The sequence below is a fragment of the Streptomyces sp. NPDC006552 genome (genome assembly GCF_040611655.1).
Classification (GTDB): domain Bacteria; phylum Actinomycetota; class Actinomycetes; order Streptomycetales; family Streptomycetaceae; genus Streptomyces.
Genome location: NZ_JBEXOS010000069.1, coordinates 1 through 45,142, shown reverse-complemented (window position 1 = coordinate 45,142; position 45,142 = coordinate 1). Strand labels below are relative to the sequence as shown.

Annotated in this window: 13 protein-coding genes and 1 pseudogene; 11 read left to right on the top strand and 3 right to left on the bottom strand. The window is 72.9% G+C overall.

What is annotated here, in order from left to right:
* A pseudogene (locus ABZY33_RS29930) lies at positions 1 to 497 on the bottom strand (DNA primase); the annotation flags it as partial.
* Positions 494 to 1,498 (bottom strand): bifunctional DNA primase/polymerase, encoded by a 1,005-nt coding sequence (locus tag ABZY33_RS29925; protein ID WP_356494824.1) that lies wholly within the window; start codon positions 1,496 to 1,498, stop codon positions 494 to 496. The pseudogene ABZY33_RS29930 and the gene ABZY33_RS29925, both read right to left, overlap by 4 nt.
* A gap of 1,137 nt (positions 1,499 to 2,635) precedes the next feature.
* On the opposite strand from ABZY33_RS29925, the gene ABZY33_RS29920 reads away from it, so the two are divergent.
* From ABZY33_RS29920 to ABZY33_RS29890, 7 genes are all read left to right on the top strand, one after another.
* The gene (locus tag ABZY33_RS29920) at positions 2,636 to 2,941 is read left to right on the top strand and encodes a hypothetical protein (RefSeq protein ID WP_356494823.1); all 306 of its coding nucleotides are present in this window, start codon (positions 2,636 to 2,638) and stop codon (positions 2,939 to 2,941) included.
* Between the two features lie 323 nt (positions 2,942 to 3,264).
* Positions 3,265 to 3,882 (top strand): DUF6000 family protein, encoded by a 618-nt coding sequence (locus ABZY33_RS29915; protein WP_356494822.1) that lies wholly within the window; start codon positions 3,265 to 3,267, stop codon positions 3,880 to 3,882.
* A 3,489-nt stretch (positions 3,883 to 7,371) separates the two neighbouring features.
* Positions 7,372 to 8,298 (top strand): AAA family ATPase, encoded by a 927-nt coding sequence (locus ABZY33_RS29910; protein ID WP_356494821.1) that lies wholly within the window; start codon positions 7,372 to 7,374, stop codon positions 8,296 to 8,298.
* On the top strand, positions 8,295 to 8,924 hold the full coding sequence (locus ABZY33_RS29905) for a hypothetical protein (RefSeq protein WP_356494820.1): 630 nt from the start codon (positions 8,295 to 8,297) through the stop codon (positions 8,922 to 8,924). Before ABZY33_RS29910 ends, ABZY33_RS29905 begins: the two co-directional genes overlap by 4 nt.
* A gap of 158 nt (positions 8,925 to 9,082) precedes the next feature.
* A complete protein-coding gene (locus ABZY33_RS29900) occupies positions 9,083 to 10,069 on the top strand; it encodes a Gfo/Idh/MocA family oxidoreductase (protein WP_356494819.1) in 987 nt (328 codons plus the stop codon).
* Positions 10,066 to 11,148, top strand: a complete 1,083-nt coding sequence (locus tag ABZY33_RS29895; protein WP_356494818.1) for a Gfo/Idh/MocA family oxidoreductase — start codon at positions 10,066 to 10,068, stop codon at positions 11,146 to 11,148. Before ABZY33_RS29900 ends, ABZY33_RS29895 begins: the two co-directional genes overlap by 4 nt.
* A 127-nt stretch (positions 11,149 to 11,275) precedes the next feature.
* Positions 11,276 to 11,839 (top strand): NAD(P)H-dependent oxidoreductase, encoded by a 564-nt coding sequence (locus tag ABZY33_RS29890; protein ID WP_356494817.1) that lies wholly within the window; start codon positions 11,276 to 11,278, stop codon positions 11,837 to 11,839.
* A 104-nt stretch (positions 11,840 to 11,943) separates the two neighbouring features.
* Here the strand turns inward: ABZY33_RS29890 and ABZY33_RS29885 are convergent, their stop codons facing one another.
* Entirely contained in the window at positions 11,944 to 13,170 is a 1,227-nt protein-coding gene (locus ABZY33_RS29885) for a cytochrome P450 (protein WP_356494825.1), read from the bottom strand.
* A 410-nt stretch (positions 13,171 to 13,580) separates the two neighbouring features.
* Between ABZY33_RS29885 and ABZY33_RS29880 the strand changes: the two genes are divergently transcribed.
* The 4 genes from ABZY33_RS29880 to ABZY33_RS29865 form a co-directional block, all read left to right on the top strand.
* Complete coding sequence (locus ABZY33_RS29880; protein ID WP_356494816.1) at positions 13,581 to 14,774, top strand: cytochrome P450; 1,194 nt, start codon at positions 13,581 to 13,583, stop codon at positions 14,772 to 14,774.
* Positions 14,775 to 14,818: 44 nt separating this feature from the next.
* Entirely contained in the window at positions 14,819 to 32,068 is a 17,250-nt protein-coding gene (locus ABZY33_RS29875; protein WP_356494815.1) for a type I polyketide synthase, read from the top strand.
* Between the two features lie 29 nt (positions 32,069 to 32,097).
* Positions 32,098 to 42,903 carry a type I polyketide synthase gene (locus ABZY33_RS29870; RefSeq protein ID WP_356494814.1) on the top strand — a complete coding sequence of 3,602 codons (10,806 nt, stop codon included), beginning with the start codon at positions 32,098 to 32,100 and terminating at the stop codon, positions 42,901 to 42,903.
* The coding region (locus tag ABZY33_RS29865; RefSeq protein WP_356494813.1) for a type I polyketide synthase at positions 42,900 to 45,142 on the top strand (2,243 nt) is incomplete at its 3' end. The genes ABZY33_RS29870 and ABZY33_RS29865, both read left to right, overlap by 4 nt.

Here is a 45,142-nt window from a genome sequence, read left to right as displayed (position 1 = left end):
ATGCCCTGCGGCGTGCACAGGGCATACGGATCGGCATCCAGCCGGGCCGCGTTGAGGACCATCCCCGGCGCCGACTTCGCCTGCGTCAACATCGCGTTGATGCCGGTGGTCGACAGGGCGCGACGGCGGTGCTGCTGGAGGGCGGTGGTGGTGAACAGCCCTCGGGCGTCGTGGACCGCGATGTTCTCGGCGAGGTCTCCGGCGGCCCACAGGACCGTGTCGTCCTCGTCGATCTGCCACCGCGTCGTGTCCCAGCGATACCAGCCGATCCCCGGAACATGCCGGTAGTCGTTCGAGTAGAGCTTCACGAACAGTTTGGCGTTGCCGCGGTCGGTGAGCGTGTCGGGCAGCAGTCCGTGCGCGGTCGCCGGGGCGTCCGATGCCGGGGCGTCGGCCTGGGCGGGCAGGGGGACGGCCGCGGCGCCACGGATCTGGGCGGCCACGGCGGCCGGGTCGAAGTCGAACAGTGTTTCGTTGCCCGGGGTGGGGGAGGTCACGGGCATCCTCCGTCGGCGTAGAGGGGCCGCTTGATTCCTGCGCTCAGTCCGCTTGCGATGATCTGTTCCGCGCGGCGCTCCTGGCCCGGACGGGCGGCCGCGGCCGCCTCACGCAGGGCCTGTTCGGCGGCGTCCCTGGACAGCCGGTCGGCGGCGACCAGGCCGCCGAGGGTGAAGGCGGCGCGGTTGAGCGCGTCGGAGAAGCCCGCGCCCTCGGTGACCCGCCCGCACGCCTCGACGGGGGCCAGGATCGCGGCCAGGGTGTGGGCGTCCCTGGCGCGTCCGCCGCCGGCGGCCACGACGGCCTGCTGGGCGCGGGGCGGAACGGGGCGCGGGGCGGGGATGTTGGGCGCGGGCAGATGTCCGGTGCGCTCCAGTTCCTGAGCGAGCCACTGGGGCAGCGCAGCCGGTTCCCTGACCTCCCCCACGGCCGTGTACGGGCCTGCGGCGGTGGTGGTGCCCGGAGCGATGATGTAGCCGCCGTGCGCCCGGATGTCGACCTGCCAGGCCAGGGCGCGGCCTCTTTGGCCGGAGCCGGTGGAGCACTGCCAGCGGCGGTTGTCCTCCGCCCGGTACCAGACGTGGAGCCCGCCGGAGGGGGTGCGGACGCGCAGGGTCGAGGCGTCCTCGGCGGGGCTCGGCTGGTCGCGCAGAGCGGCGAGGACGGCCAGCGAATGGTAGCCCGTGGCGAGGCCGGTGAGGTCGATGTGGTCGGCGATGGGGATGCCCGGCAGGATCCGGTGCCGGCTGGGCGGCGGCGCGCTGTGGGCGTCGATGTCGACGACGACCAGGCCTGCGGGACCACACGCCACGCCGACGCCGAAGTCCGGCTGCGCGCCCCACCACTGCTGGATACGGCGCTGGTCGAGGGTGGCCGCGTGGAAACCGTGACACCAGCGGCCTGCGGGCAGGCAGGGGCAGTCGGCGGGTGTGTGGGGGGTGGTGCGGCAGCGGTCGCAGTTGCGTGCCGGTGTCTTGCGTCCCGGGGTCAGCGGGTGCACGGGCCAGCCTCGGCGCGCGCACCACAGGGCGGTGGCCAAGGGGGACGCAGCGACTGACGGGTCGAGCGCCGGGTCCAGGGCAGGGCGTCGCGAGTCGCTGCGGGGAAAACGCAGCTCAGAGGGCATGTACATCTCCTACCAGCGACCGAAGCGACTCAACGACAGACACAGACTAGCGAAAGTGCCGGGTAGGGCTGGTGAGCACGGCCAAAGAGCGTCGTCGGCTGTGTCGACAAACAGGCCTGCGGGGGCGCCAGCGACTGACGGCGATCGCGCAGCTACTGAGAGGCTTTCGGTAGCTGTTCAGTCGCTGAGGAAAAACCGCAGGTCAGCGAAGCGCAAACAGCAAAACAGCGACTGAAGCGACTGAAGGTCTCTATCTATGACGCACACGAGAAACCCTAGATGGGCTCATATATAGGGCCGTTGAGTCGCTTCGGTCGCTGTCAGCCGGAGAGGACCCCTCTGACCTGGGCTTTCTTTAAGCGACTGAACAGCTACTGAAGGATCGCTCAGTAGCTGCCCTTCAGTCGCTGTGCCCGATGACCCCCGTGTCGGCAGCGACTGAACAGCTACCCAGCGACTGAACGGAGCGACTGAAGAGGGCGACACAGCGACTGAAGCCAGCGACTCAGGGGCGGGGGCCGGGAGAGCGGCGCGGCGCGGCGGGCCTGGCTGTTCTGCAGGCTCTGTTTTTCAGGGGCGGGAGTGGGGGCGGGCGGCTCGGATTGCCTGCGGGGCTGGGCGGGTGAGGCGCTCAGGTTCGCGAGTAGCTGCGACATCGGACCCGCTCCTTTTGCTGCCGGGCCCCGAACGGCCCGGCAGGCTGCCTGCCGCGTCCGCAGCAGATCTCTGTCCAGCTGGGCTTCTCCCGGGTCCGTCGGGGCCAGTGGCAACCACGAGTGCGATGGCCGTACAGCGGTGGTCGTGTCCCCCGGGCCAGCGCGTCTGAGGGAGACGTTGAAGGGCACGCTCGAAGGTGCGTGCCGCGCTTGCCGTGGCACACGTACCGGGCCGGCTTGTGGGGGATTCCTGCGCGGAGAACTGCCGGTTCATCTGGCGACGGTAGGTGTCGTCTACGGGGCCTACCACCCAACGTGCCACTGGCGTTGCCCGTTCGACTCGAAGGACCGAGCCATGCCCGACCGACCTGAGATCGTCTGCATCTGCGGCTCTACCCGGTTCATGGACGAGATGCGTGCGGTGAACCGTGATCTGACTTTCGCGGGTGCCATCGTCGTGGCCCCCGGTGAGGCAGACGAGTCGATCACCGACGAGCAGAAGATCGAGCTGGACACCCTCCATCTGCGCAAGATCGACCTCGCTGACCGGGTTCTGGTCGTCAACCCAGGCGGGTATATCGGCGAGTCCACGAGCAGGGAGATCGCATACGCACACGCCACCGGTAAGCCGATCTCGTTCACCGATCCCTCTGACCAGTAGATGGTTCGTGGTGTCCGGCAGCCTGTGTTGGCGGTGATGTGGGGTTCGCTTGCATGTGCTGCGGGACCCGCCGACCTGAGTTGCCGATGAACTACACGGCTGAGGCCCCCTCAGTCCGGGATCCGTCCTTCGCCGACGCCGACGATTACTTGCTCGCTACGGACCAGTGCGTTGTCCGCGGTCAGTACCACTGGAGGGATGGGTGGGATCCCTGGCGCTCGCCACTCGTGCGGCCTTGGCGCCCTGGAATGCCTCGAAGCGCACATCTACGAGGGTCTCGACGAACTGAATCTGTTCAGCGCTGGCAAGGCAGGATCGACAGCGTGATACGCAATCCGCACGACGATGCCGAGTCACTGGCCTTGCTTCGCCGCTATGTCACGCCTGGGCGGCGTTACTTGAAGCTCGGTGGCGGCTTGCTGCGCATGCAAAGTCCTGAGGGTGACCGATTCATGCGAAGTCTCCGTGCGGACGCAGGGCTCATCGCCGCCGATGAGATCGCCAAGCTTCTCGAAGGCGGCTGGCGAGAGCGGAGAACCGCGGCTTGGCTCGTAGCTGTTTCCCGCCGGACCGAGTTCCGCGAGCGCCTCGGGGAACTCCTGCTGGCCAGCGAGGTCTGCTGCGTTGGACTGGCCTACAGCGTGGCCCTGGCCAGTTCTGGAACGCCGCGCGACGCTGATCTGCTCGCCGCCTACCTGGATCGCTACCTCCGTCGTCCTGACCTCGGCTACGACCAGACTGTCGTCATGGGCGCTCTCCAGTTCATCGACCTGAACCTCGGAGGTGGCCGAGCCGCCCGCTTCCGGCAACCGGGTGGCCTGTGGCAGCAGTGGCTCCAGGATGCGCCACACATGCAGGACGCCTTGGACCCCACACCCTCCTCCTTGAGCCTCATTCGTCGGCTCTGTGCATTGATCGACGAATACGCAGAGCCGCGATGACCGACCCCATCTCCCTCTCCCGGTGATCTCTGGATCTGATCGCCGTCCGGGAGAGCGGTCAGATCTGTATGCGGGACGCGAGGTACTGGTCGACGTGTAGGAGTCCTGCACCTCGACGGAGACCTTCACCGCCGGCTCCGCCTCTGCCGGGCGTTCGGTGGGCTGCTTCCACCACGGCGTCCAGGCTCCCCGTCCTTCGGGGGCAGGTATGCGCTGCACGGCCCTTGCCGGGCGCTCTCGTCGCCCGAGGAGTAGTGAGCCGCCCCTGGGCGGGTCGAAGGTGCGTCAGGCGCTTCACGGGGCGTCTGAGGCGGTCGGTGCGGGACGATTCTTCCGACGCTAGGTACTGCAACGTTCAATGACTTCTGTCAGAGCCATTGAGAGCTGTGGCTGTATCGCGCGAAAACCGGGTTCCAGGGGGCCTATCGGGGCCGAGCGCGTTGCTTCGCGTAGGACTGTTCCCGGAGTGCCGAGTGCCTTGTCGGACATGGGACCCGTCGCGGCCTCACTTTTCAGCCTCCCTGCCGGGGCTGGGTGGGCTGGGGCGTCGGGATGCGGTTCTTGGCCACTCCCCCACCCTGGGCGTGCTCCCCGTAGGCAGTGCAGTGACCGTGCTTCTTCCCGCTCCCGTAGAACGTTTGCCCAGGCAGGCGCCAGGGTGCTCCTGCTCTCTCATCGCGCCGAATCCAGCGCAGTCGAACCTCCCGTAGGTGCCCCGTCAGCCTGTGCGAGTGCGGGCCGGGTTCCGCTCGGGATCGCTTCGCACAGAGGCGGGCGGGTTCGTTCGGTGGGGCTCGTGCTGACGTACTTGCTGGAGACGTGGCCGGTCGTCGGTTGGTCGTGTGCGGGGTGGAGTGACCTCGCAGTACGGTCTGCCACGCGCTCGCCTGTGTCGTTGGTGGCTGCTCCCCCCACTCCCCCACCCTGGCCTCACGATGATCTGTTCACGCTGCTGGGAGGGCGCGCGGTGTTGTGGGCCGGCAACGACCGAGGAGGGCCGTTGTGCGCGGGCAGTCGCTCATCCTGACCGCCGCTCGTACATCAGCGTCATCGCTGCTTCGACGACGTGAGAGAAGGACGGGCTCCTCCGTCACGCGCTGGTTCTCGGCCCCGCTTCCGCGCAATCAAGGCTTATCCGTGACGCCGCACTTGCTGCGGAAGGGGGCGACAGTCTCCAGCTTGCTGTCGGCTTCTGTGTGGCGTTGATGTGCCGGGCTTATGGGCGCGTGGCGGCGGTGCGGGGAGCACTTTCCACAGTGGAGTCGTGCTGCGGTGTTCTTGGATCCTGCCCGCCTGGTGGCAGTTCGATCGGGGAAGGGCTGAGTCCGCGACCTGTAGTTCCGGAGCGACAGTCTTGGGCCTTGAGCGGCGTGTGTGCATGGTGGATGGGACGGTCTACCGGGCCGCATCGAGCCAGGAGCGGCGGCAAGTTAGGTGAGTGCCGTGCGGCCTGCCCGTACGGATGTTGCGTGTGCGTCGTTGTCCCTGTACCCCGCCAGGGGCGGCTGGTGCCGGTTGGGTGAGTGCCTCCCGGCGCTGGGTACCGCAGTTCCGGACTTGAAGCGTGCCCACGCCTCCAGCAAATGGCCTCATACCTGTCCACCATGACGTACGTACGTGACTGCGGGCTCTCATACGGATCCGTCTCCCCCACGTACTGCCCTCACCAGGACCCCGTACCTTGAGGTTGGTGTGAGCGCGACGATTTGCGCGGCCAGCATCGCTGGAGCTGCGTGCTTATGTCGTCTACGTGGGCAGCGGACGGGTCGGGATCGCTGCTCGCCGACTGCGAGTGGTGAGCAGCGTGTTCAGTCTCCTGCCACCGTCCTTCTTCGTCATGACAGCTGGTCTGATCGTGCTGTCACGTGCAGGGGGCGGCGCTTGTTGATCGGGCCGCCCGGCATGTGGCGTGGAAAAAGGGTCGGCTGAAGGGCGACAGCATGGCTTGTCGTCAACTACGATCGGAGTCGCTTCCTGAGGAGGAAAAGCACCTCTGAGCTGGGGAAACAAACAATCACGCAAACATCGCTGCAAGCTTGCACGTAAACGAGGAGAGAGACATGAGTGTCCATCTTTCCCCTCGCCTTCCTGAGAGCCGTGATGGCTACCTGTGCCTCAGCCTTAGTGTCTGTGAACAGGCACGTTTGTGCTCACGTCGCTATGTTCGTCCCCACATAGGGGGTTGCCAATGCCCGTATCCAGGCTGGGTGGTAAGCCCATTTGCAGGCCTGCTTGTAGGTGCAGACGCAGATGAGTGGTTGCGCCAGCACCGAGGGTTGAAGGCAAGTCGGCGTCCTGGCGAGCCTGCAGACAAGTACGCAGCCCTGCTGGCTCATGTACCTCTTCACGGGTTGAAACATCAGTCCCCACATCGGCAGGTTGATCTGTCTGCCTGTCAGTACGGGTGCAGGCATGGATGCCGAATCACTAACCTGTCCCCCCGCTCCGATGCGTGTCCGCTTCCAGACCAGCCAGGGGATGACACAGCACCCCAGCTCGGCAACACGCCACCACATCGCCCCGCGTACCGATCAGCTAAAAGGCATGGAAGTGGGGGTCCCTGTCAGGCTCCCAGCCTGCTACCCCGTCTGCTGTCTAGTCTGTCTACCGGTGCGAACGTGCGCGGGTATGGAAGTCCACCTCTTGATGGGCCCCCGCACCAGTCGGGCAACCACTGGGCCAGCACGCCGATATATGAAGGCACCCAGCAACTCGTCAACTGGTCTACCCGCCACTCGCACAGCCGATACGCAGGCCAGCCCAGTAGCAACCCAGTCCGTAAGTCCTACCGTGGACCCAACCAGTTGACGCCGTGCTGGAGCAGCGGCCTGTCCGGTCGCCAGTGCGCAGGCAGAGGGTCAGGTACGCCCATAGGCCCGTCGGCAAGCCCAGCACCCAGCAGGGCCACCCGCATTCAGCTCAAGCGGCACGCCTCATTGCGGGACAGTCCATCCCCCCGCCGGTCCCCACGCAGGCAAGCCGACTGACTAGGCCCCCAGCGTGCGGGCCAAGGCAGATGCAGGCCCGCACCCGAGCGCGCACATCAACCCCTCGGCACAGACGACCGCCTGCCTGGCGGCACGCACTGTGGTGTGTCGGTCGACGGGTTGCATGATCTTCCTGGTAATGTGCCCATCGCCTTGTGCCGCAACTGCTCTGGAGGTGACTGTTCTTGTGGAGGCGTCAGATGGTGTCTTTATCGGGCGGTCGACCTGCTCAGTCGTGGAGGCCCAGACGTGCTGAGAGGTCGGGGGCACCGTGCTGATGGCCACGGCCGCGCCCATGTGTCGCCCATCCCGAAATGCTCGGCTGACCTGCGGAACAGGGGAGTGGGGGACGTTCTCAGGGCGTCCTCGGTGCCTTCGGGCCCTACCGGGACCACCTCTGGGGGGTCTGCGGAGCGCAGGATCGTTCTGAGCGAACTTTCGCCCATCCATACCAGCTCAAATAGGACAGATCTTGTCCCGGCCTGAACCAGAGTGAGGACCCATGGCCAGCCCTTTCGAAGCACCCGACGCGCAGGCGCAGCAGCCCGGCATCCCCTGGGAAGCGCTGTCGCACATCTTCATGTTCGGCAACGGCAAGGGTGGCGTCGGTAAGTCCTCCGTCTCCGCCAACGCCGCCGGGAAGGCCGCGCGCAGCGGTCTGCGGACGCTCATCATCGACTGCAACGCGCAGGGCAACATCGCGCGCGAACTCGGGTACAAGCGGGCCGAGTGGAACGACGGGGGAGTGGGGCTGCTCGAATCGCTGCGGACCGGCGCGCCGCTGACCCCGCGTGAGAACGTCCGGGAGAACCTCGACGTCGTCATGGGCGGTCCCGCGCTCGGCGACGAGTTCGGGATCTTCTTCCACACGCTGCTCGCGAAGGAAGGCCCGCACGCCTACCTCCGGCTGCTGATGTGCCTGCTGCCGATCGCGCACCGGTACCAGATCATCATCCTCGACACCCCGCCGGAGAACCCGTCGCTCCAGCGGCTCGCGCTGTCCACCGCGCGCTGGCTGGTCATCCCCGTCAAGAGCGACGGCGGCGCCGAGGACGGTCTCGCGCAGATCGGGCTCGAGTTCTCCTACGTCAAGTTCGTCAGCCGGCTCAACCCGCACATCGCGCTGCTCGGGGTGCTGCTCTTCGACACCGGGCGCACGTACACCGGGATCCACGCCGACGTACGGCGCCAGGTGCAGAAGGTGCTGGGCGAGGAGGCCCACATGTTCAAGCACCTCATCGGGCACACCGAGTCGGTGGCACGGCTCGTACGCAAGCGCGGGCTGCTCGTGCAGGAGTTGGCGGACCGGCGCGTCGGCGGTGACCGGTCGATTCCGGAGACCGCCGAGGGGCTTGCCGCAGACTACGAAGGATTCACCGAAGAGATGTTCGCCAGGGCGCTCGAACTGAGGAAGGAAGCCGCGGCATGACACCGCCGAAGAACAAGAGGACCCGCGACGAGGACGACGAGCAGACCATGTCCGACGAAGGTGTCGGCAATCTGTTCAGCGGGGGAGCGGCGTCGTCCAACGCGCTCGCGGGCTGGGCCACCCCGCAGACCTCGGCGCCGGCGGCCGCCCCGCTCCAGGCGGCACCGGTCCAGGCCGCCCCGGTGGCGCCCGTGGCCGTGGTGCCGTCGCCGACGCGCGAGCCGGTCGACGAGGCACCGCCCGCCGTCAACGACGCGGATACCGCCAAGCCCGTCGGCTTCTACGTGTCGACGAACGTCGCCAACCGCTTCCGGAAGCTGCGCAAGCAGAGCGATCTGACCCACACCCAGATCGTGTTCCTGGCCGTGGAAGCGGCCGTGGAGAAGGGGCTCGCGCAGGTCGTCGAGGACGCGCGCAGGGCGCCCAAGTTCCAGTCCAAGCTGTTCGCCGTGGCGCCCGACAACTCGGACCTGCGCGGCCTGGGGCCCGTACAGCTGCAGTACAAGCCGACGCGGGCGCAGCGCGCCATCATCGACGGGCTCGTCGCCGAGGCCGGGCTGCCGGACCACACCAAGTTCCTGGCCGCCGTGCTCGACCAGTACCTGCCCGGACGCAGGGACGCCTGACGACGCCACCCCCACCCCCTTTCCGCCCAGGGCCTGCCCACTAGGACTACTCACGTTGGTGATGGTCCCGGTGGGCGGTGCGGGCGAGACTGATCGGACCTCAGACGTGCAGCTCGTCTGCGTGGACGGTCGACCGGGATGAAGGGCTGGGGGATGCCATGCGGCAGCTCGAGGTGGCACTGATCGGCGCGGGGCTGATAGCCCGGCTCCACCTGGAGGCCTGGATCGACGCGGGGGCGTCCGTGCGGGTCCACTCGCTGGACGGCCGGGCCGCGGAGCTCGCCGCCGAGTTCGGCGCCAAGGCCGTCGACTCGCTGGCCGACGCGCTCGCCGGGGCCGACGCGGTCGACATCTGCTCGCCGACCGGCACCCACCGCGACATCGCGCTGACCGCCATCGCCCAGGGCGTCGCGGTCGTGTGCGAGAAGCCGCTGTCGGCCGACACCGCGGAGGCCGAGGAGATCGTCGAGGCGGCGGACACGGCCGGTGTGCCGCTCTACCCGGCGCACGACATCCGGTTCGCCCCCGCCTACGCCCGGCTCCACGAGCTGGTGGCCGCGGGCGGCCTGGGCGCGGGCACCGTCGCCCGCTTCACCGTCGCCGGATACCACCCGCGGGCCTGGACGGGCCACGCCTCCCCGGAGTCGGGCGGCATCCTCACCGACCAGATGCTGCACGGCGTGGACATCGCCTACTGGCTCTTCGGGGACGTCGTACGGGTCCACGCCCACTACCAGGGCGAGATCGCCGCCCCGGCGCCCGAGGGCACCGCCGCGGTCGGCACCGCCGTGCTCACGCACGCGAGCGGCGCGCTCAGCCAGGTCGTGAGCCGGTGGACACCGACACCGCAGCCGCCGATCCGCGTCACCTACCACGTGTCGGGCACGGGCGGGACGATCGTCCACGACTCCGAGTGGCCCCAGGAGATCCAGGTCTGCGGCGGCCAGGCCGGGACCTTCGGCTACTACGGGGAATCCCCGTTCGCCTCCGAGATCCGTGAATTCGCCCACGCGCTGCGCGGCGGGCCCGCCCCGCGTCTGGTCTCCCACGACGCGCTGGCCGCCGTCCGTATCACCCAGGCCGCGGCACGGTCCGCGTGGACAGGACGCGCCGTCGAACTGCCCGTGAAGGGGGCCACCGCATGAAGGTCGCCGTGCTGTCGTTCGCCCACGAGCACGCCGGGACATACGCCCGGCTGCTCCACGGCATGCCCGACGTGGACCTGGTCATCGCGGACCCCGGCGGCTCGCCGCGCGACCCGCGGCGGGGGAGGGAGGCGGCCGGGCGGCTCGGCGCGGTGTACACGGACAGCTGGGACGAGGTGTTCGCGCTGCGCCCCGACGCCGTCGTCGTCACCAGCGAGACCGGCCTGCACCGGGAACTGATCGAGCGGGCCGCCGCGGCCGGCGCCCATGTGCTCTGCGAACATCCGGTGGCGGCGGGTGAAGCGGATGCCGACGCCGCGGTCCGGGCCTGCGCGGAGGCGGGCGTGCGGCTCGCTCTCGCCTCGCCCGCCTGCTTCGGCCCGGCGTTCGCCGCCCTGCGCAGGCAGCTCGCCGAAGGGGACGCCCTCGGCAGCCTCACGACCGTCCTCGGGGCGTACAACAAGCCCTGGAACGCCGCCCGTTCAGGAGCTGCGGCGCGCGGAGTGCTGGACAGTACCGCGCCCCAGCTCCTCGACATGGTGGACGCCGTGCTCGGCGGGGCACCGGCGGAACAGGTGTACGCCCAGGCGAACAGCATCCTCGCCAGTGCGTCGGGCGGCGCCGAGCCGGGCGTCGAGAGCGCCGCTCTCGTCACCGTGCGCTACGCGGACGGAACGGTCGTCTCCCTGGACTGCGGCGCGGGACCCGCGCGCCAGGAACCGGCCGCGGGCGGACCGGCCCTGACCCTCATCGGGGACCGGGGGAGCATCGAGTTCACCGCCACCCCGCGGCTGGTCGGCGGATTCGACGCCGCCACGTCCCGCGAACGCTGGGAGACACGCGGCAAGGACCCGGACGCGGTCATGCTCGCCGGGTTCCTCGCCGCGATCGGTGAGGGGGCGCGGAGGGCGGACGCCGACCCCGACAACGGCCCCGGTCCCGACGGCGCGGCCGGCCTGCGGACTCTGCGGATCGTCCAGGCGGCCCGCGCCTCCCTGCGGACCGGCCGGCCCGTGACCCTGACCGCGCCACCACCGCAGAGCGGGCCGCAGGCCGAACCGCGGCCGGCGCGGGCCTGACCGGGGCGTCCGGGCCGCCGGTCTGGCCGGTTCACGCCCTAGGCACCCGCGTGCCCAGGCACTCTGTTCACCCTTGCTCCTGATCTCTGCTTCTGACCCGCACCCGCGCTCGCACCTGGAGACCCGCATGACCACCATCGGCATCATCCTCGGCACCACCCGGCCCGGCCGCGTCGGGCCGCAGATCGCGGAGTGGATCGAGAAGACCGCCCGTACGCGCGAGGACGCGGACTTCGAACTCGTCGACATCGCCGACTACCACCTCCCGCTCTTCGACGAGCCGCGCTCCCCGCGGATGGGGGACTACGAGCACGCCCACACCCGGGCCTGGGCCGCCAAGATCGCCGAGCTCGACGGGTATGTCTTCGTCACGCCCGAGTACAACCGGTCCATCCCGGCCGCGCTGAAGAACGCCATCGACTTCGTCTACAACGAGTGGAACAACAAGGCGGCCGGCTTCGTCGGGTACGGCAGCAACGTCAGCGGGGCCCGCGCCATCGACCACCTGCGGCACATCGCGGGCGCCGTCCAGCTCGCGGCCGTGCACACCCAGGTCCACCTGTCGCTCCAGGCGGACTTCGAGCGGTTCACGACGTTCGTGCCCACCGAGCGCCACGAGGTCTCGCTCCAGCAGCTCCTCACCGAGGTGGTCACCTGGACGAACGCGCTCGCGCCGCTGCGCACGGTCTGAGCCGCCGGGCCCGCACCGGCTCCGGCAGATGACAGGCGGTCCACCGAAGAGGTGGACCGCCTGTCGGCGTCCGGGCCCCAGGGCCGCCGAACGTGCACGGCCCGCTACCAGACGAGGGGCAGTTCGATGAGGCCCTGGATCGTGCTCCCCGGTTTGCAGGGGATCTCGTGCGCGGGCCGGGCGAGGGCCAGCTCCGGCAGCCGCCGCACCAGCGTCCCCAGGGCGATCTCCAGCTCGGCCCTGGCCAGGTTCTGGCCGAGGCACTGGTGGCTGCCGAACCCGAACGCGACATGGTGGCGGGCGGCCCGGTGCCAGTCGAGGCGGTCGGGACGCGGGTAGACGTCGGCGTCGCGGTTGATGAGCGACAGCGGGAAGACGATGCCGTCGCCGCGGCGGACGGTCTGCCCGGCGATCTCGATGTCCTCCGTCGCCAGGCGCAGCATGATGTCCGCGATGGAGGTGAACCGCAGCAACTCCTCGACCACCGACGGCATCAGCGTCCGGTCGGCCCGGACCTCGGCGAGCCGGTCCGGGTGCTGGAGCAGGGTGTAGGTGCCGAGGGAGATCATGTTCGCCGTGGTCTCGAAGCCGCCGACGAGCAGGACGCTCGCCAGCATGACCAGTTCCTGGCGGTCGTCCGTGCCCGTGGCGCGCTGCTCGCGGATCAGATCGCCGATCAGGCCGTCCCCCGGCCCGTCCCACGTGCTGTCGATCAGCTCGCGGAAGTAGTCGCTCAGCTCGCCGCGGCCTCGCTCGACCTCCTCGGGCCGCCGGCTGAGCGTCAGCCGCCGGGACTGCTCCTCGAAGAAGGCGGCGTCGGCGTAGGGGGTGCCGAGCAGGGCGCAGATCACCATGGCGGGCAGCGGGAACGCGAAAGCGGTCACCAGGTCGGCGGGCGGCCCCTGTGCCTCCAGCGCGTCCAGGAGCTGGTCCACCCTCTCCTGGATCCCGGGGCGCAGCGCCGCGATCCGCTTGGCCGAGAAGCTGGGGATGAGCTTTCGGCGCTGGGCGTTGTGCTCCGGGTCGTCGACTCCGACGAGGGGCAGGCGCTGGCCGCGGACCGTCGCGCCCCGCGCCGTGGGCGACGGGAAGTCCTCGTGCGTACGGTCGCTGGAGAGACGGGGGTCGGCCAGCAGGGCGCGGGCCACCTCGTGTCCGGTGGCCGCCCACACCGAGCGGCCGTCGAACAGGCTGACCCGGGTCAACGGCCCCGCGGCGCGCAGCGGTTCGTAGCCCGGAGGCGGGTCGTAGGGGCACGTACGGTCCTGGGGGAACGCCACTTCTCGCGTCAAGGAAGACCTCGCTCCGGACAGTGGGGGGAGCCCGCACATCGGTGTACGGGCCATGTGGTCCGGGGCGACCGTAGTCGGCGGCTCTTGAGGGGCTCTCGAAAGCGGACGCGACACATGGTGCGGCCGGCGCGCGCCGTAAAAGAGAATGCGTGCGGACCGTCATTCGAGCGACTCTGTACTCGATTTCGAGCGGTCCTCACGGGAATTTCAGATCGGGTGCGCGAGCGCTCTGCAGATGCCCTCGGGATCGGCTCAAGAATGGGGCCGCCCACCGGAGTCAGGGATGACCGGTCGGCACCGCTCGTCTAATCTGACGCAGGAGACACCGGCCGGACGGCCTCGCCTCTCGAATTCGCGGGAAACCGTTCCGTTTCACAGCGCCATCGCGATACAAGCGATATCTGGGCACACAGGATCTTGGGCTCGCGGAATTTTGGGGGAAAGAATTCATGGGCAATGCAATTTCTTTCGAGGAGCCGTGGGCACGCACCCATCAGTTCGATCCTCCGGCGATCTTCGACGCGTTGCGCAAGGAACAGCCCCTGGCCCGCATGGTGTACCCCGACGGGCACATCGGCTGGATCGCGTCCGGCTACGAGGTCGCGCGCAAGGTCCTCAGCGACCCGAGGTTCAGCCACAGCACGGAGATCGGCCACTTCCCGGTCACGCACCACGGCCAGGTGATGCCCAACCACCCGCGCATCCCCGGGATGTTCATCCACATGGACCCGCCCGACCACACCCGCTACCGCCGCCTGCTCACGGGTGAGTTCACCGCCCGCCGGGCCGACCGGCTCGCCGCGCGCGCCCGGGCCGTCGCCGCCGAGCAGATCGCCGTCATGCGCGACCACGGTTCCCCCGCCGACCTGGTGGCCGACTTCGCCAAGCCGCTGTCCCTGCGCGTCCTGTCCGAACTCGTCGGCCTGCCCTACAGCGAGGCCGCCCGCTACGGTCACGCGCCGACGCTCCTGCACGACCCGGACACCGACCCGCAGGAGGCCGTGGCCGCCATGGGGGAGGCCACCGCCTTCTTCACCGAGATCATCGAACTCCGGCGCAAGGCACCGCAGGACGACCTCATCAGCCGCCTCGCCGCGCAGGACGACCTGAGCGACGAAGAACTCCGCAACATCGTCACACTGCTGCTGTTCGCGGGCTACGAGACCACTGAAAGCGCCCTGGCCGTCGGCGTGTTCGCCCTGCTGCACCACAGCGACCAGCTCGCGGCGCTGCGCGCGGACCCCGCCCGGCTCGACGCCGCGATCGAGGAGCTCCTGCGCTACCTCACCGTCAACCAGTACGACACGTACCGCACCGCACTGGAGGACATCGAGCTGAACGGGGAGACCGTACGGAAGGGGGAGAGCGTCACGGTCTCGCTGCCCGCCGCCAACCGCGACCCGGCGAAGTTCGCCTGCCCCGCCACCCTGGACATCGGCCGCGAGACCTCGGGCCACGTCGCGTTCGGCTTCGGTATCCACCAGTGCCTGGGCCAGAACCTGGCGCGCGTCGAACTCCGGGCCGGCTTCGCCGCCCTCCTCAGCGCGTTCCCCGGCCTCGGCCTTGCCGTCGACTTCGACGACGTGCCGCTGCGCCTCAAAGGTTCCGTCTTCGCCGTGAAGAGCCTGCCCGTCTCCTGGTGACTCTTCTCCTGGCCGAACCTCCTGCCGAAAGGATCTGCGGCACCGTGCGCACCGACCTCATCAAGCCACTTCCTGTCACCCTCCTGGCGAACGCGGCCCGCTTCCCCGGCAAGACCGCGTTCGAGGACGACCGGCGCGCGGTCACCTACCGGGACCTGGAGTCACGCACCCGCAGGCTCGCCGGGCACCTGGCACACCTCGGCGTCGGACGCGGCGACCGGGTGGCGATCTGCCTCGGCAACACCGTCGCCACCGTGGAGAGCTACCTCGCGACCGTGCGCGCCGCGGGGATCGGCGTGCCGCTCAATCCGGCCTCGGCCCCGGCCGAACTGGAGTACCTGCTCACCGACAGCGGCGCCACGCTCATCATCACCGACGCGGCCCGGGCCCGGCGCCTGCGCGGCCTGCCGGGACTGGCGCCGGGAACCGTGCTGCTCGTGACCGGTGAGGTCCCGGCGGAGCTGCTCGCCGAGCCGCACGTCCACGCCTACGACGCCCTCGCCACGGCGGAACCGGAGCGGGCCGCCAGGGATGATCTCGCCCTGGACGAGGTGGCCTGGATGTTCTACACGTCGGGGACGACCGGCCGGCCCAAGGGCGTGCTGTCGACCCAGCGCAACTGCCTGTGGTCCGTCGCCTCCTGCTACGTACCGGTGCCGGCGCTGACCCACGAGGACCGGGTGCTGTGGCCGCTGCCGCTCTTCCACAGCCTCTCGCACATCGCGTGCGTGCTGTCCGTCACCGTCACCGGCGCCACCGCCCGGCTCCTGGACGGCGGCTCCGCCGAGGACGTCATGCGGGTGCTCGGCGAGCAGGACCCGACGTTCCTGGCCGGGGTCCCCACCACCTACCACCACCTGGTGACGGCGGCCCGGCGGCACGGGTTCCACGCGCCGAGCCTGCGCGTCGGCCTGGTCGGCGGCGCGGTCACCGGCTCCGGCCTGCACCGCGACGTCGAGGAGACCTTCGGCGTCCCGCTGGTCGACGCCTACGGCAGCACCGAGACCTGCGGCGCCATCACCGTCAACCCGCCGGACGGCGCCCGGGTCGACGGCTCCTGCGGCCTGCCCGTACCGGGCGTCGGCGTCCGCGTCGTCGACCCCCGCACCGGCGCCGACGTCCCCACCGGGCAGGAGGGCGAGGTCTGGGTCAGCGGGCCGAACATCATGGCCGGCTACCACAACAGCCCCGACGCGACCGCGCGGGCGCTGCGCGACGGCTGGTTCCGGACCGGGGACCTCGCCCGCCGCGACGCCGCCGGCTACTTCACCATCTGCGGCCGGATCAAGGAACTCGTCATCCGCGGCGGCGAGAACATCCACCCCGAGGAGATCGAGACCGTCCTGCGCGCCGTCGACGGCGTCGCCGACGCGGCGGTCGCGGGCGCCCCGCACGACACGCTCGGCGAAGTACCCGTCGCCTACGTGGTCCCCGGCCCCGCCGGCTTCGACCCCGGGACACTGATGGAGCGGTGCCGCGAGCAGCTCTCCGCGTACAAGGTGCCGGAGCGGATCCACGAGATCGCGAGCGTCCCCCGGACCGCGTCGGGCAAGATCAGGCGCCGCCTCCTGGCCGAGCAGCCGCACCGCCTGCGGTACGCGGCGAGCGGCCACCACGACACGGTGGCGGGCGTCGCATGGGTGCCGGTCCCCGGCACCGCCGACTCCGTCGACCCGGTGCGGAGTTGGGCGCTCCTCGGACCCGCCGCGCCGGACCTCGCGGGCGCCCTGGAAGCGGCGGGCGCCGCGGTCCGCCACTACCCGGACCTGACGGCACTGAGCGCCGCCGTAGCCGGCGGGGAGCCTCTCGCGCAGGTCACCGTCATGCTGCCCGCGGCCGACACCGGGCCTGACACGGCCGGCGCCGCGCGCGCCGCGGCCCGGCTCCTGGCCGACGACCTGAACACCTGGACACGCCACCTCGCACCGGCCGCCTCCAGACTGGTGATCCTCACCCGCGGCGGCGTCGCGGCCGATGAGGGCGATGCCGCTCAGCGCCTCACCGAGACCGCCCGGTGGGGCGTCACGCGCTCCCACCAGGACGCCCGGCCCACGGCACCGGTGGTCCTGGACGCGCCGACGACGCAGAGCCTGTCCGCGGAGCTGCTGAACGCGGCGGTCGCCTCCGGCGAGCCGCAACTCGCCGTACGCGCGGGGGCCCTGCTGATTCCGCGGGTCACCCGCCTGCCCGTGGCCGATACGGCACGTGCCGACTCCTCGCCTCTCTCACCCTCTTCGCCGCAGGCCGCCGACCTCGGCGGCACCGTGCTGGTCACCGGCGCGGACACGCGGCTGGGCGCGGCGCTCGCCCACCGCCTCGCCACGGTGCACGGAGTGAAGCACCTGCTGCTCGTCAGCGCGTCGGCCGGTGAGGCGACCGGAGATGTAGCCGTGGACGCGGCCGGAGACGCGCTGGCCTTCGCCGGGACGAGCGTCATGCGGGTGACCGCGGACGCGGCGCGCCTCGCTGCGCTCCGGGACGCCCTGGCCGACCTGCGCCACCCGGTGAGCGCGGTGATCCACGCCGCCGACGACCCCGAACTGGCGCTCTGCCTGGACCGTTTGACGTCGGGCGAGACTCCGGTCACCTTCCTCGCCGTGTCGTCCACCGCCGGACTGCTCGGCGCCAGCGGCGCCCCGGACACCGCCGTCGACGCGCTCCTGTGCGACGCGGTGGTACGCGGCCGCCGCCTGCGGCAGCTGCCCGGAACCCTCCTCGCCGGGAGCGCCCGACAGGGCGCCGACGCCGCCGCCAACGCCGACGACGGCAGCGACGACACCGGCCGGATTCCGCACGAGCTGCTCCACGCCTTCGACCTCGCGCTGACGGCCGGACACCCGTTGCTGCTGGTCCTGCCCGCACGCACCTCGGCGGGCACCCCCTCACCGGACACGTACGTGCCCGCGCTGCTGCGCATACCCGCCGAGGAACCCGCCGCCGCGGACGAGCCGGACGAGTCCGTCGCGGAAGCCCTGCGCACGCGGTTGTCCGGGCTGGGGGAGCGCGCGCAGGCGGCGCTGCTGGAGGACCTGGTCCGCACCCAGGCCACGGAGGTGCTGGACCGGGCGGGCAGCGCACTGGTCCCGGCCGGCCGTGCCTTCCGCGACCTGGGTTTCACCTCGATGGCCGTCGTCGCCCTGCGCAACCGGCTGACCGCCCGGACGGGCCTGCGGCTCCCGACCACGGCCGCCTTCGACCACCCCACCCCGGCGGCCCTCGCGGCTTTCCTCCGTACCGAACTGTTCGGCATCGACAACTCCGGATCACCTGGCTCCGGATCGTATGGCTCCGGGACGACGGTCGGCACGCCGGTCACGGCCGCCGGGCCCGACGAGCCGCTCGCGATCGTGGGTATGGCGTGCCGGCTCCCCGGCGCGGTGGCCGGGCCCGAGGATCTGTGGCGGCTCGTGCGGGACGGCGTGGACGCCGTCACGGACTTTCCCACGGACCGGGGCTGGGACCTCGCCACGCTGATCGACCCCGATCCGGCCCACCCGGGCACGTCGTACACCGGGCAGGGCGGCTTCCTCGCGGACGCGGGACTGTTCGACGCCGGGCTCTTCGGGATCTCGCCGCGCGAGGCCCTCGCCATGGACCCGCAGCAGCGCCTCCTCCTGGAGACGTCCTGGGAGGCGGTCGAGCGGGCGGGTATCGACCCGCTCTCGCTGAAGGGCGCCGATGTCGGCGTGTTCTCCGGGCTGTTCGGCCAGGGATACGGGACGGGCGCGGTCACGGCCGAGGTGGAGGGCTTCGCCGGCACCGGCCTCGCCTCCAGCGTGGCGTCGGGCCGCGTCTCCTACGTCCTCGGCCTCGAAGGCCCCGCGGTGTCCGTGGACACGGCCTGCTCGTCGTCCCTGGTGGCGATGCACCTGGCGGCTCAGGCACTGCGGCAGGGCGAGTGCTCCATGGCGCTGGCCGGCGGCGTGGCGGTGATGGCGACGCCCGACAACTTCGTCGAGTTCTCGCGGCAGCGGGCGCTCGCCGCGGACGGCCGTTGCAAGGCGTTCGCCGCGGCGGCCGACGGTACGGGCTGGGCCGAGGGTGTCGGCGTCGTGGTCCTGGAGCGGTTGTCGGTGGCGCGCGAGCGCGGGCACAAGGTGCTGGCGGTGCTGCGGGGGAGTGCGGTCAACCAGGACGGCGCCTCCAACGGGCTGACCGCTCCGAACGGGCTCTCGCAGCAGCGGGTCATCCGTAAGGCGCTCGCCAACGCCGGACTGTCCCCGGCCGACGTGGACGTGGTCGAGGCGCACGGCACGGGCACGGCCCTGGGCGACCCGATCGAGGCGCAGGCGCTGCTCGCCACGTACGGCAAGGACCGCGACCCTCAACAGCCTTTGTGGCTGGGGTCGTTGAAGTCGAACATCGGTCATACGCAGGCCGCCGCGGGCGTCGCCGGTGTCATCAAGATGGTGCAGGCGCTGCGGCACGAGACGCTTCCGGCGACCCTGCACGTGGACGAGCCGACGGCCGAGGTCGACTGGTCGGTGGGCGCGGTGGAGCTGCTCACGCAGGCCCGTGCGTGGCCGCGGGGGGAGGCTCCGCGCCGGGCTGCTGTGTCGGCGTTCGGTGTGAGCGGTACGAATGCGCATCTGATCCTGGAGGAGGCCCCGGCGGAGGCGCCCGCGGACGGCTCCGCCGGGGAGGCGCCGGCCGGGGGAGTGGTGCCGCTGGTCGTCTCGGCGCACAACGCTGCCTCGTTGGCGGGTCAGGCGGGGCGGCTGGCGGCCTTCGTCGAGGACAACGACGGGGTGTCGCCGGTGGAGATCGCCGCTGTGCTGGCCCGGAGCCGTGCGGTGCTGGGCGAGCGGGCAGTCGTGGTCGCGGCGTCGCACGCGGAGGCTCTGGCCGGGTTGCGGGCGCTGGAGCGTGGTGAGAGTGCGGCCGGTGTCGTCTCCGGTGGCGGCTCGGGTACGCCCGGCAAGGTCGTGTGGGTGTTCCCGGGCCAGGGCTCGCAATGGGCGGGCATGGGCCGGGAGTTGTTGGACTCTTCGCCGGTGTTCGCGGAGCGGATCGGTGAGTGTGCGGCGGCGCTTGAGCCGTACGTCGACTGGTCGCTCGTCGATGTGCTGCGGGGTGAGGCGGAGCCTGAGCTGTTGGAGCGGGTGGATGTGCTTCAGCCCGCGAGTTTTGCGGTGATGGTGGGTCTGGCGGCGGTGTGGTCGTCGGTGGGTGTGCTGCCGGATGCCGTGGTCGGGCACTCGCAGGGGGAGATCGCCGCTGCCTGTGTGTCCGGGGCGCTGTCGTTGGAGGATGCGGCCCGGGTCGTGGCGTTGCGCTCTCAGGCGATTGCCGGGGAACTTGCTGGTCGTGGCGGGATGGCGTCCGTCGCGCTCAACGAGGTCGACGCGGTGGCTCGTCTCGGGCGCTGGTCCGGCCGGGTCGAGGTGGCGGCCGTCAATGGTCCGTCGTCCGTCGTCATCGCCGGTGACGCCCACGCGCTGGACGAGGCCCTGGAAACCCTCGCCTCCGATGGTGTGCGGGTGCGCCGGGTCGCCGTCGACTACGCCTCGCACACCCGCCACGTCGAAGACATCCAGGGCACCCTCGCCCGCGTACTGGACGGGATCAGTGCCCAGGCCCCGGCGATCCCCTTCTACTCCACTGCCACGGGCGGCTGGGTCGACGAGCCCGGGGTGCTGGACGGCGGGTACTGGTACCGCAATCTGCGCGGCCAGGTAGCCTTCGGCCCGGCCGTGGCCGAGTTGCTGGCTCAGGGGCACGACACGTTCGTCGAGATCAGCGCACACCCCGTCCTGGTCCAGCCGGTCACCGAGACCGCCTACGCGAGCGGCACGGACGCGGTGGTGACGGGTTCGCTGCGGCGGGACGACGGCGGCCTGCGACGGCTGCTGACCTCGATGGCCGCGCTGTTCGTGCACGGCGTGCCCGTCGACTGGGCCCGGATGCTGCCCGCCGGCGCCCCGGCAGCGACCGTGGACCTTCCCACGTACGCCTTCGACCGTCAGCACTACTGGTTGCGGCCCGCCGCGACCGGCGGTGACGCGACCTCGCTCGGGCTCGACGGGGGCGGTCATCCGCTGCTCGGCGCCGTCGTCAGCATGCCCGAATCCGGGGGTGTCATCGCGACGTCCCGGTGGTCGCTCGCCTCGCAGCCCTGGCTCACCGCCGGCGCCGACGCCGCCACCGTCCTGCCGCCGAACGATGACGTCGTCGTGCCGAACGCGGCCCTGGTCGAGCTGGCCGTCCGGCTCGGTGACCTCACGGCCGCGCCCGTCCTCGACGAACTGACCGTCGATACGCCCGTCGTGCTGCCGCAGCACGGCGGCCGCAACCTACAGATCGTCGTCGGTGCGCCCGACGGGACGCGGCGCCGTCCGGTGGAGGTGTACTCGCGGTCCGGGGACGCCCCGATGGACGCGGAGTGGACCCGGCACGCACACGGCACGCTGGCACCCGCCGGCGCTCGCCCGGCAGCCGCCGTCCCGGTACCGGACGACCACGTCCGCGAGGTCACGGCGGAGGACGCCGCCCTGCGCGACGCGGACCGGTACGGGATGCACCCCGCCCTCCTCGACGCCGCCGTCCGCACGGTCGTCCCGGACGGCATGCTCCCGGCCGTCTGGACCGGCGTGAGCCTCCTCGCCTCGGGCGCCACCGCGCTGTGCGTACGCCGGGGCGCGGACGCGGCGGCAGGCACACCGCTGCTGCTGACCGACCCCACCGGGCAGCCCGTCATGACCGTCGAGGGCGTGCGCGGAGCGCCGTTCACCCCTGGGCGGGGAGAGGCGGGCGGCGCCGACGCGGTGCCGCGCGACAGTCTGTTCTCCGTCGACTGGACGGAGACCTCCCTCCCGGACGCGGACCGGCCCCTCACCCTCGCGTCCGTCGCGACCGCGGGCGAGGTCGCCGCGTTCGGGGCGGCGGGCGGCGCCGCTCCCGATGTCCTGCTGTACGAGGCGGGGCCCGGCCCCGCGGCGGGCGACCCCCGCCCGTCCATCGGCGCCGCGCTCGCGGTGCTCCAGGCGTGGCTGGCCGAACCCGCCCTGGAGGAGACCCGGCTGGCCGTGGTCACCGGGGACTGCGACGCCCCCGACGCGGCCGCGGTGTGGGGGCTCGTACGCTCCGCGCAGTCCGAACACCCGGGCCGCATCGTCCTCGTGGACCTCGACGACGCCTCCCGGACGGCGCTGCCGGCCGCGCTCCTGAGCGGCGAGCCGCAGCTGCGGGTCCGCGGCGGCCTCGCCGAGGTGCCCCGCCTCGTACGGGCGGAGACCCGGGCGGACGGAGACAGCCGCGCCGCGAGGTCCAGCGGAACCGGACCGCGGGCCCGGTGCCTCGACACCGAGGGCACCGTGCTGATCACGGGCGGCACCGGAACGCTCGGCGCCCTCACCGCACGGCACCTCGTCACCGCGTACGGCATCCGCCACCTCGTCCTCGCGAGCCGGCGCGGCGAGGCCGCCGGGCTGCGCGAGGAGCTGACCGCGCTGGGCGCGTCCGTCACCGTCGCCGCCTGCGACGTGTCGGACCGGGCCCAACTGGCGGCCCTGCTGCGCGAGATACCGCCCACGCATCCGCTGACCGCCGTCGTGCACACGGCGGGCGTCCTGGACGACGGGGTGCTGACCGAGCTGACACCCGGCCGGATCGACACCGTGCTGCGGCCCAAGGTGGACGCCGCGCTGCACCTGCACGAACTCACCCGGGACCTGGACCTCGCCGCCTTCGTGCTGTTCTCCTCCGCGGCCGGTGTGCTCGGCAACCCCGGCCAGGCCAACTACGCGGCCGCCAACGCCTTCCTCGACGCGCTGGCCCGGCACCGGCACCGGCTCGGCCTGCCCGCCGTCTCCCTCGCCTGGGGCTACTGGTCGACGGTCAGCGCCATGACCGGACACCTGGGCGCCGCGGACCTGCGGCGCAACCAGCGCATGGGCATGACGGGACTCACCGCCGCCGAGGGCATGGCGCTCCTCGACGCCGCGCTGCGCACCGAGGAGGAGACCGACGGCACGCTGGTCGCCGCGAAGTTCGACGTGCGGGCCCTGCGCGCGGCCGCCGCCGACACCCCGGTGCCCGCGCTGTTGCGCGCACTCGCGCCGGCACCGCGGCCGGCGGCCCGCGCCGCCCGGACCGGGTCCGCCGCCCTGACCGAGCGCCTCGCCGCACTGAGCGACACCGAACGGACGGCGGCCCTGGTCGACCTGGTGCGCCGGCAGGCCGCCGAGGTCCTGGGCCACGGCTCCGCCGACGCCGTCCGCGCCGACCGCGCGTTCAAGGACGCCGGGTTCGACTCGCTGACCGCGGTCGAACTGCGCAACCGGCTCGTCTCCGCGACCGGCCTCGCCCTCTCCCCGGCGGTGATCTTCGACTACCCGAAGCCGGTGCTGCTCGCCGAAGAACTGCGTACCCGGCTGCTCGGCGCTCCGTCCCCACGGCCGGACGCGGGAGCGGCCGCGCCCGCCGTCGCGGCCGGGACGGACGACGAGCCGATCGCGATCGTGGCGATGGCCTGCCGCTTCCCCGCCGGGGTGGGCAGCCCCGAGGAGCTGTGGCGCGTGGTGGCCGACGGCGTCGACGCCGTCAGCGAGTTCCCCGACGACCGCGGCTGGGACACCGAGCGGCTCTACGACCCGGACCCCGACCACGCCGGCACCACCTACGTGCGCCACGGCGCCTTCCTCGACGACGCCGCCGGATTCGACGCCGCCTTCTTCGGCATCTCTCCGAACGAGGCCCTCGCCATGGACCCGCAGCAGCGCCTCCTCCTGGAGACGTCCTGGGAGGCGTTCGAGCGGGCCGCGATCGACCCGACGACCCTGGCCGGGCAGGAGATCGGCGTGTTCGCCGGGGTCAACAGCCACGACTACAGCGTGCGGATGCACCAGGCGTCCGGCGTCGAGGGGTTCCGTCTCACCGGCGGCTCGGGCAGCGTCACCTCCGGCCGCATCGCCTACCACCTCGGCATCGAGGGCCCCGCCGTCACCGTCGACACGGCCTGCTCGTCCTCGCTGGTGGCCCTGCACCTGGCGGCGCAGGCGCTCCGCCGCGGCGAGTGCACCATGGCGCTGGCCGGCGGTGTGATGGTGATGGGCACCGTGGAGACGTTCGTCGAGTTCTCCCGGCAGCGCGGCCTCGCCCCCGACGGCCGGTGCCGGGCCTTCGCCGACGGCGCGGACGGCACCGGCTGGTCCGAGGGCGCGGGGCTGCTCCTGGTGGAGCGGCTCTCGGACGCCCGCCGCCGCGGACACCAGGTGCTCGCGGTGGTACGCGGCTCCGCCGTCAACCAGGACGGCGCGTCCAACGGCCTCACCGCACCGAACGGGCCCTCGCAGCAGCGCGTCATCCGCAAGGCCCTGGCGCACGCCGGTCTGTCCGCGCCGGACGTGGACGCCGTCGAGGCGCACGGCACGGGCACGACGCTCGGCGACCCGATCGAGGCGGAGGCGCTGCTCGCCACCTACGGGCAGGGCCGGGACCCGCGTACGCCGCTGTGGCTGGGCTCGGTCAAGTCGAACATCGGGCACACCCAGGCCGCCGCGGGTGCCGCCGGTGTCATCAAGATGGTCATGGCGATGCGGCACGGGGTCCTGCCCCGCACGCTGCACGTGGACCGGCCCTCCACCAGCGTCGACTGGACGTCGGGCGCGGTGGAACTGCTGACCGAGGCCCGCGACTGGCCCCGCGCCGGCCACCCGCGCCGGGCCGCCGTCTCCTCCTTCGGCATCGGCGGCACCAACGCACACGTCATCCTTGAGGAGGCCCCGGATCAGCCCGCGCTGCCTTTGGTGGCCCCGGAACAGCCCGCGCCGCTCGCGGCCGCACCGTCCGTGCTCCCCGGAGCGGACGCCGAGCCGTCCCCGAGCCGCGGCGCGACCATGGAACAGGCCCCGCTCCTCGACACGGCCGCCGAACAGTCGGTGCTCCCCGACGTCGCCCCCCTGCTCGTACCGGTGTCGGCCAAGACCCCGGGTGCGCTGCGTGGGCAGGCCGCCCGGCTGGTCCGCTTTCTTGAGGACCGTCCCGGCGTCGCGCTCGACGGGACGGCTCACGCGCTCGCCACCGCCCGCGCCCAGTTCGACCACCGGGCCGTGGTGCTGGCCGGCGACGGCGCACAGGCGCGGGCCGGGCTCGACGCCCTCGCCGCCGGTGAGGAGAGCCCCGCCGTCGTCACCGGTACCCCGGACCCCGGCAAGCTGGCCGTCCTCTTCACCGGGCAGGGCAGCCAGTGGGCCGGCATGGGGCGCCGGCTCGCCGGTACCTTCCCGGTCTTCGCGGCCGCCTTCACCGCCACCTGCGACGCGTTGGACACCCACCTGTCCGGGTACGCGGAACACCGGCTGCGCGACGTCGTGTTCGCCGCGCCGGGCACGCCCGCGGCCGCGCTGCTCGACCGGACCCTGTACACCCAGACCGGCCTGTTCGCCGTGGAGACGGCGCTGTACCGGCTCTTCAAGTCCTGGGGCGTACGGCCCGGCCTGCTCGCCGGGCACTCGATCGGCGAGCTGACCGCCGCACACGTCGCCGGGATCCTCGACCTCGCACAGGCCGCCGAACTCGTCGCCGCCCGCGCCCGGTTGATGCAGGCCCTGCCCGAGGGCGGCGCGATGGTCGCCGTCCAGGCCACCGAGGACGAGGTCGCGCCGCTGCTCGGCCGGGCCGGCGGGGCGGTGTGCGTCGCGGCGGTGAACGGCCCCGCCGCGCTCGTCCTGTCCGGCGCCGAGGACGCCGTCCTCGCCGCCGCCGCCGAACTGGCCGGTCGCGGCCACAAGACACGCCGGCTCCCCGTCAGCCACGCCTTCCACTCACCGCTGATGGAGCCCATGCTCGACGCGTTCCGCGCCGTCGCGGAGCGCCTGACGTACCGGCCGGGCCGCATCCCCGTCGTCTCCACCCTGACCGGCGAGCCGGACCGGGACGGCCGGCTGTCCACCCCCGGCTACTGGGTCGACCAGGTGCGGCACACGGTCCGGTTCGGCTCCGCCCTCACCGCCCTCGGCGAACAGGGCGCCTCGACCTTCCTCGAAGTGGGCCCGGGCGGCGTCCTGTCCGCGCTGGCACTCGCCGCCCCCGGCGTCCGGGAGGAGGGCTGCGTCGCCACGCTGCGCAAGGACGGCACCGAGCCCGCCGACGTCCTGACCGCCCTCGCCCGGCTGCACGTACGCGGCGTCGCCCTGGACTGGCCCGCGGTCCTCGGCCGTCCGGCCACCGCGCCCACGACCGGGACCGAGCTGCCCACCTACGCGTTCCAGCACCAGCGGTACTGGGTCGAGACCGACGACACCACCGGGCCCGGCGGCGCCGAGGCCCTGGGCGCCACGAGCACCGGGCACCCGCTGCTCGGCACCGTCGTCGAACTCCCCGGCGACGCGGGCGTCGTCCTCACCGGCCGGCTGACCCCGCGCAGCCCCGGCCTGGGCACCGCCACGGGCCGGCCCCCGGCCGCCGCCCTGCTGGAGATGCTCGTCAGGGCCGGTGACGCGGTGGGGTGTGGCAGCCTCGCAGACGTCGTCGTCGACGCGCCCTTGTCCCGGCCGGGGCAGGGCGGCACCCAGCTCCGGGTCACCGTCGGCGCCCCCGGCCCGGACGGACGGCGCGACGCGGCCGTCCACAGCCGCGCCTCGGGCGAGCAGCACGGGCCCTGGACGTGCCACGCCCGCGCCCGGCTCGTGCCCGGGGCCCCGCAACCGTCGTTCGACCTGCGGGACCGGCCGCTGTCCGGCCCGGCCGCCTCCCGGGACCGGGACGGCCGCGTGCTCGCGGAGATCACGCTGCCGCACGAACGGGCCGGCGAAGCCGACCGGTTCACGCTGCACCCGCACCTCCTCGACCTCGCGCTGCGCACCCTCGGCACCGCAGGCACCGGGCCGGACGACGTGGCCGAGTGCGCGGCCCTCACCGTGTACGCGCAGGGCGCCACGGCGCTGCGGCTGCGGGCCACGCCCGTGGCGGACGGCCGCCACCTCGTGGAGCTGGCCGACCTCTCCGGCGCCCCGGTCGCCGCGCTGGGCCCCGTGCGCCTGGCCGCCGTACCCGAAGAAGCCACCGGCACCCACGCCCCCCTACCCGAAGCCGTATCCGCACCCGCGCCGGTACCCACGCCCGTCGCCGCTCCGACCCGGCGCCGCGTCGCCCGGAACGAAGGCGCGAGCGAGGCGTTCGCCGAACGGCTGGCCGCTCTCCCGGCCGGGGAGCAGCACCGCCTGGTGCGGCAGCTCATCGAGGAGAGCATCGCCGTCGTCCTCGGCCACCGGGACGGCGACGGCCCCGCGTTCGCCGCCGAACAGCCCTTCAAGAGCCTCGGCTTCGACTCGTTCGGCGCGGTCAAGCTCCGCAACCGGCTGCACGACCTCACCGGGGTCGACCTGCCCGCCACCCTCGTCTTCGACCACCCCACCCCGGCGGCCCTGGCCGAGCACCTGCGCGCCGAACTCCTCGGCGAGGAGACGAGCGCGCCCGGCGCCGGGCAGGCGGTGGCCGTCTCCGACGAACCCATCGCGATCGTCGCCATGAGCACCCGGCTGCCGGGTGGCGCCGACAGCCCCGAAGAACTGTGGGACCTCGTCATGGAGCGGCGGGACGCCGTCTCCGGGTTCCCGCTCGACCGCGACTGGGACCTGGAGGGCCTGTACCACCCGGACCCGGACCACGCGGGCACGTCGTACACCCGGCAGGGCGGGTTCCTGCACGAGGCCGCGCGGTTCGACGCCGCGCTGTTCGGGATCTCGCCGCGCGAGGCCCTCGCCATGGACCCGCAGCAGCGCCTCCTCCTGGAGACCTCCTGGGAAGCCCTGGAGCGGGCCGGCGTCGACCCCCTGTCCACCCGGGGCGGCGACATCGGCGTCTTCACCGGCATCGTCCACCACGACTACGTGACCCGGCTGCGCCAGGTGCCCGAGGACGCGCAGGGATACCTGATGACCGGTACGGCGGCGAGTGTCGCCTCGGGCCGCGTCTCGTACGTCTTCGGTTTCGAGGGCCCGGCCGTCACGGTCGACACGGCCTGCTCGTCGTCGCTGGTGGCGATGCATCTGGCGGCCCAGTCGCTGCGGCAGGGCGAGTGCTCGATGGCGCTCGCCGGCGGTGCGACGGTGATGGCGAGTCCGGACGCCTTCCTGGAGTTCTCGCGCCAGCGGGGCCTGTCCGCGGACGGCCGCTGCAAGGCGTTCGCGTCGACGGCCGACGGCACGGGCTGGGCCGAGGGCGTCGGCGTGGTCGTCCTGGAGCGGCTCTCGGTGGCGCGCGAGCGCGGGCACAAGGTGCTGGCGGTGCTGCGGGGGAGTGCGGTCAACCAGGACGGCGCCTCCAACGGCCTCACCGCACCGAACGGGCCCTCGCAGCAGCGCGTCATCCGCAAGGCGCTCGCCAACGCCGGACTCTCCCCGGCCGATGTGGACGTGGTCGAGGCGCACGGCACGGGCACGGCCCTCGGTGACCCGATCGAGGCGCAGGCGCTCCTCGCCACGTACGGCAAGGACCGCGACCCTCAACAGCCTCTGTGGCTGGGGTCGTTGAAGTCGAACATCGGGCACACGCAGGCCGCCGCGGGCGTCGCCGGTGTCATCAAGATGGTGCAGGCGCTGCGGCACGAGACGCTTCCGGCGACCCTGCACGTGGACGAGCCGACCACGCAGGTGGACTGGTCCGCGGGCGCGGTCGAGCTGCTGACCGAGGCCCGGGACTGGCCGCGTTCCGGCCGGCCCCGCCGGGCCGGAGTCTCCTCCTTCGGCGCCAGCGGTACGAATGCGCATCTGATCCTGGAGGAAGCCCCCGCCGAGGCGCCCACCGAGGCACCCCCCACGGACGCTGGCGACCCCGCCCCCGCCGCTGTCGTACCGCTCGTCGTGTCGGCGCGCGGCGCCGCATCCCTGGCGGGCCAGGCCGGGCGGCTCGCGGCGTACCTGGAGGCGGCCGGGCCCGGAGCGCTGTCCCCCGCCGCCGCGGCGCTGCTGTCGAGCCGGGCCCTGCTGGGCGAGCGGGCGGTGGTCGTCGCCGGATCGCATGACGAGGCCGTCGACGCGCTGCGGGCGCTGGCGCGCGGCGAGAGCACACCCGCGGCGGTGACCGGCGGCGCGGGCGCGGCCGCGCCGGGCAAGGTCGTGTGGGTCTTCCCGGGCCAGGGCTCGCAATGGGTGGGCATGGGACGGGAGTTGCTGGCGACCTCGCCGGTCTTCGCCGACCGGATCGCCGCGTGCGCGGCCGCCCTCGACCCGTGGATCGACTGGTCCCTGCTCGACGTACTGCGCGGCGAGGAACCCGCGCTGCTGGAGCGGGTGGACGTCGTGCAGCCCGCCAGTTTCGCCGTCATGGTCGCGCTGGCCGCCGTCTGGTCCTCGCTCGGCGTGCGCCCCGACGCGGTGCTCGGCCACTCGCAGGGCGAGATCGCGGCCGCGTGCGTGTCCGGCGCGCTGTCGCTCGACGACGCGGCCCGGGTGGTGGCGCTGCGCAGCCGGGCGATCGGCGAACGGCTCGCCGGCCGCGGCGGCATGGCGTCCGTCGCCCTGGGGGAGAGCGAGGCCGCCGCCCGCCTGGAGCGCTGGGCGGACCGGGTGGAGATCGCCGCGGTCAACAGCCCGTCCTCGGTCGTGGTCGCCGGTGACGCGCGGGCGCTGGACGAAGCGCTGGACGCGCTGACCGCGGACGGCGTGCGGGTGCGCCGGGTGGCTGTGGACTACGCCTCCCACACCCGGCATGTGGCGGACGTCGAGTCCGTCCTCGCGGAGACCCTGTCCGCCGTCGCGGCCGCGGCGCCCACGATCCCCTTCTACTCGACCGTGACCGGCGGCTGGATCGAGGACGCCGGTGTCCTCGACGGCGCGTACTGGTACGGCAATCTGCGCGGCCAGGTGAAGTTCGGCCCCGCGGTCGCCGAACTGGTCCGCCAGGGCCACGGCGTGTTCGTGGAGATCAGCGCCCATCCCGTCCTGGTCCAGCCGGTCAACGAGGCGGTGTACGACGCCGACGGCGCCGCGCAGGCACTGGCGACCGGCTCCCTGCGGCGCGCCGACGGCGGCCTGCGCCGCCTCCTGTCCGGAGCGGCCGAACTCTTCGTGCGCGGCGTCCCGGTGGACTGGGCCGGCGTCCTGCCCGCCGGGACCGGACCGGCCCCCGTGCGGCCCGAACTGCCCACCTACGCCTTCGACCGGCAGCGCTACTGGCTGCGGGAGGCCGCGGCCGAGGACGGCGCCGAGAGCGGCCGGAGCGAGGACTCCGGCTTCTGGCGGGCCGTCGAGGACGCCGACCTGGACTCGCTGAGCGCGCTCCTGGAGACGGCGTCGCCCGACGAGCGCGGCGCGCTGGACACGCTCGTCCCCGTCCTCGCGCAGTGGCGCGGCAGACAGCGCGAGCAGTCCTCCGCCGAGAAGCTGCGCTACCACATCACCTGGCAGCCGCTGGGCCGCGAGGCCACCGGAGTGCCGGGCGGACGCTGGCTGGTCGTCGTACCCGCCCGGGAGGACCCCACTGTCGACGCGCTCCTCGCGGAGCTGGAGGCTCAGGGGCTCGGCATGGTCCGGCTCGCGGTCGGCGAACCGGACCGCACGCGGGAGCGGCTCGCCGCGCGGCTGGCCGCTGTCCTCGCCGAACACGACGTGACCGGCGTGCTGTCCCTGCTGGCCCTGGACGAACAGGCCGCCGGCGGACCGCAGGACCCGCTCGCCGTCACGGCCTCGGCCCTCGCCGTGGTGCAGGCCCTCGCCGACGGCAACGCCACCCAGCCGCTGTGGTGCCTGACCCGGGGCGCGGTGAACATCGGTATCAACGACACGCTCACCTCACCCGCCCAGGCCGCCCTGTGGGGCCTCGGCCGGGCCGCCGCGCTCGAACGCCCCGACCGCTGGGGCGGGTTGGTGGACCTGCCCGCCAGGACGGACGCGCGTACGGCCCAGTACCTGCTCGGCGTGCTCGACGGCGCGGGCGGCGAGGACCAGCTCGCGGTCCGCCGCTCGGGCGTCTACGGCCGCCGCCTGGTCCGCAAGCCGCTGCCGGCGCCGGACACCGCAGGACCCCGCTGGCAGCCCCGCGGCACCGTCCTGGTCACCGGCGGCGCCGAGGGCCTCGGCCGGCACGTCTCCCGCTGGCTGGCCCGGGCGGGCGCCGAACGGCTCGTGCTCACCACCACCGCGCAGGCCCCGGACGACGCCGTGGCCGGACTGCGCGCCGAACTGGCCGCGCTCGACGTCCCCACGGCCGTCGAGTCCTGCCCCGACACGGACCGGGAGACGATCGACCGCCTGGTCACCGCGGACCCCGCACATCCGCTCAGCGCCGTCGTGCACGCCGCGGACTCCACCCGGACCGGCTCCGTCGACGCCACCACACCGGCCGACCTCGCCGAGGTGTTCGCCGCCAAGGTGGACACCGCCCTGTGGCTGGACGAGCGGTTCGACGACACACCGCTCGACGCGTTCGTGGTGTTCTCCTCCATCGCCGGCGTGTGGGGCGGCGGCGGCCAGGGCCCGTCCGGCGCGGCCAACGCCGTCCTGGACGCCCTCGTCGAATGGCGCCGCGCCCGGGGCCTGCGGGCCACGTCGCTCGCCTGGGGCGCGCTCGACCAGATCGGCGTCGGCATGGACGAAGCGGCCCTGGCGCAGCTGCGCCGGCGCGGGGTGCTGCCCATGGCGCCGGAGCCGGCGGTGACCGCGATGGTCCAGGCGGTGCGGGGCGACGAGAAGTTCGTGGCCGTCGCCGACATGGACTGGGCCGCCTTCGTACCGGCGTTCACCTCCGTCCGCGCCAGCCCGCTCCTGGCCGACCTGCCCGAGGCGCAGGCGGTGCTCCGGGCGGCACGGGAGGACGGCGAGGACAACGCGGCCGCCTCCTCCCTCGCGGACACCCTGCGCGGCGCCCCCGACGCCGAACAGAACCGCGTTCTGCTGCGCCTCGTCCGCGGCCACGCCTCGACGGTGCTCGGCCACGGCGGCGCGGAGGGCATCGGCCCGCGCCAGGCGTTCCAGGAGGTCGGCTTCGACTCGCTGGCCGCCGTCAACCTGCGCAACAGCCTCGGCGCGGCCACCGGACTGCGGCTTCCCGCGACCCTGGTCTTCGACTATCCGACCCCGGAGGCCCTCGTCGGGTACCTCCGCTCCCAACTGCTCGAAGAGAACGACGACGGGCCGGACGCGCGCGAGGACGACCTCAGGCAGGTCCTTGCGTCCGTGCCGTTCGCCCGGTTCAAGGAGGCCGGTGTCCTGGAGGCCCTCCTCGGCCTCGCCGACGACAGCGGCGGCAGCACCGACGACGGCGCGCAGGCGCCGCCGGCCGCCGGCGACGAGGAACTGATCGACGCGATGGACGTTGCCGACCTGGTGCAACGGGCCCTGGGCAAGACGAGCTGACCCTGATGAACGAACCGTGGAGGATGGTTATGTCCGCGCCGGACAAGCAGGTCGTCGAGGCACTGCGCGCCTCGCTGAAGGAGAACGCACGGCTTCAGCAGGAGAACAGCGAACTCGCGGCCGCGGCCACGGAACCCATCGCTGTCGTCTCCATGGCCTGCCGCTACGCAGGCGGGATCCGCAGCCCCGAGGACCTGTGGCGGGTGGTGACGGACGGCTCCGACGTCTACACCGCCTTCCCCGAGGACCGCGGCTGGGACCTGGAGGGCCTTTACGACCCGGACCCCGACAACCCCGGCACGACGTACGTGCGGGAGGGCGCGTTCCTGCACGACGCGGGCCGCTTCGACGCCGCCTTCTTCGGCATCTCGCCGCGTGAGGCGCTCGCCATGGACCCCCAGCAGCGCCAGCTGCTCGAAGTGGCCTGGGAGGCCCTGGAACGGGCCGGGATCGACCCGCACGCGGTCCGCGGTACCGACGTCGGGGTCTTCGCCGGCATGGTGCACCAGGACTACGCGCCCGACCTCAGCGGCCACGAGGACTTCCTCAGCCTGGAACGCGCTCTGGGCACCGCGGGCGGCGTCGCCTCCGGACGCGTCGCCTACACCCTCGGGCTCGAAGGGCCCGCGGTCACCGTCGACACGATGTGCTCCTCGTCGCTGGTGGCACTCCACCTCGCCGCGCAGGCCCTGCGCCGCGGCGAGTGCTCCATGGCGCTCGTGGGCGGCTCCACGGTGATGGCGACACCGGGCGGCTTCGTCGGCTTCGCCCGGCAGCGCGCGCTCGCCTTCGACGGCCGCTGCAAGTCCTACGCCGCCGGGGCCGACGGCTCCAGCTGGGCCGAGGGCGTCGGCGTACTGCTCGTGGAACGCCTCTCCGTGGCCCGCGAGCGCGGCCACCAGGTCCTCGCCGTGGTCCGCGGCAGCGCCCTCAACCAGGACGGCGCCTCCAACGGCCTGACCGCGCCGAACGGCCCCGCCCAGCAGCGCGTCATCCGCAAGGCCCTGGCCAGTGCCGGGCTCGCCCCGTCCGAGGTGGACGCGGTGGAGGGCCACGGCACCGGTACGGTCCTCGGCGACCCGATCGAGGCGCAGGCGCTCATCGCCACCTACGGGGAGGGCCGGGACCGGCGGGATCCGCTGCTGCTCGGCTCGGTCAAGTCCGTCATCGGGCACACCCAGGCGGCGTCCGGGGTGGCCGGGGTCATCAAGACGGTGCAGGCGCTGCGGCACGGGGTGCTGCCGGCGACCCGGCACGTGGACGCGCCGACCCCGCAGGTCGACTGGTCGGCGGGGACGGTGGAGCTGCTGACCGAGGCCAGGCGGTGGCCGGACCGCGGGCATCCGCGCCGGGCCGGAGTCTCCTCGTTCGGGGCCAGCGGCACGAACGCGCACGTGATCCTGGAAGAAGCGCCCCGCACCCCGGACGAGACGCCCCGCCCGGGGCCCGCCGGCCCGGTGCCGCTGGTGCTCTCCGCGGGCACCGCCGCCTCGCTGGCCGCCCAGGCCGGGCGGCTCGCCGCGTTCCTCGGGCAGCCGCAGGACGGCGACGAGGTGTCGCCCGCCGCGGTCGCCGGCTCGCTGGTGGCGGGCCGTGCGGTGCTGAACGAGCGTGCGGTGGTCGTCGCCGAGTCGGGCGAGGAGGCGGTGGCCGGGCTGCGCGCGCTGGAGCGCGGCGAGAGCGCGTCCGGTGTCGTCTCCGGTTCCGGAACACCCGGCAAGGTCGTCTGGGTCTTCCCCGGCCAGGGCTCCCAATGGGCCGGAATGGGACGGGAGTTGCTGGACTCCTCACCCGTCTTCGCCGAGCGGATCACGCAGTGCGCCACCGCCCTCGAACGGTGGGTGGACTGGTCGCTCGTCGACGTCCTGCGCGGGGAGGCCGCGCCGGAACTGCTGAACCGCGTGGACGTCCTGCAGCCCGCGAGCTTCGCCGTCATGGTGGGACTCGCCGCCGTGTGGTCGTCCGCGGGCGTGGTGCCGGACGCCGTGCTCGGCCACTCCCAGGGCGAGATCGCCGCCGCGTGCGTGTCCGGGGCGCTGTCCCTGGAGGACGCGGCCCGGGTGGTCGCCCTGCGCAGCCAGGCGATCGCCGCGGAACTGGCCGGCCACGGCGGAATGGCCTCGGTCGCGCTCAGCGAGGCGGAGGCGGTGGCCCGCCTGGAACGCTGGGCCGACCGCGTGGAGATCGCCGCCGTCAACGGCCCCGCGTCCGTCGTCATCGCCGGTGACGCCCGGGCCCTGGACGAAGCCCTGGACACCCTGGAGGACCAGGGCGTCCGCGTGCGGCGCATCGCCGTGGACTACGCCTCGCACTCCCGGCACGTGGAGCGGATCCGCGCCACCCTCGCCGACGCGCTCGCCGGGATCCGCGCCCAGGCACCGGCGATCCCGTTCCGCTCCACCGTCACCGGCGGCTGGGTCGAGGACGCCGGCGTGCTGGACGGCGCGTACTGGTACCGCAACCTGCGCGGCCAGGTGCAGTTCGGCCCCGCGGTCGCCGAACTGATCGGGCAGGGCCACGGTGTCTTCGTCGAGGTCAGCGCCCACCCGGTCCTCGTCCAGCCGATCACGGAGATCGCGGACGAGAGCGCGGGCGGCGAGGACGTGGTGGCGACCGGCTCGCTGCGCCGCCAGGAGGGCGGGCTGCGCCGGCTGCTGACCTCGATGGCCGACCTGTTCGTGCACGGCCTGACCGTCGACTGGTCCGCGCTCCTGCCCGACGGCACGCCGACCCGCACCGACCTGCCGACGTACGCCTTCGACCAGCAGCACTACTGGCTGCGGATGGGCGGCTCGGCCACCGACTCGGGCTCGCTCGGACTGGCCGCGAGCGACCACCCGCTGCTCGGCGCCGTCGTGCCCCTCCCGCACTCCGACGGCCTGGTCCTCACCTCGCGCCTCTCCCTCCAGTCACACCCCTGGCTCGCCGGACACGCGATCGGCGGCGTCGTCATCGTCCCCGGCACGGCCTACGTCGACCTCGCCGTGCGCGCCGGCGACGAATTCGGCTACGGCGTCCTCGACGAGCTCGTCATCGAGGCGCCGCTGGCCCTGCCCGAGCGCGGCGGCGTACGCGTCCAGGTCGCGGTGAGCGGCCCGGACGCGACCGGACGGCGCACGGTCGACGTCTACTCCCTGCGCGAGGACACCGCCACCGAGAGCGCCACCGACGCGTGGACCCGGCACGCCACCGGCCTCCTGTCGGCCGACGCCAGGCCCGCGCGGGCCGACGTCGACTTCACCGCGTGGCCGCCCCCGGGCGCCGAACCCGTCGACGTCGGCACCTTCTACGGCGACCTGACCGAACGCGGCTACGCCTACGGCCCCGCCTTCCAAGGCATGCGGGCGGTGTGGCGACGCGGCGACGAGGTCTTCGCCGAGGTCGCCCTGCCCGACGAACAGCGCGACGAAGCGGCGAAGTTCGGCATCCACCCGGCGCTCCTCGACGCCGCCCTGCACACCAACGCCCTGGCCGACCCGGACGACGACCGCAAGGTGCTGCCGTTCGCCTGGAACGGCCTCGTGCTGCACGCCGCGGGCGCCTCCGCGCTGCGGGTGCGTGTCGCGCCCTGCGGCCCCGACGCGCTCTCCTTCCAGGCCGCCGACGAGACCGGCGCCCTGGTGGTGACCATGGACTCCCTGGTCTCCCTGCCGGTCTCCGCCGACCAGCTCGACGCGGCAGCGGACGACGACCGCGACTCGCTGTTCGGTGTCGAGTGGGCCGAGCTGGCTGCTGGTGAGGGGCCGGTGGTCGCGCCGGAGTGGGTTGCGGTCGCTGATGCGGCGGATGTAATGGCTTCGGCTGCCGGTGCGGCGGATGCGCGGGTGGCGGTTGTGGACGCTGTGGGCGGGGCGGGTGCGGGTGCTGTCCTTGCGCTGTCGGTGCGGGTGCTGGGTGTGGTGCAGGCGTGGCTGGCTGGTGGGGGGTCGGAGCAGGGCCGGTTGGTGGTGGTGACGCGGGGTGCGGTGCCGGCCGGTGATGGTTCGGTGAGTGATCCGGCGGGTGCGGCGGTGTGGGGTCTGGTGCGGGCCGCGCAGGCGGAGAACCCGGACCGGATCGTCCTGGTGGACATGGACCCGGCCGGTGGAGAGGTGACCGGTGGGGGAGTGGACGGTACGGGCTCGGCCGGTGGGGGAGTGGCCGGAGTCCTGGGCGCGGTCCTGGCGAGCGGTGAACCGCAGGTCGCGGTCCGCGGCACCACCCTCTCCGCGCCCCGCCTGGCCCGCGTCACCGGCCGGGCACCGGACGAGCCCGCCGTCTTCGCGGCGGAGGGCACCGTCCTCCTCACGGGCGGCACCGGTTCGCTCGGCGCGCTCGTCGCCCGGCACCTCGTCACCCGGCACGGCGTACGGAACCTGGTCCTCGCGAGCCGGCGCGGACCCGACGCCGACGGCGTACGGGAACTCGCCGCCGAACTGACCGAACACGGCGCCGCGGTCTCCGTGGTGGCCGCCGACGTCTCCCGGCGCCCGGACGTCGAGGCGCTGCTCGCCGCCGTGCCCGACGACCACCCCCTGACCGGCGTGGTGCACCTCGCGGGCGTCCTGGACGACGGGGTGCTCGCCACCCTCACCCCCGAGCGCCTCGCCGGAGTCTTCGCACCCAAGGTCGACGCGGTGGGCCACCTCGGCGAACTGACCCGCGGCCTGGACCTGGACGCCTTCGTCGTCTTCTCCTCCGCCGCCGCGCTCATGGGCTCGGCAGGGCAGGGCAACTACGCCGCCGCCAACGCCTACCTCGACGGCCTGATGGCCCAGCGCCGCGCGGCCGGACTGCCCGGACTCTCCCTCGCCTGGGGCCTGTGGGAGCAGAGCGAGGGCCTGACCGCGCACCTCAGCGCCGTGGACCAGGCCCGCATGAGCCGCGGCGGCGTCCGCGCCCTGACCCCGGCCGAGGGCCTGCGCATCTTCGACACCGGCCTGCACATGGGCCAGGCGCTCCTCGTCCCGATCAAGCTGGACCTCAAGACGGTGCGCGGCCAGGCCGCGTCCGGCGGCGAAGTCCAGCACCTGCTGCGCGGCCTGGTCCGCACCGGCCGCCGCACCGCACGGGCGGCCGCGGGCGACAGCGGGGCCCTGGTCCACCGGCTCGCCGGGCTGTCCGAGGCCGAGCGGGAAAGTGTCCTGCTCTCCCTCGTCCAGACCGAGGCGGGCGCCGTGCTCGGCTTCACCAGCCCCGAACTGGCGCAGGGCACCAAGGGCTTCAGCGACCTCGGCTTCGACTCGCTGACCGCCGTGGAACTGCGCAACCGGCTCGGCGCGGCGACCGGCGTCAAACTCCCCGCCACACTCATCTTCGACTACCCGACCCCGCAGGCCCTCGCCCGCTACCTGCGGGAGGAGTTCGGCGACACCGCGGCCGCAGGCGCCGGGTCCGCGCCGGTCGCCGCCGCCGCGGACCCGGGCGAGCCGATCGCGATCGTGGGCATGGCCTGCCGGCTGCCCGGCGGCGTCACCGGCCCCGACTCGCTGTGGCGGCTGGTGCACGAGGGCCGTGAGGGTATGTCGGACTTCCCCGCCGACCGCGGCTGGGACCTGGACACCCTCTTCGACGCCGACCCCGACACGGCGGGTACGTCGTACTCCACGAAGGGCGGCTTCCTGGAGGGCGCGGGCCTGTTCGACGCCGGGTTCTTCGGGATCTCGCCGCGCGAGGCCCTCGCCATGGACCCGCAGCAGCGCCTGCTCCTCGAAGCCTCCTGGGAGGCCCTGGAGAGCGCGGGCGTCGACCCGGCTGCGGCCCGCGGCGACAGCATCGGCGTCTTCTCCGGCGTCTCCATCCACGACTACGTCGAGTCGCTGACGCACCTGCCCGCGGAGCTGGAGGGCTTCGCCACGACCGCCACCGCCGGAAGCGTCGCCTCGGGCCGCGTCTCGTACGTCTTCGGCTTCGAGGGCCCGGCCGTCACGGTCGACACGGCCTGCTCGTCGTCGCTGGTGGCGATGCACCTCGCGGCCCAGGCACTGCGCCAGGGCGAGTGCTCCATGGCGCTCGCGGGCGGCGTCGCGGTGATGGGCTCACCCATCGGCGTCCTCGGTATGTCGCGCCAGCGCGGCCTGGCCGGCGACGGCCACTGCAAGGCGTACGCGGACGGCGCCGACGGCACGGTCCTCTCGGAGGGCGTGGGCATCGTGGTCCTGGAACGCCTCTCGGTGGCCCGCGAGCGCGGCCACAAGGTGCTTGCGGTGCTGCGCGGCAGCGCGGTCAACCAGGACGGCGCCTCCAACGGCCTCACCGCTCCCAACGGGCCCTCGCAGCAACGGGTCATCCGCAAGGCCCTGGCGGGCGCCGGGCTCTCCCCGGCCGAGGTGGACGTCGTGGAGGGCCACGGCACGGGCACGGTCCTCGGCGACCCGATCGAGACACAGGCGCTCATCGCCACGTACGGCAAGGACCGCGACCCGCAGAAGCCTTTGTGGCTCGGCTCGTTGAAGTCGAACATCGGTCACACGCAGGCCGCCGCGGGCGTCGCCGGTGTCATCAAGATGGTGCAGGCGCTACGGCACGGCGTGCTGCCACCGACGCTGCACGCGCAGCAGCGGACGACCAAGGTGGACTGGTCCGACGGGGCCGTGGAACTCCTGACGGAGGCACGGGAATGGTCGCCCGGCGGCCGCCCGCGCCGCGCGGGCGTCTCCTCCTTCGGCATCAGCGGCACGAACGCGCACCTGATCCTGGAGGAGGCGCCCGCGGACGGACCGGCGGAGCAGGCGTCGCCGCCCGCGGACGGTGTCGTGCCGCTGGTGGTGTCCGCGCGCGGTGCCGCTTCGCTGGCCGCTCAGGCCGGGCGGCTGGCGGCGTTCGTCGAGGAAGCGGAGGGCGGCGACCGGGTGTCGCTGGCTTCGGTGGCGGGGTCGTTGGTCGCCGGTCGTGCGCTGTTGAGTGAGCGTGCGGTGGTGGTGGCTGCCTCGGGGGAGGAGGCCCTGGCCGGGTTGCGGGCGTTGGAGCGTGGTGAGAGTGCGGCCGGTGTCGTCTCCGGTGGCGGTTCGGGTACGCCCGGCAAGGTCGTGTGGGTGTTCCCGGGTCAGGGTTCTCAATGGGCCGGTATGGGGCGGGAGTTGTTGGACTCGTCGCCGGTGTTCGCGGAGCGGATCGGTGAGTGTGCGGCGGCGCTTGAGCCGTACGTGGACTGGTCGCTCGTTGATGTGCTGCGGGGTGAGGTCGAGCCCGAGTTGTTGGAGCGGGTGGATGTGCTTCAGCCCGCGAGTTTTGCGGTGATGGTGGGGTTGGCGGCGGTGTGGTCGTCGGTGGGTGTGCTGCCGGATGCCGTGGTCGGGCACTCGCAGGGTGAGATCGCGGCGGCTTGTGTGTCCGGGGCGCTGTCGTTGGAGGATGCGGCCCGGGTCGTGGCGTTGCGCTCTCAGGCGATTGCCGGGGAACTTGCTGGTCGTGGCGGGATGGCGTCCGTCGCGCTCAACGAGGTCGACGCGGTGGCTCGTCTCGGGCGCTGGTCCGGCCGGGTCGAGGTGGCGGCCGTCAACGGTCCGTCGTCCGTCGTCATCGCTGGTGACGCCCAAGCACTGGACGAGGCCCTGGAAGCGTTCTCCGCCGATGGTGTGCGGGTGCGCCGGGTCGCCGTTGACTACGCCTCCCACACCCGCCACGTCGAGGACATCGAAACGGTGCTGAGCGAGGCGTTGGCGGAGATCGAGGCGCAGGCGCCGCTCGTGCCGTTCTACTCGACCGTCACCGGCGGCTGGGTGGATGAGCCCGGGGTGCTGGATGGCGCGTACTGGTACCGCAATCTGCGTGGTCAGGTCGCCTTCGGTCCGGCCGTGGCGGGGTTGCTGGGGCAGGGTTATGGCGCGTTCGTCGAGATCAGTGCTCATCCGGTCCTGGTCCAGCCGGTCACCGAGACCGCCGACGAGAGTGGCACGGATGTGGTCGTGACGGGTTCGCTGCGCCGTGACGACGGCGGTCTGCGACGGCTGCTGACCTCCATGGCCGAGTTGTTCGTCACGGGCGTGCCCATGGACTGGAGCGGGGTGCTCCCGGTCGGTCAGGCTCCGGTCGCCCTTCCCACGTATGCCTTCGACCACCAGCACTACTGGCTCCACACGGCCCAGGCCGCCACCGACGCGGCCTCGCTCGGTCAGCGGAAGGTCGATCACCCGCTGCTCGGTGCGATGGTCCAACTGCCGCACTCCGACGGACTGTTGTTCACATCACGGCTCTCGCTCAAGACGCACCCCTGGCTGGCCGATCACCTCGTCGGCGGAGTCTCGGTGTTCCCCGGAACGGCCCTGGCCGAGCTGGCCGTGCGGGCCGGTGACGAAGCCGGTTGCGGGGTCCTGGACGAGCTGGTGACCGAGGCGCCGCTGATCGTGCCCGAGCACGGCGGCATACGTCTTCAGATCGCTGTCGGCGCTCCCGATGAGAACGGCGCGCGCAGCCTGGAGATCCACTCCCAGCGTGAGGACGCCGACAGCGGCGCGGACGCCTGGACCCGGCACGCCGGCGGAACCCTGTCGGCGCAGGCCCCCCGCACCGTGAACGACTTCGACTTCACCGCCTGGCCGCCACCCGGCGCCGAGGCCGTCGACGTCGACGGCTTCTACGCCGGTCTGGCCGTACGGGGTTACGAGTACGGCCCCGCCTTCCAGGGCGTACGCGCACTGTGGCGGCGCGGCGACGAGACGTTCGCCGAGGTCGCCCTGGACGAGGAGCGGCGCAAGGGCGCCACGGAGTTCGGTGTGCACCCGGCCCTGCTCGACGCGGCCCTGCACCCGCTCACCGCCGACGGCGACGGCGACGGTGACACGGTCCGGCAGCCACTGGACTGGAACAACCTCGTCCTGCACGCCGTCGGCGCCTCCGCCCTGCGGGTGCGCCTGCGGAGCGGTGACTCCGGCACGGTGACGCTGGAAGCGGCGGACGAGACCGGCGGCCCGGTCGTGTCGGCGGAGTCGCTGACGCTGCGGGAGCTGACCGCGGAACAGCTGACAGGCGCCGGGGACACCAAGGTGACCGACTCGCTGTTCGGTGTCGAGTGGACCGAGCTGGCTGCTGGTGAGGGGCCGGTGGTCGCGCCGGAGTGGGTTGCGGTCGCTGATGCGGCGGATGTGGTGGCTTCGGCTGCCGGTGCGGCGGATGTGCGGGTGGCGGTTGTGGACGCTGTGGGCGGGGCGGGTGCGGGTGCCGTCCTTGCGCTGTCGGTGCGGGTGCTGGGTGTGGTGCAGGCGTGGCTGGCTGGTGGGGGGTCGGAGCAGGGCCGGTTGGTGGTGGTGACGCGGGGTGCGGTGCCGGCCGGTGATGGTTCGGTGAGTGATCCGGCGGGTGCGGCGGTGTGGGGTCTGGTGCGGGCCGCGCAGGCGGAGAACCCGGACCGGATCGTCCTGGTCGACGCGGACCCGGCCGGTGGGGGAGTGGCCGAAGTCCTGGGCGCGGTCCTGGCGAGCGGTGAACCGCAGGTCGCGGTCCGCGGCACCACCCTCTCCGTACCGCGTCTCGTCCGGGCCCGGCCCGCCGACCCGGCAGGGACGTTCGGCCCCGAGGGCACCGTCCTCATCACGGGTGGCACCGGGTCCCTGGGCGCCCTGGCGGCCCGGCACCTGGTCACCGGACACGGCGTACGGAAGCTGGTCCTCGCCGGCCGGCGAGGACCCGACGCCGACGGCGCCAGGGAACTCGCCGCCGACCTCACCGAGCGCGGTGCCGAGGTCTCCGTCGTGGCCTGCGACGTCTCCGACCGCGACCAGGCGCGAGCCCTGCTCGCCTCCGTACCCGACCTGCGGGCCGTCCTGCACACGGCCGGTGTCCTGGACGCCGGCGTGATCGAGGCACTGACCCCCGAACGCCTGGCCGAAGTCTTCGCGCCGAAGGTCGACGCGGTGGGCCACCTCGACGAACTGACCCGGGGCCTGGACCTGGACGCGTTCGTCGTCTACTCGTCCGTCTCGGCCGTCTTCATGGGCGCGGGCAGCGGCAGCTACGCCGCCGCCAACGCCTACCTCGACGGCCTGATGGCCCGGCGCCGCGCGGCCGGACTGCCCGGACTCTCGCTCGCCTGGGGCCTGTGGGAGCAGACCACCGGCATGGCGGCCGGCACCGACGACCTCGTCCGGTCCCGGATGAGCAGGCGCGGCGGCCTCCAGATCATGAGCCAGGCCGACGGCATGCGGCTCTTCGACAGCGCGATCGGATCGGACCGGTCCCTCCTCGTGCCCGCCCGGCTCGACCTGCGGGCGGTCCGCGCCGACGCCACGGCCGGCAGCGGCGTACCGCACATGCTGCGCGGCCTGGTCCGCGCGGGCCGGCAGCAGGCACGGGCCGGCGCCGCCAGGGACGGCGAACTGCTGCGCCGCCTCACCGGCCGCACCACCGCCGAACAGCAGAAGGTCCTCACCGACCTGGTCCGCACCCAGGCCGCGATCGTCCTCGGCCACGCCGGAGCGGACGGGGTCCCCGCGGACATCGCGTTCAAGGACACCGGCTTCGACTCGCTGACCGCCGTGGAGCTGCGCAACCGGCTGCGCGAGGCGACCGGCCTGAAGCTGCCCGCCACCTTGGTCTTCGACTATCCGAACCCGGCGGCCCTGGCCCGCCATCTGCACACCGAACTCGTGCCGGACGGCGGCGACGCCGGTCAGGACGTGGACGAGGTGCGGCTGCGGCACGCGCTCGCCTCCCTGCCGCTCGCCCGCTTCCGGGAGGCGGGACTCATGGACGCCCTGGTCCGGCTCGCCGCCCTCGGCGACCGCGGACCGGCCGCCGTCCCCCTGGACGACACCGACGACGAGCAGGCGATCGCCGACCTCCAGGTCGACGACCTCGTACAGCTGGCGCTCGGCGACAACCAACTCCGCGACACCGGAATGATTGGGGATCTCAAGTGAGTGCGTCGTACGAAAAGGTTGTCGAGGCGCTACGGGCATCGCTCGAAGAGGTCGGTGCGCTGAAGAAGCAGAACCGCCGGCTCGCCGACGCCTCCCGCGAACCGGTGGCCGTGGTCGGGATGGCCTGCCGGCTGCCCGGCGGCGTGACGAACCCCGAGGAGCTGTGGCGGCTCGTGCGGGACGGCGTCGACGCCGTGACGGGCTTCCCCGCGGACCGCGGCTGGAACCTGGAGGGCCTCTTCGACCCGGACGACACCGGGCGCGCCGGCACCACGTACACGGACCGGGGCGGCTTCCTCCACGAGGCGGGCCTGTTCGACGCCGGGTTCTTCGGGATCTCGCCGCGCGAGGCCCTCGCCATGGACCCGCAGCAGCGCCTCCTCCTGGAGACATCCTGGGAGGCGCTGGAGCGCGCTGGCATCGACCCGGTCTCGCTGAAGGGCACCGACGTCGGCGTCTTCTCCGGCGTCTTCGGCCAGGGATATGTCGCCCCCGGCGCCGACGTGGTGACACCGGAGCTGGAGGGCTTCGCGGGCACGGGCGGTTCCACGAGCGTGGCCTCGGGCCGTGTCTCCTACGTCCTCGGTTTCGAGGGCCCCGCCGTCACCATCGACTCGGCGTGCTCGTCGTCGCTGGTGGCGATGCACCTGGCGGCCCAGTCGCTGCGCCAGGGCGAGTGCTCCATGGCGCTGGCCGGCGGCGCGACGGTCATGGCCAACCCCGGCGCGTTCGTGGAGTTCTCCCGCCAGCGCGGCCTGGCCGCCGACGGCCGCTGCAAGGCGTACGCGGACGGCGCGGACGGCACGGGCTGGGCCGAGGGCGTCGGCGTGGTCGTCCTGGAACGCCTGTCCGTGGCCCGCGAGCGCGGCCACAAGGTCCTTGCGGTGCTGCGCGGCAGCGCGGTCAACCAGGACGGCGCCTCCAACGGCCTCACCGCCCCCAACGGCCCCGCCCAGCAACGCGTCATCCGCGGGGCGCTGGCCAACGCGGGACTGGCACCGGCCGACGTCGACATCGTGGAGGGCCACGGCACGGGCACGGTCCTCGGCGACCCGATCGAGGCGCAGGCGCTGCTCGCCACGTACGGCAAGGACCGCGACCCGCAGAAGCCTTTGTGGCTCGGCTCGTTGAAGTCGAACGTCGGGCACACGCAGGCCGCCGCGGGCGTCGCCGGTGTCATCAAGATGGTGCAGGCGCTGCGGCACGGTGAGATGCCCGCGACGCTGCACGTGGACGCGCCGACCTCACAGATCGACTGGTCGGCGGGGGCGGTGGAGCTGCTCACGCAGGCCCGTGTGTGGCCGCGGCGGGAGGCTCCGCGCCGGGCGGGCGTGTCGGCGTTCGGCGTGAGCGGCACGAACGCGCACCTGATTCTGGAGGAGGCGCCCGCGGACGGACCGGCGGAGCAGGCGTCGCCGCCCGCGGACGGCGTCGTGCCGCTGGTGGTGTCCGCGCGCGGTGAGGCGGCGCTGGCCGCTCAGGCCGGGCGGCTCGCGGCGTTCGTCGAGGAGGCGGAGGGCGGCGACGGGGTGTCGCTGACTTCGGTGGCGGGGTCGTTGGTCGCGGGTCGTGCGCTGCTGAGTGAGCGGGCGGTCGTGGTCGCGGCGTCGCACGCGGAGGCTCTGGCCGGGTTGCGGGCGTTGGAGCGTGGTGAGAGTGCGGCCGGTGTCGTCTCCGGTGGCGGGGGCGGCTCGGGCAAGGTCGTGTGGGTGTTCCCGGGTCAGGGTTCTCAATGGGCCGGTATGGGGCGGGAGTTGTTGGACTCTTCGCCGGTGTTCGCGGAGCGGATCGGTGAGTGTGCGGCGGCGCTTGAGCCGTACGTCGACTGGTCGCTCGTCGATGTGCTGCGGGGTGAGGTCGAGCCTGAGCTGTTGGAGCGGGTGGATGTGCTTCAGCCCGCCAGTTTTGCGGTGATGGTGGGTCTGGCGGCGGTGTGGTCGTCGGTGGGTGTGCTGCCGGATGCCGTGGTCGGGCATTCGCAGGGTGAGATCGCGGCGGCTTGTGTGTCCGGGGCGTTGTCCCTGGAGGATGCGGCGCGAGTGGTGGCCTTGCGCTCTCAGGCGATCGCTGCACAGTTGGCTGGTCGTGGCGGGATGGCTTCGGTCGCGCTGAGCGAGGTCGACGCGGTGGCTCGGCTGGAGCGTTGGTCCGGCCGGGTCGAGGTGGCGGCGGTCAATGGCCCCTCGTCCGTCGTGATTGCCGGTGACGCCCAAGCACTGGACGAGGCACTGGAGGCGTT

Bases quoted from the DNA above. Each gene is read 5' to 3' on its own strand.
- ABZY33_RS29920 (WP_356494823.1), top strand. From the start codon at position 2,636: ATGCCCGACCGACCTGAGATCGTCTGCATCTGCGGCTCTACCCGGTTC.
- ABZY33_RS29910 (WP_356494821.1), top strand. From the start codon at position 7,372: ATGGCCAGCCCTTTCGAAGCACCCGACGCGCAGGCGCAGCAGCCCGGC.
- ABZY33_RS29905 (WP_356494820.1), top strand. From the start codon at position 8,295: ATGACACCGCCGAAGAACAAGAGGACCCGCGACGAGGACGACGAGCAG.
- ABZY33_RS29900 (WP_356494819.1), top strand. From the start codon at position 9,083: ATGCGGCAGCTCGAGGTGGCACTGATCGGCGCGGGGCTGATAGCCCGG.
- ABZY33_RS29895 (WP_356494818.1), top strand. From the start codon at position 10,066: ATGAAGGTCGCCGTGCTGTCGTTCGCCCACGAGCACGCCGGGACATAC.
- ABZY33_RS29890 (WP_356494817.1), top strand. From the start codon at position 11,276: ATGACCACCATCGGCATCATCCTCGGCACCACCCGGCCCGGCCGCGTC.
- ABZY33_RS29885 (WP_356494825.1), bottom strand. From the start codon at position 13,170: ATGTGCGGGCTCCCCCCACTGTCCGGAGCGAGGTCTTCCTTGACGCGA.
- ABZY33_RS29880 (WP_356494816.1), top strand. From the start codon at position 13,581: ATGGGCAATGCAATTTCTTTCGAGGAGCCGTGGGCACGCACCCATCAG.
- ABZY33_RS29870 (WP_356494814.1), top strand. From the start codon at position 32,098: ATGTCCGCGCCGGACAAGCAGGTCGTCGAGGCACTGCGCGCCTCGCTG.